Genomic DNA, 57156 nt, shown 5'->3' with positions numbered 1-57156 from the left:
CCGCCGGTCGCGGCGGGCGCCACCGAGGCGGAGGATGGCGGCGAGGAAGGCTGGATCGACGATGCGGTCCGCGCCAACGCGACGCGGATCGCGCAGGCGGTAAAGCGGTGGCTGGGTCCGCTCGAACACGGCGGGCTGATGCTGGAAAGCAAGGGCCGCCGCCTGCGCCCGGAGGATGTGATGATCCTCGTCAAGCGCCGCGGCGAGCTGGCACAATTGCTCGTGGCGCGGCTTTATGCCGAGGGCGTGCCCGTGGCGGGGGTCGATCGACTTCGGCTGTCCGCGCCGCTGGCGGTGCAGGATCTGCTTGCGGCGGTGCGCTTCGTGCTTCAGCCCGACGACGATCTGAGCCTTGCCAGCCTGCTGGTGTCGCCGCTGATCGGCTGGACGCAGGACGAGCTGATGATGCGCGCGGTCGAGCGACAGGGATCGCTGTGGCGACACCTGTCGCGGCACCATGCGGCGCACATCGCCGAACTGGCGGCGCTGCTCGCCAGCGCCGACTTCGACACGCCGTACCGGTTCCTGGAGATGTTGCTGTCGGGGCCGCTCGACGGACGGCGCAAGTTGCTGGCGCGGCTCGGCGAGGAAGCGCGCGACCCGATCGAGGAATTGCTCAACGCCGCACTTGATTTCGAGACCGGGTCGACGCCGTCCTTGCAGCGCTTTCTCGACTGGTTCGAACGCGACGATGTCGAGATCGTACGCGACGCCGCTGCGCCGCTGGATGCGGTGCGCGTGATGACCGCGCATGGGGCGAAGGGCTTGCAGGCGCCGCTGGTGATCCTCGCCGATGCCACCGCCGATCCCGACGCTTCCCCCCGCTCGACGTTGATGTGGACGCCGGAGGGGATGGAGAAGCCGATCCCGGTCTTTCGCCCGCGTACCGCCGAGCGGGCCGGCGCGATCGATGCCGCGATGGCGCAGGTCGAGGAACGCGAGCGGCAGGAGCATTGGCGGCTGTTCTATGTCGCCGCGACGCGTGCCGAGGAGCGGCTGGTGATCGCCGGCTCGCTGAGCGCCAAATGGCAGGGCGTGTCGCCGGAATCGAGCTGGTATGCGGCCGCCGCGCGCACGCTCGACGCGCTGGGGGTCGGCGGCGAGGGCGAGCGGGTGTTCGCCGGGCGGCGACCCGCCGCGCCGGTCGCGACGAAGGACGGGATGCGTGACGCCGACGAAGGTGCGGTGGCGCTTCCCGATTGGGCGCGTCGCCCTGCGCCCGAAGATGCCAAGCCGCCGCGTCCGCTGACGCCATCGTCGGTGGGCGACGATGCGGTGAGCGATGCGCCGCCCGCGCCGGCTGCGCGCGACGCGGCGGAGCGCGGCACGTTGATGCACGCCTTGTTCGAGCGCCTTCCGCCGCTGGCACCGGCTGTGCGCGAGGAAGCCGCGCGACGCTGGCTCGCGACGCGCGGTGTCGATGATCCCGGCGCGGTGATCGCGCCGGTGCTGGCGGTGCTGGAGAATCGCGACTACGCCGACTTGTTCGGTCCGGCCGCGCTTGCCGAGGCGCCGATTGCCGCGACCTTGCCCACCGGGCGCGTGATTTCCGGGACGATCGACCGGTTGCTGATCGGCGACGGCGTGGTGCGCGCGATCGACTTCAAGACCGGGCGGAGCGTGCCCGACGGCATCGATACGGTGCCGGACTATCATTTGCGCCAGATGGCCGCCTATCATGCCGCGCTGGAGGTGATCTTCCCCGAGGCCCGCATCGAGGTGGCGTTGCTCTACACCGCGGGGCCGCGATTGATCGACTTGCCCGCCGCGCTGCTCGATCCCGTCAAGCGGCGCTTCTCCGGCCCGGAGCAAAGCTTGGCCGCGGGTGGTTGAGCGGGGGCACCCGGGACCCTAATTTCAATCCATTCAAGGAGAATGACATGGCCACCAAGAAGATCACCGACGCCAGCTTCCAGACCGACGTGCTGTCCGCCGACAAGCCGGTGCTGGTCGATTTCTGGGCGGAGTGGTGCGGGCCGTGCAAGATGATCGGCCCGTCGCTGGAGGAGATCAGCGAGGAACTGGGCGAGCAGGTGACGATCGCCAAGCTCAACATCGACGAAAACCCCGATGCGCCGGGTCAGTATGGTGTGCGCGGCATTCCGACGATGATTCTGTTCAAGGGCGGCGTGCCGGCGGCGACCAAGGTCGGTGCCGAGCCGAAGGGGCGGCTGAAGGCATGGCTTGAGGGTGAGCTGGGCTGATGCTGCTGGCGGCGCTGCTGTTCATACAGGGCGCCGCCGCTGTTCCGTCGCCCGCCGTCGCGTCGGTGTGTCGGCGCGAGGAACGATCTGGCGGGGTGGTGACCGTGAGCCGCGGTCCGGATCGCGACTGCCGCCGCTTTCGCGCTGCCCGATCCTATGACGGCGTGTGGATCGACGAATTCGAAGGTTCGCGGTTCGTCGAGGGCGCGCGAAGCTATGACGAGGCGCGGCGGCGATTAGCGTCCGAGCCAAAGGTCTACTGGCTGGCGATCGACGAAAAGAGCGATATCGCAAAGGTCGTTCCGCGGCGATATGGCACGGCTTACCGAATTCGGTTGATCGCGCGGGAGATGTTGCCTGACGCGCAACGGTCGCCCTTCAGCCTGCCGGGCTTCGGACATATGAGCATGTGGCATCGGAGCCTGTTGGTCGATCAGGTTCAGGTGGCCGAGGTGATCCGCACCGCGCCTGAGTGAACGGCGCGTCATTGCGAGCGGTGCGAAGCAATGCAGCGCGTCTTGGCCCGGCACTGGATTGCTTCGCTACGCTTGCCATGACGAACGATATCGTAAGATCCGCGACAGGAACGTCACTATGTCAGCGGGATCATCACGTTCGCGGCATAGCCCGGCCGGGTCTTGAGCCGCTCGTACCAGTCCGCGACATGCGGCACCGGCCCGCGCGCCAGCCCGAGCGCGAAGTAGGTATGCGCGTACACGCCCATCGGCACGTCGCCGAGGCCGAAAGTGTCGCCCGACAGCCACTTCTGTGTCGCCAGCGTCGCTTCGAGCACGGTCATCATCCGGTTGCACGCTTCCGTCGCCTGCTCGATCGCCGCAGCGTCGCGCTGCTCGGGCGATCGGCGGACGAGGCCATGGAACGCCGGTCGCTGCGCCTCGGCATAGCCGAACTGCCAGTCCATCCAGCGATCCGCCAGCGCGCGCTGCACCGGATCGGCGGGCCATAGCGTGTCGCCGCCGTGCCGCGCCGCCAGGTAGCGCAGGATCGCGTTCGACTCCCACAGCACGACGTCGCCGTCCTCGATCGTCGGGATCAGCGCATTGGGGTTCTTCGCCAGATAGGCGCTGTCCATCCCGAACGCACCGCCGATATCGTGGCGCTGGTAGGTCAGCCCCAGCTCCTCGGCGAGCCAGACGACCTTCTTGACGTTGTGCGAATTGAGTCGGCCCCAGATCGTCAGCATCGCGCGGCCTAGCTCCGGTAATCGGCGTTGATCGAGATGTAGCCGTGGGTCAGGTCGCAGGTCCACACCGTGGCGCGGCCGTCGCCGAACCCAAGGTCGACCCCGATCTCGACCTCCTGTCCCTTCAGATGCGCGGCGACCGGCGCCTCGTCATAGCCGGTCACCGCGAGGCCCGCCTCCGCCACCTGCGTCGCGCCGAAGCGGATCGCCAGCCGGTCGCGCTCGGCGGGTTCGCCGGCCTTGCCGACCGCCATCACGACCCGGCCCCAATTGGCGTCCTCGCCCGCGATCGCGGTCTTGACCAGCGGCGAGTTGGCGATCGACATCGCGATGCGATGCGCCGAGCGGTCGCTTTCCGCGCCCTCGATGGTCACCTCGATCAGTTTGGTCGCACCCTCGCCGTCGCGGACCACCAGCAGCGCGAGTTGGCGGCAGACATCGGCCAGCGCCGCGCGGAACGCGTCCGCACCGTCGCTGTCGTCACCGGAAAGCGGCGTGTTGCCCGCCGCACCGGTCGCGAACGCCAGCACCGTGTCGCTGGTCGAGGTGTCGCCGTCGACGGTAATGCACGAGAAGGTGCGCGTGTTGGCCGCCGACAGCGCCGCCTGCAGAAACGGTGCCTCGACCGCGGCGTCGGTGAAGATGAAGCCGAGCATCGTCGCCATGTCGGGCGCGATCATCCCCGAGCCCTTGATGATCGCGGCGATCGTGATCGTGCGGCCGTCGACCACCGCGGTCGCGCTCGCGCCCTTGGCGTAGGTGTCGGTGGTGCCGATCGTCTCCGCCGCGGCGCGCCAGTCCGCTTCCGGCGCGGCGAAGGCGGCGGCGAGCCCGGCCTGCGCCTTGTCGATCGGCAGCGGCACGCCGATCACCCCGGTCGAGGCGACGAACACGTCCGATGGGCGGCAGCCGAGCGCCTGCGCGGTCTGCGCGGCGATCGCCTCGACCGCCTCGCGCCCGCGATGGCCGGTGAAGGCGTTGGAGTTGCCGGCGTTGACGACCAGCGCGCGCGCCTCGCCGAGCACCAGCGCCTTGCGGCACCATTCGACCTCGGGCGAGGGGCATTTGCTTTGCGTCAGCACGCCCGCGACGGTGGTGCCCGGCGCCAGCTCGGCGAAGGTCAGATCGGTGCGGTCCCATTCCTTGTAGCGCGCGCGGGCGACGCGCAGCGTGACACCGGCGATGGTCGCCATTTCGGGGAACGGCGTGGCGAGCGGGGAGATGGACGTCGACATGGCGTCGCCTTAGCTTTGCCGCCGGGGCACGCAAAGGGGGATGGTGACGCGATGCGGTTCAAGGAGTGGGTGGCGGCGCTGTTTGTGGCGGCAGTGGCGGTGCCGGTGGCGGGCAAGGACGCGCCGCGCATGGTGAAGGAAGCGGTGCCGGTGGATGTCGTCGAATAAATCGGTGCCGACAATTATCCGCCGGCGGCGATCCGCGCCGGCGAGCAGGGGCGGGTGGTCGCGATCGTCGCGGTGGACGCGACCGGGCACCCGACGGGATGCCGTATCGACATCTCGATCGGATCACCGACGCTGGAAAAGGGCACGTGTGACTTGATCCTGGCGAGGGGCCGGTTCACGCCGGCCCGCGACGCGAAGGACCGGGCGATCGCGAGTGAGGTGACTTTTCCGATCCGCTGGGTGCTGCCGGAAGACGGCGACAATCGACAACCGTCTGGGCCGGTTGATTTCGCCACGATCATGACGATCGCCGCGGACGACACCATCGCGGGGTGCGAGATCATCGCGGATGGCAAACCGCAAACGGGCGATCTGACCAGATGCGGCGGTTCCGGCTTCAACCCGGCCGGCTTGCGCGCAAGCCTGAAAGTGGCCGGGCGCTTTCGGATGCGATCGGATTTCGTGATCCGCAACGGCGACACCCCGCCGCCGATGCCTGCCGTACCGGTCGGGAGTCGCCTGTTGTCGATGCGGGAGGCGCGGCAGACGGTCGACGCGAGTGGCGTGCCAACGAACTGCACGGTGGCGATAAGCGGCGAGTGGGCGGAAGAAGCGAAGAAGTATCCGAGGCCGACGGCGTGCGACTCCGGTCAACACTTTATCCCGGCGCGAGACAAGGATGGCGTGAACAAGGCGGCGCGGGTCCTTGTGGCCGAGTGGACGACGTTGCTTCCGCCGTCAAATTGATGGTTTACCCGCGTGGGGGCGGTGGACGTGCCCGCGCGTGCATCCTATGTCCGGCGTCGTGAATCTGCTGCTCATCCTTTCCGCGTTGCTTTCCGCGCTGACCGGCGTCGGGGCAGCGGCGCGTCAGCCGCAGGTTGCCCAAGCGGTAGCGCAGCAGGTGAAGGCCGCAGCGATCGCCTCCGCCGCGCGCCGCCTTGCCACCCGTCCCGCGCAACCGCGTGCAACACTCGTGGACAGCAGCGGTGCGCCGCAATTGCGCGTTCTGGCGCTGGTCGCGGTCGAGCCGATCTTCGCGGGTCGCCGGCGCGAATAGCGCGGCGTCAGTTTCGTCACGCCACTTATTTCCGCGCGGCCGCCCGACACTGGTGCCGCCGCGCCGTTTCCAGATACAGGATCACGCCCATGTTCGGCGGTATTGCCAAATCGCTCTTCGGTTCGTCCAACGACCGTTACGTCAAGTCGCTCAACCCGATCCTCGCCAAGATCGCCTCGTTCGAGCCGACGCTGCAGGCCATGGACGACGCCACGCTGTCCCATCAGACGGTGCTGTTCCGCGAACGGCTGGCGAACGGCGAGACGCTCGACCAGTTGCTCCCCGAGGCGTTCGCGACCGTGCGCGAGGCGGCCAAGCGCGTGCTGGGGCAGCGTCACTATGACGTGCAGATGATCGGTGGCATCGTGCTTCATCGCGGCGAGATCGCCGAGATGCGCACCGGCGAGGGCAAGACGCTGGTCGCGACGCTCGCCACCTATCTCAACGCGCTTCCGGGTGAGGGCGTCCACGTCATCACCGTCAACGACTATCTCGCCAGCCGCGACGCCGACTGGATGGGCCGCGTCTACCGTTTCCTCGGGCTGACCACCGGGGTGATCGTGCCGAACCTGTCGGACGAAGAGCGCCGCAACGCCTACGCCGCCGACATAACCTATGGCACGAACAACGAATTCGGCTTCGACTATTTGCGCGACAACATGAAGTATGAGCGCAGCCAGATGGTGCAGCGCGCGTTCGCGATGGCGATCGTCGACGAGGTCGACTCGGTGCTGATCGACGAGGCGCGCACCCCGCTCATCATCTCCGGCCCGACCGACGACAAGTCCGAGCTGTACATCGGCGTCGACGCGATCGTGAAGCAGCTGACCGAGGAGGATTACGAGAAGGACGAGAAGCAGAAGTCGATCGTCCTGACCGAAGACGGGACGGAGCGCGCCGAGCGGATGCTCGAGGCCGCCGGGCTGTTGCAGGGCGCGAACCTGTACGACTTTGAGAACACGCAGGTCGTCCACCACCTGAACCAGGCGCTGCGTGCGAACGCGATGTTCAAGCGCGACACCGACTATATCGTCAAGGATGGCAAGGTCGTCATCATCGACGAGTTTACCGGGCGCATGATGGACGGGCGCCGTTGGTCGGACGGTCTGCATCAGGCGGTCGAGGCGAAGGAGGGCGTGCAGATCGAGCCCGAGAACCAGACGATGGCCTCGATCACCTTCCAGAACTATTTCCGCATGTACCCGAAGCTGGCGGGGATGACCGGCACCGCCGCGACCGAGGCCGCGGAATTCTATGACATCTACAAGATGAACGTCGTCACGATCCCGACCAACAAGCCGGTGCACCGCGTCGACGAAGAGGACGAATTCTACAAGGACACGCAGGACAAGTTCCGCGCGATCGCCAAGAAGATCCGCGAACATGCCGAGACGGGCCAGCCGGTGCTGGTCGGCACGGTGTCGATCGAAAAATCCGAGTTGCTGAGCGAGTTCCTGCGGCAGGAAGGCGTCGATCACTCGGTGCTCAATGCGCGCTATCACGAGCGCGAGGCGCATATCGTCGCGCAGGCCGGACGGCTCGGCGCGGTGACGATCGCCACCAACATGGCGGGCCGCGGCACCGACATCCAGCTCGGCGGCAACCTCGAGATGCGCGTCGAGGACGAACTCGCCGGGATGCCCGGGGGGCCGGAGCGCGAGGCGGCGATCGAGCAGATCCGCGCCGAGATCGCGGTCGAGAAGCAGAAGGTGCTGGAGGCCGGCGGCCTGTTCGTGCTCGCGACCGAGCGACACGAGAGCCGTCGGATCGACAACCAGCTACGCGGTCGTTCGGGCCGGCAGGGCGATCCGGGTCTCAGCCGCTTCTATCTGTCGCTCGACGACGATCTGCTGCGTATTTTCGGACCCGATACGCTCTTCGCCAAGATGATGCGCAACAACATCAACGATGGCGAGGCGATCGGCAGCAAGTGGCTGACCAAGGCGATCGAGACCGCGCAGAAGAAGGTCGAGGCGCGCAACTACGACATCCGCAAGCAGGTCGTCGAATATGACGACGTGATGAACGATCAGCGCAAGGTAATCTACGAGCAGCGCGCCGACATCATGGATGCCGATACGGTCGGCGACGTGGTGACCGATATGCGCGCCGAGACGGTCAATGCAATCGTCGGCGAGGCATGCCCGCCCAATTCCTATCCCGAACAATGGGATGTCGAGGGGATGAAGACGCGGCTCGCCGAGGTGCTCAACATTGCCCCGCCGATCGACGACTGGCTCAACGAGGATGCGCTCGATCCCGAGATCGTCACCGAGCGGGTTCTCGCCGAAGCCGACGCGATGGTCGAGGCCAAAGCCGCCGAGCTGGACACCGCGACCTGGACGCAGGTCGAGAAGTCGATCCTCCTCCAGAATCTCGACCATCACTGGAAGGAGCATCTCGCGATGCTCGACGCACTGCGTCAGGTCGTCCACCTGCGCGCCTATGCGCAGAAGACGCCGATCAACGAGTATAAGCAGGAGGCGTTTAACCTCTTCCAGCGGATGCTCGACGCGATCCGTGAGGACGTGACGCGGACGATCGCCTTCGCGCAGTTCCAGATGCAGGCGCCGCCGCCGCTGCCCGATTTGCCGGACTTCATCACCACGCACTTCGACCCGTTCACCGGCGAGGACAATTCCAATGACATCGACGCGGGTACGCGCGGGCTGGTGACGACGACGATCCCGCCGCTGCAGATCCCGCAGCCGACCGCCGCCGATCTTGGCGACGATCCGGCGAGCTGGGAGGGTCTGGTCAGCCGCAACGCGCCGTGCCCGTGCGGCTCCGGGCGCAAGTACAAGCATTGCCACGGCGCGGCGTGAGGTAAGGCGGGCGTCCATCAAACGTCATCCCGGACCCGTCGGCAAGCTCAGCGGAGCCTTGATCCGGGATCCCGCTTTCTCATCTCGCGCACGGTAGAAGCGGGGCCCCGGATCAATTCCGGGGCGACCGCTAGTGTGCTTCGCCCTCTTGCCCCGACCGCCCGAACGCGCCTAAAGGCACCGGCATCCGCATGGACCCGGTGCAAATCCGGGTGGCTATCCCGGCCGCCGATCCGCCGGGCAACCTGCACGTATCGTTCTGACTTACAGCGTCCCGTGCGGACGCCGATGCGTGTCGTGGTTTCAACAGGCTCATGACCAACATCACTTACCGTTTTCGATCCGCGTGGTGCGCGGATGCGGGCGAGGCGCGCCGCGAAATCCTCGCCGGCGTGGTCGTCGCGCTCGCGCTGATCCCCGAGGCGATCGGCTTTTCGATCATCGCCGGCGTCGACCCGCGCGTCGGGCTTTATGCCTCGATCGCGATTGCGCTCACGATCTCGCTGCTTGGTGGCCGCCCGGCGATGATCTCCGCCGCGACCGCCGCGGTCGCGGTCGTCGTTACGCCGCTGGTGCGCGACCATGGCGTCGACTATCTGTTTGCCGCGACGATCCTGATGGGGGGCATCCAGATCGTCGCGGGGCTGCTGCGGCTCGACCTGCTGATGCAGTTCGTCTCGCGCTCGGTCATCACCGGTTTCGTCAACGCGCTGGCGATCCTGATCTTCATGGCGCAGCTGCCGCAGCTGATCGGCGTGAGTTGGCACAGCTACGCACTGGTCGCGGGCGGGCTGGCGATCATCTACCTGCTGCCGCGCGTGACGAAGGCGGTTCCGTCGCCGCTGGTGGCGATCGTCGTGCTGACGGTGCTCGCGATCATGCTCGGCCTGCCGGTGCGCACCGTCGGTGACATGGGGCGGCTGCCGGAGGGTTTGCCGTCGCTGACCGTTCCGCAGGTGCCGCTGACGCTCGACACGCTCCGGATCATTCTGCCCTATTCGCTGACGATGGCGGCGGTGGGCCTGCTCGAGTCGATGCTGACCGCGCAGATCGTCGACGACATGACCGATACCGACAGCGACAAGCGTCGCGAGTGTATGGGGCAGGGCGGGGCGAATCTGGCCGCCGCGCTGGTCGGCGGAATGGGCGGATGCGCGATGATCGGGCAATCGGTCATCAACGTCACCTCGGGCGGGCGCAAGCGATTGTCGACGTTCGTCGCCGGCGCGTTCCTGCTGTTCCTGCTCGCGGTGCTGGGGCCGGTGGTCGGGCGCGTGCCGATGCCGGCGCTGGTCGCGGTGATGGTGATGGTGTCGATCGGGACGTTCAGCTGGAATTCGATCCCCAACCTGCGCCGGCATCCGCCGACCTCGTCGATCGTGATGCTGGTCACGGTGGCGGTGGTGGTCGCGACCCGCGATCTCGCACAGGGCGTGGCGGCGGGCGTGCTGCTGTCGGGGATCTTCTTCGCGGGCAAGGTCCGGCGAATGTTTGCGGTCGCACGCGAGCCCGGCGATCCGGTTCGCTACCGGGTGCGCGGTAACATCTTCTTCGCTTCGGTCGACCTGTTCACGCGCGCCTTTGCGGCGGAGCAGGGGCGGGCGGTCGTGATCGACGTGTCCGCGGCGCACTTCTGGGACATCTCGGCGGTCGCCGCGCTCGACAAGATCGTCGCGCGGCTGAGGCGCGATGGCGCATTGGTAGAGGTCGTCGGTTACAACGAGGCCAGCGCCGATCTGGTCGACCGCTTCGCGCTCCACGACAAGACCGGGGTCGAGCTCGGCATTACCCCGCACTGATCGCAGGGAAACGGGGCATCGGTCACCCGAACCGATGCCCCGGTCGTGCGAGCGTCAGGACGCCTTGGGCAGCCGGATCGTCGGGCCGATCGAATCGACCACCGCGCGGGCGTTGAAGGCGCGGACATTGCCGCGATCGGGCGTGCCCTTGAACATCACGATCTCGGCCGAGGCTTCGTAGCGATCGACGGTGCGAATGTCCTGACCACCCCCGAAGCCGCCCCACGGGCCACCCCAGAACGGGTCCCAGGCGCGATAGCCGAAGCCGCGGCCGTAGAAGCCCCAGCGCGGACCCCACAGGCCGCCGCCGAACGCGCCGAAGCCCGGGCCCCAGCCGCCGCCGAAGCCGGGCGTCGAATAGGTACGCGCCTGACGATCGGTATCGCGATCGGCCATCACGAAATAGTCGTAGCCGTTCTGCAGCGTCAGCTCGGCAGAACGGAACAGCAGGTAGCGCTCGACCACGTCACGATCGGTGACGGTGTTGCCGGCGAAGGTCACGCGATAGCGGTTCGGTTCGATCCGCAGGTCGCTATAGCCGGTGCGGTAAAAGCCGCTGCCGGTGGCGGGCCGATAGGCAGTCTCGGTCGCGCAGGCCGCGACCAGCGTCGTGCTGGCCGCCAGGGCCACCACCATCGCCGAGCGACCGAACTTCATCATCATGGCGTACTCTCCAACGCACCCGGGCGGTGCGACGAGCCGTCGCATAGCCGAGATGAGTGGAACGTGCGATGAACGAAATCGCTCCGGTGTCAGGAGAAGCCGTGAACCGGCCGATCCGTGGCAATTTCCGGTGCGAATAAAGGCCACGAAACGCCCGAACCCCTCGATCTCCGCATTGCCGGAAAGAGGTGGCTCCCTGAGTAGGATTCGAACCTACGGCCGCTCGATTAACAGTCGAGAGCTCTACCGCTGAGCTATCAGGGAACGTCGTTCAACGTCGTGGAGGGGGTCTATAAAGCGGGATTTTGACCGCGCAAGACCCTTATTTCATCTTTGCGACTTATGCGACGAACTGCTCCATGGTGATGCGATCGTCGAGCGCATGCTCCGGATCGAACAACAACGTCAGCTCGCGCGCGCGGTCCATCGCGATGTCGACCTGCGCGACGTTGCGGATCTCGCGCTGGTCCGCGACCGCCGAGACGGGGCGCTTGCCGGCCTCCAGCACGCGCAGCGACACGCGCGTCTTGTCGGGCAGGATCGCGCCGCGCCACCGCCGCGGGCGAAACGCGCTGATCGGGGTCAGCGCGAGCATCTGCGAACCGAGCGGGAGGATCGGACCGTGCGCCGACAGATTGTACGCCGTCGACCCCGCGGGCGTGGCGACGAGGATGCCGTCGCAGGACAATTCCTCCAGCACGACGCGATCGTTGACCCGCACTTCCAGCCTGGCGGTCTGCCGCGTCTCGCGCAGCAACGACACTTCGTTGATCGCGGGCAGGGTATGCACGCCGCCGTCGAAGCCGGTCGCGGTGGCGGTCAGCGGCGTGACCTTGAACGCGCGCGCGCGCTCGATCCGTCCGTCGAGATCGTGGCGCCGCCATTCGTTCATCAGGAACCCGACCGTCCCGAGGTTCATCCCGAACACCGGCACGATCGCCCGGCGCCGTTCGAGCAGCAGGTGCAGCGTCTGGAGCATGAAGCCGTCGCCGCCCAGCGCGACGACCAGATCCGCCTCTTCGAGCGGGCACCAGTCCCAAGCATCGGCCAGTTCGGCGCGCGCGGCCTGCGCCGGGGCGGTGGGCGAGGCGACCAGCGCCCGCCGGGGATAGAGGCTCATCCGCCGGTGACGCTCATATGCCGCGCGACCGCAGGCGCATCGCCGCGCCCGATCCGGAAATCGTGGCGCTTCGGCTTGGTGGTCAGCGCATCCTCAATTGCCGCATCGAGGGCGTCCACCCCGCCGTCGCGCAGTGCGGCGCGCAGGTCGCGGTGATCGTCGTGGCCGAGGCAGGTGTACAGCCGCCCCTCGGTGGTCAGGCGCACACGGTTGCAGCCGTCGCAGAAATTCTGCGTCAGCGGCGAGATCAGCCCCAGCCGCGTCGTACTGCCGTCGACGCGCCAGTAACGCGCCGGCCCGCCGGTTTGCGCCGCATCGCGCGCCAGCGAAAAGCGCGCATCGAGCCGCTCCTTCACGACCGTCAGCGGCAGGAAGCGATCGGTGCGATCCTCGTCGATCGCACCCATCGGCATGGTTTCGATGAGGGTCAGGTCGTGCCCCTCCCCGACACACCAGGCGAGCATCGTCGCGATCTCGTCCTCGTTGACACCCTTCAGCGCGACCATGTTGATCTTGACCGCAAGCCCGGCGTCCCGCGCGGCGGCGATCCCGTCGAGCACCTGCGCGACGTCGCCGTGTCGCGTGATGTGGCGGAAGCGATCGGGATCGCGGCTGTCCATGCTGACGTTGAGCCGGCGCAGCCCCGCTTCTCGCAACGCCGCCGCATGATCGCGCAGCCGCGTACCGTTGGTCGTCATCGTCAACTCGTCGAGCGCGCCGCCGACATGACGCCCGAGCCGCTGGACGAGCTGCAACACGTCGCGTCGCACCAAGGGCTCGCCGCCCGACAGGCGGACCTTTCGGACCCCGCGCGCGATGAAGCGCTCGGCAATGATCGCCAGCTCTTCGAGCGTCGCGATCTTCTCGCGCGGCAGGAACGTCATGTGCTCCGCCATGCAATAGCGACAGCGCAGGTCGCAACGATCGGTGACCGAAACCCGCAAGTATCGGATGGTACGGCCAAAGCCATCGATGAGCGGCGCGGCCGTGCTGCTGGTCTGGATCATTGCCGTCACAACGCGTGAAGCTATTGAGTCGTTCAACGTCCGGCAAGATCGGATTGCCGTCGCGCGAACCACCTCCTACGTTCCAGCGCATGGAGCGTCAGACACGAACCATGCAACGCGCCGCCGGGCGCCGTAGGGGCGAGCGAACCGCGAGCGCGGAACAGCTGCAATTGATGTCGTCCGCCGACGACGGCGTGACCGCGATCACCGCCGCGCCGACCAGTTTCGAGATCGTCAACGCCGCCTACGGCCGGATGACCGGCGACCAGCTGGTCGCGGCGATCGACGAGCGATTGAGCGACGCGCTCGCCGACTATCACAGCGCGGCGGTGCGCAGCGGTGCGACCTTCACGATCGTCGTGGCGGGTGACGCGCGGCTCGGCGACGCTGCGGTCGATTCGGTCGAACGCGCGCTCGAACAGCCGTTCACGATCGGAAACGAGACGATCCATCTCGGCGCGCGGATCGGCGTCGCACGGCGTACCGACCAAGAAGCGCTCGACCATCTGCTCCGCCGCGCCGCCGAGGCGCTCGCGCACGCGCGCGCCAGCGAGGGGGTGACGACACGCGTCGCCACGGAGGGGAGCGGCGTGCCGATCGCCGCGCTCGCGGCCGACCTGCATCGTGCGATGGAGCGGCAGGAGATCGACGTCCGCTTCCAGCCGCAGGTGCATCTGATCGATGGCCGGATCGTCGGCGTCGAGGCGCTGGCACGCTGGCATCATCCGCGGCTGGGTGAGCTGGGCGCGGAGACGTTGCTGGCCGCCGCGGATCGCGCCGGGCTGGGCGTGGCGCTGTCGGATCACGTCCAGGCATTGGCGCTCCGGCGCGCCGCGGAATGGCCCGATCTGCTGTCGGGATTGCGGATCGCGGTCAACGTCACCGCCACCGATCTCTCACGCGCGCCGTTCGTCAGCCGCTTCCTCGCCCGCGTCCACGAAGCCGGGATCGCGCCGGGGCGCGTCACCGCCGAAGTGACCGAGGGGGCGATGATCGACAACCTGCGGGCCGCGGGAGTCGCGCTGGCGGCACTGCGCGCGGCGGGCTGCCGCGTTGCGCTCGACGATTTCGGCACCGGTTATTCCAGCCTGTCCTATGTCGCGTCGCTGCCGCTCGATTATATCAAGATCGATCGCAGCCTGACGCAAGCCGCGGTCAGCGATGCGCGCAACCGCGTGGTGTTGCAGGGCGTGTTGTCGATCGCTGACGGTCTCGGGCTCGAGACGATCGCGGAGGGCGTCGAAACCGAGGCGCAGCGGCTGTTGCTCGCGGCGCGCGGCTGTACCTTCTATCAGGGGTTTTTGTGTGCGGGCCCGCTCGACGATGCCGCTCTGATCGCGCTGGTGCGCAGCGGCGCGGGCAAGGGGAAGTGACATGATGCCGATCGTTCCGATCCTGATCGCCGCCGCGGCGGCCGCGACACCGCAAGCGGCGATCGACGCGGCGATGGCGGATAGCGCGGCGGGCTGGAACGCGGGCAACCTCGCCCGCTTCACCGCCATTTATGCGCCCGACGCGGTCTATGTCGCAGGCGACAAGGTGGTGCGCGGAAAGGCAGCGATCGCCGAACGCTATGCGCGAAGCTTTGCCAATGGCGGCAACACGCGCGGGAAGCTCACGTTCCAGCCGATGGCGTGGCGCGCGCTCAGCGCGGTCCACGTCCTTCACGTCGCGCGCTGGACGCTGACCCCGGCTTCGGGCGCGCCGCAATCCGGCTTGACGACGCTGTTGTTCGAGCGGCGCAAGGACGGCTGGAAGATCATCTCCGACCACAGCAGCTGAAGGCCACCGTCGTGAAGCGGGACCCCGGATCAAGTCCGGGGTGACGAGAAGCGCATTACCCCGCCGCCTTCGCCAGCCCCTTAGACAGTTGCAGCGCACCGTGCAGCCGCGCCTTCGGATCGGCCCACACCCGCGTCAGCGCCAGCTTGCTGTCGGGGCGTAGCTTGGCGATGCCGCCGAGCTTCTCGACATAGGCGAGCAGCCCGGCGACGTTCGGTGGCTTGTCGTCGTGGAAGGCGACCAGCGCGCCCTTCGGCCCGACGTCGAGCTTCGACACGCACGCCTTCTTGGCGTTGAGCTTGATCTCCATGATCTTGACCAGATTATCGGTCGCCTCGGGCAGCGGACCGAAGCGGTCGATCATCTCGGCAGCGAAGGCGTTGAGCCCCTGCACCTCATCGACCTCGTTGAGGCGGCGATAGAGGCCCATGCGCAGGTCGAGGTCGGGGACATAATCCTCGGGGATCAGGATCGGGGCGTCGACGCTGATCTGCGGCGAGAAGTCGCGCTGGCGCTCGCGCAGCCCGCCGGCCTTGGCCTCGAGGATCGCTTCCTCCAGCATCGACTGGTACAGTTCGTAGCCGACCTCCTTGATGTGTCCCGATTGTTCGTCGCCGAGCAGATTGCCGGCACCACGAATGTCGAGATCGTGGCTGGCGAGCTGGAACCCGGCGCCCAAGGTATCGAGATCGCTCAGCACCTTGAGTCGCTTTTCCGCCGCCTCGGTCATCTGCCGCTCGGGCGGGGCGACCATATAGGCATAGGCGCGCGTCTTCGACCGGCCGACCCGGCCGCGGAGCTGGTAGAGCTGCGCGAGGCCGAAGCGATCGGCGCGGTTGACGATCATCGTGTTCGCGGAGGGAATGTCGATCCCGCTCTCGATGATCGTGGTCGAGACCAGCACCTCGAACTTCTTGTCGTAGAAGGCCGACATCCGTTCCTCGACCTCGGTCGGTGCCATCTGCCCGTGCGCGACGACGTAGCGGATCTCCGGCACCTCGCGGCGGAGGTAATCCTCGATGTCGGGCAGGTCGGCGATGCGCGGGGTGACCAGGAAGCTCTGCCCGCCACGATAATGTTCGCGCAGCAACGCCTCGCGCAGCACCACCGGGTCCCACGGCATCACATAGGTGCGCACCGCAAGCCGATCGACCGGCGGGGTCTGGATCACCGACAGTTCGCGCAGACCGCCCATCGCCATCTGGAGCGTGCGCGGGATCGGCGTCGCGGTCAGCGTCAGCATGTGCACGTCGGCGCGCAGCGTCTTGAGCCGCTCCTTGTGCGTCACGCCGAACCTTTGTTCCTCGTCGACGATCACCAGCCCGAGCCGCTTGAAGTCGACGTTCTTGGCCAGCAGCGCATGGGTGCCGATCACGATATCGATCGTGCCGTTCGCGACGCCGTCCTTGACCTTCTTCGCCTCGCTGGCGGTCACGAGCCGCGAAAGGCGGCCGATCTCGACCGGGAAGCCGTCGAAACGCGCGCAGAAATTCTGGTAATGCTGGCGCGCGAGCAGGGTGGTCGGGCAGACGACCGCGACCTGCATTCCGGCCATCGCCGCGACGAAGGCGGCGCGTAGTGCGACCTCGGTCTTGCCGAAGCCGACGTCGCCGACGATCAGCCGGTCCATCGGCTTGCCGGCCGCCAGATCGTCGAGCACGTCCGAGATCGCGCGATCCTGATCGTCGGTTTCCTCATAGGGGAAACGGTCGACGAACGCCGGATAGCCGCTCGCGTCGGGCTCGGCGACCTCGCCGGGGCGCAGCGCGCGTTCGGCGGCGACCGCGATCAAGGTGCCCGCGATCTCGCGGATGCGCTCCTTCATCTTCGCCTTGCGGCGCTGCCACGCCTCGCCACCGAGCCGGTCGAGGCTCGCACCTTCCTCCGACGAGCCGTAGCGCGAGAGGACTTCGAGGTTTTCTACGGGTATGTAGAGCTTGTCGCCGCCGGCATATTCCAGCGCGACGCAATCGTGCGGCGCCTTGGCGACCGGCACCTGCGTCAGTCCGACATAGCGGCCGATGCCGTGATCGGTGTGGACGACCAGATCGCCCGGCGACAATGTCGCGAGTTCGGCGAGGAAGGCATCGGCGGACTTGCGGCGCTTGGCCCGGCGGATCAGCCGGTCGCCGAGCATGTCCTGCTCGGTCAACACCGCGACGTCGGGGGCGGTGAAGCCGTGGTCGAGCCCGACGACGGTCAGCGCGACGCCGCGATCGGCGGCCCCCAGCGCGTCCTGCCACGTCTCGGCCAGCCGCGCGCCGACCAGCCCGTGGTCGTCGAGCAGGTTCTTGAGGCGGTCGCGTGCGCCGACCGAATAGCTGGCGAGGATCGGCTTGCGCCCGTCCTTCTTCAGCCGCGCGACATGCGTGACGACCGCCTCATAGACATTCGCCTGATTGGCGCGCTCCGGCGCGAAGTCGCGCGGGCCGTCGACCTGGAAGTCGAGCACGGTCGACGACTCGGGTTCGTGGAACGGCGTAACCAGATGCGCGGGCATCCCGGCGACCTCGGCGCGCCATTCGTCCTCGTCGAGGTAGAGCGTCTTGGCGGGGAGGGCGCGGTAGCTGCCGGGCTCGGCGGCTTCGGCGCGCTTCCGGTTCTCGTAATAATCGGCGATCGCGTCGAGCCGCGCCTCGACCGCGGCGGGGGTGCCGGCATCGCGCACCACCACGGCATCGTCGCCGAGATGGTCCCAGAGCGTCGCGAGCTTCTCCTCGAACAGCGGCAGCCAATGTTCCATGCCGGCCAGTCGTCGTCCTTCGCTGACCGCCTGATAGAGCGGATCGCCGGTCGCGGTGGCGCCGAACTTCTCGCGATAGCGGGTGCGGAAGCGCTTGACGCTGTCGTCGTCGAGCAGCGCCTCGGACGCGGGGAGCAGCACGAAGCCGTCGAGCCGCCCGGTGGTGCGCTGGTCGCCGGGATCGAAGGTGCGGACGCTCTCGATCTCGTCGCCGAAGAAGTCGAGCCGCAGCGCCTGTTCCTCGCCGCTCGGGAACAGGTCGACGATCCCGCCGCGCACCGCATATTCGCCGGCGTCGTGGACGGTGTCGGTGCGGACATAGCCGTTCGCCTGCAACAGTGCGCCGAGCGCGTCACGGTCGATCCGCGCGCCGGGCTTCAGCTCGGCGACAAGCTGGCGGATGCGGAACGGGGTCAACGTGCGCTGGGTGAGCGCGTTGATTGTGGTGAGCACGAGCTGCGGCCCGGTCGGCTTCTGCTGCAGGCGATGCATCGCGCCGATCCGCTCCGCCATCACGCGCAGCGTCGGGGAGGCGCGATCGTAGGGGAGGCAATCCCAGGCCGGGAGCTGCACCACCTCCAGCTCGGGCGCGAAGAACGGCGCGGTCGCGGCGATGCTGCGCATCTGCGCCTCGTCGGCGGCGACGAACACCGCGCGACGCGGCGCAGCGCGCGCGAGATCGGCGAGCAGCGACGGGAGGAAGCCGCCGGGCACGCCCGAGAGCGTGAGCGGGACGGTGGCTTTGAGGATGGTGGAGAGGTCGGGCATGTTTCTTCTTCTGGCCCTCTCCCCTTTGGGGAGAGGGTTGGGTGAGGGGGTGGGGCCTCGCAGAGCGCGTCGGTCTCGGTGAGACACCGGCTCCTCACCCCGGCCCTCTCCCCATGGGGAGAGGGAGCAGCGCGTCACATCCCCGTGTCGAGCACCGTCACGAAATCGACCTTGCGCATCGTCTGCATCATCTCGCCCTCCCATTCCGCCGGGCACGGAATCGAGCCGATCGCCCAGCCCATGATGTCCACGTCCTGTTCCTCCAGCAGCCGCTCGAACCAGTCGAGCTGCTCCGCGTTCCACGTCGCGCCATGCGCGTCGAAGAAGCCGCCGATCATCAGATCGGCCTCGCGCGTGCCACGATGCCACGCGCGAAAGCGCAGGCGTTTCAGGCGGATGTCGTGGTCCATAACGTTCCAATGCAAAACGACCGGCGGGCGCTGGCGGCGACCGTCGGGGCAGGGTATCGGCACCAGATAGTCATGCGACCCGATATCCTCAATCCGTTGTTCGCCGAGGTGGAGGCGCTGAAGGGCGTCGGCCCGGCGCTCGCCAAGCCGCTCGACCGGCTGGGGATCGCGCGCGTGCTCGACCTGTTGTTCCACGTCCCCTCCGGCTGGGTCGATCGCTGGCCGCGCGACGAGCTGATGCAGAGCGATGTCGGGCGGACGATCGCGATCACGTTGACCCCGACCGATTATCGCACCAGCAGCAGCCCGCGCGCGCCGACGCGGGTCGTCGCGACCGATCGGCATGGCAACACCGTCGCGCTGGTGTTCTTCGGCGGCGGCTCGGGGCGGGTGCGCAAGCTGTTGCCGCTGAACGAACCGCGCCGCGTATCGGGGCGGCTCGACCAATATGGGCAGGACCTGCAGATCATCCACCCGGAGGTCGGCGGCGAGGACGGCGACTTCCGCGAGCGCGAGGCGATCTATCCGCTGACCGAGGGCATGACCTCGCGGCGGCTCGGCGCGCTGGTCGAGCAGGCGCTGGCGCGCGCGCCCGACCTGCCCGAGTGGATCGAGCCGAGCCTCAAGGCGCAGCGCGGCTGGCCCGCATGGCGAGAGGCGATGACGCGGCTCCATGCCGATCCCGCCGATGCCGTGGCGCGTGCGCGGCTGGCGTATGACGAGGTGTTCGCCAACCAGCTCGCGCTGTCGATCGTCCGCGCCGATACGCGCAAGCGGCGTGGGCGCGCGTTGCAGGGCGACGGACGGCTCCGCGACCTGTTGCGGCTGCCGTACCAGCTGACCGGCGCGCAGGCACGCAGCGTCCGCGAGATCGAGGGCGATCTCGCGCAGAGCGCGCCGATGCTGCGGCTGTTGCAAGGCGACGTCGGCTCGGGAAAGACTCTGGTGGCGGCGATGGCGCTGCTGATCGCGGTCGAGGCGGGCGCGCAGGCGGCGATGCTCGCCCCGACCGAGATCCTCGCCCGCCAGCATTACGAGACGCTGCGCCGGACGCTCGCCGGGCTGCCGGTCGAGATCGCGGTGCTGACCGGGCGCGACAAGGGCCGCGCGCGCGAGGCGACGCTGATGGGGCTGGCGGACGGATCGATCCACATCCTCGTCGGCACGCACGCGATCTTTCAGGAGGCGGTCAGCTATCGCGATCTCGGCCTGGTGGTGGTCGACGAACAGCATCGCTTCGGGGTCGCCGAGCGGATGCTGTTGCAGGCCAAGGGCCGGACCCCGCCGCACTTGCTGGCGATGACCGCGACTCCGATCCCGCGCACGCTGACGCTCGCGTTGCATGGAGAGATGGATCAGAGCCGGCTCGACGAAATGCCGCCGGGACGTGAGCCGATCGAGACGCGGGTGCTGTCCGAGGAACGCGTCGACGAGGTGATCAATGCGCTCGGCCGTCATCTGTCGGAGGGCAAGCAGGCCTATTGGGTCTGCCCGCTGGTCGAGGAAAGCGAAACCAGCGATCTGCAGGCCGCCGAGGCGCGCGCCGCCGCGCTGGCGAGCCGCTTCGGGGAGCGCGTCGGGCTGGTGCACGGGCGCATGAAGGGCGCGGAGAAGGATGCGGTGATGGCGCGCTTCTCGGCCGGCGAGATCGGCGTGCTGGTCGCGACGACGGTGATCGAGGTCGGGGTCGACGTGCCCAATGCCACGCTGATCGTGATCGAACATGCCGACCGCTTCGGGCTGGCGCAGCTGCACCAGCTGCGTGGGCGGGTCGGGCGCGGCGGCGGTCGCTCGGTGTGCCTGTTGCTGCGCGGCGGATCGCTGAGCGAGACCGCGCGGGCGCGGCTGGCGCTGATGCGCGAGACCAACGACGGCTTCCGGATCGCAGAGGAGGATTTGCGGCTGCGTGGTGCGGGCGAGTTGCTCGGCACGCGGCAGTCGGGGGAGGCGATGTTCCGGCTCGCGACGCCGGAGTTGCTGTCGGAGCTGCTGCCCGCTGCCACCGACGATGCGCGGCTGCTGATCGACCGGGATGGCGGGTTGAACGGCGCGCGGGGGCAGGCGGCGCGGATCGCGCTCTATCTGTTTGAGCGCGACGCAGGCGTGGCGTTGCTGCGGTCCGGGTAAGTGGACGTCATTGCGAGCGGAGCGAAGCAATCCAGGGTCGGATCAGAACGCCCTGGATTGCTTCACTACGCTCGCAATGACGGAAATAGGGGAAGTTGATTGCCGGGTCTGATACCGATCATCATCGTCGTGCTCGCGGGGTTGGGACTCGCGATCCAGCCGCCGACCAATGCCGCACTGGCGCGGGTGTCCGGCTCGGTATGGCTGGCGGCGCTGGTGTCGTTCACCGTCGGGACGGCGACGTTGCTGGTCGTATGGGCGTTCGACCGCACCCCGCTGTCGGCGCTCAAGGGCGCGCCGTGGTGGGCGTGGCTGGGCGGGCTTTACGGCGCGGCGTTCGTCGCGGCGCTCGCCTTTGCCGCGCCGCGGCTGGGGATCGCGGCGGCGCTGAGCATTGCGATCGCGAGCCAGCTGGTCGCCGCACTGACGCTCGATCATTTCGGGTTGCTGCAGCTGCCGCAGCAGCCGGTGACGGTGACCAAGCTCGCCGGCATCGCGCTGGTGTTGATCGGGGTGATGGTGTTTCGGCGCGGGTGACGTCCCCAGCAATCGCGGTAGAAAGCGGGGCGCCGGATCAAGTTCGGGGCGACAAACTCTACCGCATCGCCGCCAGCACGAACTGGTACAAGGCCGGCGGCACTTCCTGCGCGAGCTTGCAGCCGATCCGCCCGCCCAATGCCCAGCGTACCTCGGCGGCGAAAGTGCCGGCCACCGGCAGGATGACGGTGACGGTATCGCCGACGGCAAACGCCTCGTCGCTGCGCGCCATGAAGCCGTTCGGAGAGACGTTAACGATCGTCACCAGCCGCGACTCGCCGCTCGCGATGACGAGTCGCGCGCGATGCAGCGTCTCGTCGCGCGGCTCGACGCGGTCCTCATACGCGATCGTCGCCGATCGTACGGCCATGTTGTCCTCCTACGCTAACTCCGCGCTTATCACTTGACCGGGGTTAACGCAGAGTGAGCGAAGACGTTAAGCCGGGTTCACCATGCCGTGATGCTTCTTGCCCGCGGAAATGCGCACCGGTGCGCCCGCCACCGTCACTATCGCGGCTTCGTCGGCGACCTTCTCGCCGTCGATCCTTGCGCCACCGCCCTTGATGAGCCGGCGTGCCTCACCCTTCGAGGCGGCGAAGCCCAGCGTCACCAGCACGTCGACCAGCGGGGTGGCACCCGGTGCGACCATCGAGGGGAGCCCCGCGCCGCTCGCGCCTTCCTCGAAGGTCTTGCGCGCGGTCTCGGCGGCGTCCTCGGCGGCTGCGCGACCCCGGCACATCGCGGTCGCCTCATTGGCGAGCACCTTCTTGGCCTCGTTGATCTCCGCGCCCCCCAGCGCCTCCAGCCGCGCGATCTCGTCGAGCGGCAGATCGGTGAACAGCCGCAGGAAGCGCCCGACGTCACGATCGTCGGTGTTGCGCCAGAATTGCCAGTAATCGAAGTGCGGCAGCTGGTCCTCATGGAGCCATACCGCGCCCGCGACGGTCTTGCCCATCTTCTCGCCCGAGGCGGTAGTGAGCAGCGGCGTGGTGACGCCGAACACCTCGGTGCCGTCCATGCGCCGCGCCAGCTCGACGCCGTTGACGATATTGCCCCATTGGTCGCTGCCGCCCATCTGGAGCCGCACGCCAGCGCGCCGCGCCAGCTCGCGGAAGTCGTAGCCTTGCAGGATCATGTAGTTGAATTCGAGGAACGACAGCGATTGCTCGCGGTCGAGCCGCAGCTTGACCGAGTCGAAGCTGAGCATCCGGTTGACGCTGAAATGCTGGCCGACCTCGCGCAGGAACGGGATATATTCCAGCTTGTCGAGCCATTCGGCATTGTCGAGCATCACCGCGTCGCTGGGACCGTCGCCGAAGGTCAGGAAGCGGTCGAAGATGCGCTTGATGCCCGCGACATTGGCGACGATGACCTCGTCGCTGTTGAGCTTGCGCGCCTCGTCCTTGAAGCTCGGGTCGCCGATCTTGCCGGTGCCGCCACCCATCAGCACGACCGGCTTGTGCCCGGCCTGTTGCAGACGGCGCAGCAGCATGATTTGCACCAGGCTGCCCACGTGCAGTGACGGCGCGGTCGGGTCGAAGCCGATATAGCCGGGCACGACCTGCTTCATGGCCAGCGCGTCGAGCGCGGCGGCGTCGGTCATCTGGTGGATGTAGCCACGCGCGGTGAGCGTGCGGAGCAGGTCGGACTGATAGTCGGTCATAGTGCTGGCGTCGTTACACACACGTCAGCGGCGCGGCAATTGCGTGACCGGATCGATCGGCGAGCGGCCGCGGCGCAGCTCGAAATGCAGCTCGGGCTGGTCGGCGAAGCCGGTCGCACCGCTCGTCGCGATCACCTGTCCGCGCGTCACCGCCTGTCCGCGCCGCACCAGCAACTTGCTGGCATGGCCGTAGATCGACGTCCAATTATCGCCATGCTTGATGATGACGAGCCCGCCCAGCGCGGCGATGCCGTCGCCGGCATAAGCGACGGTGCCCGCCGCCGCGGCCTTCACCTCGGTGCCGGAGGGCACCGCAATCTCGATCCCGTCGAACCGTTCGCCGCTGCGCCCGACGCCGAAGCGGCGGACGATCTGCCCCGTCAGCGGCCAGCTGAAACGTCCGGGCGCAGCGCTCGGCGGGGCGACGGGGACAGTCGCGGCCGGGACCTTGGCCGCGCCCTTGACGGGGCGCACCGGTGCGCGTCCGCTCGCCACGGCGGGTTCGCCGCCGGTCAGGATCGTGTCGACGTCGAGCGTAAAGGCTGCGGCGCGTGCAGCGGCGGAGGCGGGCTGGGAGGGGATGAGCACGCGCTGTCCGGTCACCAGCACGAACGGTTCGCGCAGGTCGTTGGCGGCGACCACCTCGCTCCACGGGACGCCATAGGCGCGCGCGATCGCGATGCCGGTCTGGCCGGGATCGACGCGATGATAGCGACCGCCGGGAATGACGAGGCGCTGCCCGGCGCGCAAGGCATAGGGCGGCGCGAGCCTGTTGCGACGCGCGATGGCGGCGATTGACGCGCCTGTCCGCTCGGCGATGGCGCTCAGGGTGTCGCCGGGTCGGACGACGACGTCCTGCGTACGGACCAGCCGCGCGTCGGGGGTGACGGGTGCCGCTTCCCATGCCGGGCGCGGCGCCGCGAGTTGCTCGACGGGCGTGCGTCGTTGCGGGCGAGAGGGGCGTATCGGAAGCGGCGCCTCGACGGTCGGCTCTGGTTCGGGCTCGGCAGGCAGGTCGGCAGCGGGGGCCGGTGCGGATGGTGACGGCGTGAAGCGCGGGTCGGCGGCGGGGATGCATCCCGCCAGCACCAGCAGCAGCGCCGCCGACCTCGCCGCTCGCCGCGTCAAGCCGCGCTACACCCCGGCGAAGGCGTCGCCGAGCGCCACGAGCGAATCGTGCAGCGTCAGGTCGAGCTGGAGCGGCGTCACCGTGATCCAGCCCTGCGTGATCGTCGCCAGATCGCTGCCGTCATCGACGACGGGCTTGACCCGGCCCATCGACAGCCAGTGATAGTCGAACCCGCGCGGATCGGTGCGCCGGTCGAACCGCACGCGTCCGTAATCGCGCAGCCCCTGTGGCACGACGCGCACGCCCTTGACCGCGCCTGCCTCGGGCTCGGGGAAGTTGATGTTGACCACCGAGCGCGGCGCCCAGTCATGGTCGAGCAGCGGCCGCAGCACGCGCGCGCCCCATTCCTCGGCGGCGGCGAACGACACGTCCTCGCCCGGTTCGCGCCGGCCGTAGCGCTGGCTGAGCGCGACCGAGCGGACGCCGGCCAGCGCGCCCTCCATCGCCGCCGAGACGGTGCCCGAGTACATGACGTCCTCGGCGATGTTTCCGCCGCGGTTGACCCCGGACAGGATCAGGTCGGGCGGCGCGTCGCGCAGCACCTCGGCCAGCGCGTACATCACCGCATCGGTGGGGGTGCCGCCGACCGCGAAGCGCTTCTCGCCGAACTGCTTGACCCGCAGGGGTCGCGTCAGCGTCAGCGAGCGCCCGGTGCCCGATTGTTCGGACGCTGGCGCGCAGACCCAGACGTCGTCGGAGAGCTGTGCGGCGATCTTCTCCAGCACCGCCAGCCCCGGCGCGTGATAGCCATCGTCGTTCGAAAGCAGGATTCGCATCAGCGCGGACCCAGCAATTCGAGCCCGCCCAGATACGGCCGCAGCACCTCGGGCACGGTCACCGTCCCGTCCTCGCGCTGGTAGTTCTCGAGCACCGCGACCAGCGTCCGCCCGACCGCCAGCCCCGACCCGTTGAGCGTATGGACGAAGCGCGTCGTCTTCTCGCCTTCCGGGCGATAGCGGGCGTTCATGCGCCGCGCCTGGAAGTCGGTGCAGGTCGAGCAGCTCGAAATCTCGCGATAGCGCTGCTGGCCGGGTAGCCACACCTCGAGATCATAGGTGCGCGCCGCGGTGAACCCCATGTCGCCGGTGCATAGTTTCATGCGGCGATAGGCAAGCCCCAAGGCGTCGAGCACGCCCTCGGCGCAGGCGGTCATCCGCTCATGCTCTTCCTCGCTCGCTTCGGGGGCGACGATCGACACCATCTCGACCTTGTCGAATTGGTGCTGGCGGATGTAGCCGCGCGTGTCGCGCCCTGCCGCTCCGGCCTCGGAGCGGAAGCACGACGTCAGCGCCGCGAAGCGCAGCGGCAGGACGTCGTGGCTGAGGATCTTCTCGCGGACGATATTGGTCAGCGACACCTCGGCGGTCGGGATCAGCCAGCGGCCGTCGGTGGTACGGAACAGATCCTCGGCAAACTTCGGCAATTGCCCGGTCCCGAACACCGCCTCGTCGCGCACCAGCAGCGGCGGGGCGACCTCCTCATAACCGTGCGCGCGCGTCAGCCGGTCGAGCATGAACTGCCCGAGCGCGCGTTGCAGCCGCGCCGCATCGCCGCGCACCAAGGTGAAGCGCGCGCCCGCGATCGCCGCGCCGGTCTCGAAGTCGAGGCCGAGCGCCGGCCCGATCGCATCGTGCTCGCGCGGGGTGAAGGCGAAGTCGGGCCGCTGCCCGCGTTCGTGGACGAGCTGGTTGTCGTCCTCGTCCGCGCCCTGCGGCACGTCGGCCGCGGGGACGTTGGGCAGCGCGGCCAGTGCGGCGTCGAGCGCGCTGCCGGTCTCCGCCTCTTCGGCTTCGAGCTGCGGAAGCCGTTCCTTGAGCGTCGCCACCTCCGCCATCAGCGCGGCGGCGGTGTCGTCGTCCTTCTTCGCTTTGGCCGCACCGATCGCCTTTGACGCCTCGTTGCGGCGTGCCTGCGCGGTCTGCGCCTCAGTCGCGGCTTCGCGACGGCGGCGGTCGAGCGACACCAACGTCTCCGCGCTGGCGGGCAGGCCACGCTTGGCCATGGCGGCATCGAAAGCGGCGGGATCGTCGCGGATCAGGCGGATGTCGTGCATGGCCGCGCTATGACCGCGCGCTTGGCCCGAGGCAACCCGCGCCGCGGGCGCGGCGTTCTTCCTGCGAGACGCAACGAGCAGAAGGAGAAACGTCCATGCAGGTCCCCCACAATTCGGTCGTTCTGGTCGCCGATGGTCGCAAGCTGCTGTTCCTGCGCAACGAGGGCGGTGCCGATTACCCCAACCTGCAGGTCGAGCTTGCCGAGGAACGCGCCAACCCCGCCACGCGCGATCAGGCGACCGACGCCGCCGGCGGCGCATCCTCGACGCAGAGCGGCGCCGGGGCACCCAATGCGGCGCAGGGCGGCTCGGGCCACGCGCAGGGCGGCGGCGCGCAATTCGCCCCCTCGCGCGGCAGCTTCGAGCAGACCGACTTCCACCAGCTGGAGGAGGATCGCTTCGCCGCGGACGCCGCCGATCTGCTGAAGCGGCGTGCGCTCTCGAACGACTTCGAATCGCTGATCGTGATCGCGCCGCCGCGCACGCTGGGCGAGTTGCGCAAGCATTATCACAAGGAGGTGAGTGCACGGCTGGCCGGCGAGCTGGACAAGGACCTGACCGGGCATCCCCTTCCCGACATCGAGAAGGCGCTGCTCTCCGCCTGATCGCGTGCGCGCCGGCGGCGCGTCCGCCCGCCGGCCGCTATGTTCAGCCTTGCTACAGTTCGTATCGGGTAAGACCAAGTCATTCGCTTGTGGTGGACCGGTCAGGTGCTTATAGGCGCGCCCAAAGGGGCGTGCAGAGATGCTGACGACATCCTTCACGTGGGGCGGGAGAAGGTCATGGCGACGGTGATGAGTCAGGTCGAAGACGCGTTTGACGAGCCGGAGGCGCTCTCCAGCCCGATGCCGGATGGTTATCGCCCCAGCGCGGACGAACCGTTCATGAACTCGCGCCAACAGGCGTATTTCCGCCACAAGCTGCTCGCATGGAAGGAAGCGATCCGTCGCGAGGCGCAGGGCACGCTGTCGCAGCTACAGGTCGACTCGCTGCGCGAAGCGGATCTCAACGATCGCGCGTCGAGCGAGGCGGATTGGTCGCTCGAACTGCGCACCCGCGACCGGCAGCGCAAGCTGATCGCCAAGATCGATGCCGCATTGCGTCGCATCGAGGAAGGCGAGTATGGCTATTGCGAGGTCAGCGGCGAACCGATCAGCCTCGGGCGGCTCGAGGCGCGACCGATCGCGACGATGACGGTCGAGGCGCAGGAACGGCACGAACGCGCGGAGAAGGTGTCACGCGACGATTGATGTGGATCTTCACGTTTCATCAATCAATTTGACATTATCGTCCGGCGCAACGAACGGGCGGGTATGATGGGGCAGTTGAGGCACAGCTTGGTTGACGAGCACAAGGTTGCGGGCAACCCCGACGAACGCGGCCGTGGCGATATCCTGCTGTCCGCGCGGATGCGCGTCCATGCCGAAGATGCCGGATTTCTGGTGCGCATCCGCAACGTTTCGGCGGGCGGGCTGATGGCCGAACTTCCGCACCCGTTGCCGCCCGACAGCATGGTGGAAATCAAGCTCGACGGGCTGGGGTGGGTCGCGGGTCGCGTCGTCTGGCAGACCGAAGGTCGGAGCGGGATCGCATTCGACCAGCCGATCGATGTCGCGATCGTCTATGAGGCCGGCAACGCCGGTCGCTGAGATCGCGCGGCCCCTCGTGAAGCCGATTTGACCGAGGGCTTGCGTCTTCTTCTCCACAGCGACCGGGAGAGTGGCGCGGAACCTCTGCAAAAGTATCCGTACCACGCACACCGTTCGTCACCCCGGACTTGTTCCGGGGTCCACCGCGCCGCAAAATCTGCGGCTTACACGCTCGCGAAACGCTGGATGCCCGAACAAATCCGGCATGACGGGTGAGTTTTGGAGGCGTTTCGAACACACCCCAAGGCTATTCACCAGCAAAATTCTAGCGCCCACCGGCCTCCAGCAACCGCCTCGGCGCGGTCAGTTCCCAGCTTCGTGCGACCCGATCCTCGACCAGCGTCCAGTCCGCATCGTCCCCGAGCGTGACCGCGATCTCGCCGTCCGCGCCGCGCACCCGCACCATTGCCGCCGCGCCTTCGACGACATGGACGAAGATTTTGCCGTCGACGAGGAAGTCCGCGCCGACATCCGTCGTGCGCTCCACCGCTTCGGGCAGCAGCAGCGCGATCGCGCGCACCCGCTCCACGCTACTCATGCGCGAACGAACATCTTGAGCATGGCCGGATACAAGCGATGTTCCTCCACCAACACCCGCGCCGCCAGGGTTTCCGGCGTTTCGTCGGGTCGTATCTCCACTTCGGCGCGGCCCAATACCTCGCCGCCATCGAGTTCCTCGGTCACGACATGCACCGAGCAACCGCCGGCGGGATCGCCCGCCGCGATCGCGCGCGCATGGGTGTCGAGCCCCTTGTACTTGGGAAGTAACGACGGATGAATGTTGATGATCCGTCCGCGCCACCGCGCGACGAACGCGTCGGACAGCAAGCGCATATACCCTGCCAGCGCGATCCATTCCGCGCCTGCGTCGCGCAGCGCCGCGTCGAGCGCGTCCTCATAGGCTGCCTTGCCGATCCCCTTCGGCGACAAGGCGAAGGTGTCGAGCTTATGGTCGCGCGCCCATGCCAATCCGGCGGCATCGGGGCGATCGGACGCGACGAGCACGATCCGGTACGCCTCGCCCTGTTCGGCGGCGAGCGCCTGCATGTTCGAGCCGCGGCCGGAGATCAATACGGCGACCGGGGCGGGGGAAGACGTAGGGGCAGGGGCAGGGCTGCTCATTGGTGGTGAGTCGCCGTCCAGTCGCTGCGCGCGCTCCACGTCTCGGCGCTGCCCGTGACGGTGCAGCCACGCGCTCCCGCCTCGATCCGTCCGATCCGGTGGACCGTCTCGCCCGCGTCGCGCAGCGTGGCCGCGACCTCATCGGCCCGATCGGCCGCGACCACCACCGCCATGCCGATCCCGCAGTTGAAGGTGCGCGCCATCTCCTCGGGCTCGATCGTGCCCTGCGCCTGCAGGAACGCCATCAGCCGTGGCTGCTCCCATGCATCGGCATCGACGTGCGCGTGGGTGTCGCGCGGCAGCACGCGCGGAATGTTTTCCAGCAAGCCTCCGCCGGTGATATGCGCCAACCCCTTGATCTTATGCGCGCGCAGCAGCGGCAACAGGCTGGCGACATAGATGCGCGTCGGGGCCATCAGAATGTCGATCAGCAACCGGTCGGCATCGAACAACGCCGGACGGTCGAGCTTCCACGCCTTGTCCGCCGCCAGCCGCCGGACCAGCGAGAAGCCGTTCGAATGGACGCCCGACGAAGCGAGGCCGAGGATCACGTCGCCCGCGCCGATCGTCGCGCCGGTCAGCACGTCGCCCCGCTCGACGGCGCCGACGCAGAAGCCGGCAAGATCATAATCGCCGGCCGCATACATGCCCGGCATTTCGGCGGTTTCGCCGCCGATCAATGCGCAACCCGCGATCCGACAGCCCTCGGCGATCGAGGCGACCACGCTTTCCGCCACGGCGTTGTCGAGCTGCCCGGTCGCGTAATAATCGAGGAAGAACAACGGCTCGGCGCCCTGAACGACCAGATCGTTGGCACACATCGCGACCAGGTCGATGCCGACCCCGGCGTGACGGTCCCATTCGATCGCCAGCTTCAGCTTGGTGCCGACGCCGTCGTTCGCCGCCACCAGCAGCGGATCGGTGAACCCCGCGGCCTTGAGGTCGAAGAAGCCGCCGAAACCGCCGAGATCGGCATCGGCACCGGGGCGGCGGGTGGCACGGGCCAGCGGCGCGATCGCACGGACCAGCGCGTTGCCGGCCGCGATCGACACGCCGGCGCTCTCATAGGTGTAGGCTTCGTTGCTCATGTCCGCCGACTAGCCACATCGCGCTTGGATTTCCACGCCTGCTTCGTCAAAAGGCGTTCCGATGCGTCATCGCCTTCCGATCGCCCTCATGTTGACCGCCCTTGCCGCCGCGCTGGGCGCGCGCGGCGTGCTCGCACAGATCGAGGGCGGGGACCGGGGCGTCGCCGCGGTGGACAGTTCGAACGACTTCGAGGTGGCAGGCGTCCGCGTCGACGTCTCCGGACCGAATGCGGAGGCAGCGCGGCTGGCCGGCTGGCGCGAGGCGCAGCGCAAGGCCTATGTCCTGCTGTCGCAGCGCATGGGGGCAGGCGGAGGGTCGCTTCCGGACGGTACGCTCGACTCGATCGTGTCGAGCATCGTGGTCGAGAACGAACAGATCGGCCCGACCCGCTATGTCGCGCGGCTGGGCGTGCTGTTCGATCGTGGACGCACCGCCGGCCTGCTGGGCGTGTCGGCGGCGGTCGCACGCTCGTCGCCGTTCCTCGTGGTGCCGGTGCAATGGTCGACCGGCGTCGGCACGGTCTTCGAACAGCGGACCTTGTGGCAGGAGGCATGGGCGCGGTTCCGGACCGGCAGCAGCGCGATCGACTATGTCCGCCCGACCGGCACGGGCCCCGACTCGCTGCTGCTCAACGTCGGGCAGACCCAGCGTCCCGACCGCGGCTGGTGGCGCACGCTGGTCGATCAATATGGCGCCAGCGACGTGCTGATGCCGAGCGTCCAGCTGTTCCGGCAATGGCCCGGCGGTCCGGTGATCGGCGTGTTCGAGGCGCGTTACGGTCCCGACCACCGCATGTTGCAGCGTTTATCGCTGCGGGTCGGCTCCACGGCGGGCATCCCCGCGCTGCTCGACGCGGGGGTGAAGCGGCTCGATGACGTGTACCAGCGCGCGTTGCGTGAGGGCTATCTCGGGCTCGATCCGGGGCTCAACCCGGTCATGCCGGTCGTCGAGACGCCACCGGAGGAAGTGTCGGACCTGCTGGCCGACGATCCGGCGCTGACCGCACCGACGCTTGCGTTGACGATCCAGTATGACACGCCCGATGTCGGCGCGGTGACGGGCGCGGAGGCGGCGTTGCGCGGCTTGCCGGGCGTCACCAGCGCCGCCACCACCAGTCTCGCATTGGGCGGCGTCTCGTCGATGAATGTCAGCTATGCCGGCACGCCGGAGGCATTGCGCGCCGCGCTGGAGGCGCGTGGCTGGCAGGTGATCGGCACCGGCACCACGTTGCGCATCCGCCGTGCCGCGCCGACGCCGGTTCCCGGCCCGCGGACGGGAGCCGCGACATGAACCAGTTCGCGCTGCCGCTGGGGTGGGCGGCGGAGGAGCAGGGCGAGTTTCTGGTCGTCGAGTCGAATGCCCGCGCCGTGCGGATGCTCGAACATTGGGCGACATGGCCGGTGCGCACCGCGGTGCTTGCGGGACCGCCGAAGTCGGGGCGCTCGCTGCTGGGGCGGATTTTCGCTGCGCGCTCGGGCGGGTCGGTGATCGACGACGCCGATACCGTCGACGAGGAAACGCTCTTCCACGCCTGGAACCGGGCGCAGGAGGAGCGGCGGCCGCTGTTGCTCGTCGCCGCCGCCTTGCCGCCGACATGGTCGATCGCGCTGCCGGATCTTCGCTCCCGGCTCGCCGCCAGCCCCGCCGCCACGATCGACGCGCCGGAGGAGGCGCTGATGGCGGCGCTCTTCGAACGCGGGTTCGCGCACCGTCATCTGGATGCGCGCGCCGATCTGGTTGCGTGGCTCACCGCGCGCACCGAACGGAGTCACACCGCCGTCATCGAGACGATCGATAGGCTGGACCAGGCCGCGCTGGCGGGGCGCCGCCGGCTGACGATTCCGTTGGCGCGCGAAACGCTCGACATCGACAAGACCGCAAGGAACCGGAGCGACCTTCCATCATGACACGGCCCGTGAGTATCGCGCGTAAGGATGCCGAAGCCGCGCTCGATCTGGACGACCCGTTCGTCGAGCGGGACGGAAACCGCTATTTCAACCGTGAGCAATCGTGGCTCGCCTTCAACCGTCGCGTTCTGGAAGAAGCCTGCAATCCCGCGCACCCGCTGCTGGAAAGGGTCCGCTTTCTCGCCATTTCCGGCGGAAACCTCGACGAATTCTTCATGGTTCGCGTGGCGGGGCTCAAGGGGCAGCAGCTGCAGGACGTGGAGGCGCGCTCTGCCGATGGCCTGACCCCCGGACAGCAGCTTGCGGCGATCGTCGAACAGGCCGACGCGCTGATGGCAAGCCAGCATGCGGTGTGGCGCGACATCCGTCACGAACTGGACGAGGCCGGCATTTCGGTGTTGGGCAGCCGCTCGCTGGAGCGGCTCGACGATGAGCAACGCGCCTGGCTCGACACCTATTTTCAGGAACAATTGTTTCCGGTCATCACCCCGCAGGCGCTCGATCCCGCGCATCCGTTCCCGTTCATGCCCAACAAGGGCATGGCGGTGATGTTCGATCTGGTGCGCCGGTCGGACTCCGAGCCGATCCGCGAACTGGTGATGTTGCCCGCGGCGATGCCGCGTTTCGTCCGTCTGCCCGGCAGCGAACGCGCTTCATACGTCGCGATCGAATCAATCCTCAAACGCTTCTCGCATCTGCTTTTTCCCGGATATGACGTGCTGGGTGCGGCGGAATTCCGCGTGCTGCGCGACAGCGATATCGAGATCGAGGAAGAAGCCGAGGATCTGGTCCGCTATTTCGCCAATGCGATCAAGCGGCGGCGGCGCGGTCGCGTGATCCGGCTCGAGCTGGAAACGGGGATGCCCGATGGGCTGGCGCAGGTGCTGCGCGAGGAGCTGGGCGGGGCCGACACGATCATCACGGAAACCGGATCGTTCCTGGGCATGAGCGACCTGTCGCTCCTTGCCGACGAAGACCGGCCCGATCTGAAGTTCGTCCCGTTCACACCGCGTTTTCCCGAGCGAATTCGGGAGTTTGGCGGCGATTGCTTCGCAGCGATCCGAAGCAAGGACATCGTCGTCCATCACCCGTATGAGACGTTCGACGTCGTGCTGGCCTTTCTGAAGCAGGCGGCGAACGACCCCGACGTGGTCGCGATCAAGCAGACCTTGTATCGCGCCGGCAAGCAGTCCGCGGTCATCAGCGCGCTGATCGCCGCCGCCGAGGCGGGCAAGTCGGTGACCGCCGTCGTGGAACTGAAGGCGCGGTTCGACGAGGAGCAGAACCTGCAATGGGCCAGCGCGCTGGAGCGGGCCGGCGTTCAGGTCGTCTATGGCTTCATCGAGTGGAAAACCCACGCCAAGGTAGCGATGGTGGTGCGTCGCGAGAACGGCAAGTTCCGGACCTACTGCCACTTCGGCACCGGCAATTATCACCCGATCACCGCGAAGATATACACCGATCTCAGCTTCTTCACCGCCGATCCTCGCATCGGCCGCGATGCGGCGCGGATGTTCAACTACATCACCGGCTATGTCGAGCCGTCCGGCATGGAAATGGTCGTGCTCAGCCCGCGCGCGCTGCGCGAACGGTTGCTGGCGCGGGTCGATGCCGAGATCGAGCATGTGCGCGCGGGCCGCGCCGGATCGATCTGGGCGAAGATGAACTCGCTGGTCGATCCGATCATCATCGAGAAACTCTACGAGGCGAGCTGTGCCGGGGTCGAAATCGACCTGATCGTGCGCGGTATATGCTGCCTGCGCCCGAAGGTGCCCGGCATGTCGGAGAACATCCGGGTCAAGTCGGTGGTCGGGCGCTTTCTCGAACACAGCCGTATCGCGGCGTTCGGCAATGGCGCGCCGCTGCCGAACGACGGGGCGGTGGTCTATATTTCTTCGGCCGACTGGATGCCGCGCAACTTCGACCGCCGGGTCGAATATCTGCTGCCGCTGGAAAACGAAACCGTCCACGATCAGGTCCTCGATCAGGTGATGGTCGCCAATCTGATCGACAATGAGCAGAGCTGGGAGCTGGAGGCGGACGGGAGCTATGTCCGCGACACACCGGGCGAGAAGCCGTTCAACCTGCACCGTTACTTCATGGTCAACCCGTCGCTGTCCGGGCGTGGCGCGGCGCTGGACGGCGATGAGGTGCCGGTGCTGTCGCTGAGGCGCAAGCGTTGAGGTGGCCGAAGCGCGGAGCGGAAGAGGCGGATACCCCGACCGACGCCGAACCGCGTACCGCGATCATCGACATCGGCTCGAACTCGATCCGGCTGGTGGTGTACCAAGGTCCGCCACGGCTGCCGGCGATTCTGTTCAATGAAAAGGTGCTGGCCGGGCTGGGCCGCAGCCTGGCCGAAAGCGGGTCGATCGATCAGCAGGCGATGGCGCTCGCACAGACCGCGCTGCGTCGCTTCGCCGCGTTGGCCCACGCCATGGACGTCACCACGCTGCGCACCGTTGCGACGGCGGCGGTGCGCGACGCCAGCAATGGCGCCGAGCTGATCGCCGTCGCCGAGGCGGCCGGGCTTACGGTCGAAATCCTGCCCGGCGAGAAGGAAGCCGAGGCAGCGGGTTACGGGGTGCTCTCGGGCATTCCCGACGCCGATGGCATCGTCGGGGATCTCGGCGGCGGCAGCCTCGAGCTGGTGCGGGTGCGCCGTGGCGAGTTGCTGGGGCGCGCATCCTTTCCGCTCGGCGTGCTGCGGATCGCCGCGCTGCGCGACAAGGGGCGGCTCGACCGGCGAGTCGATGCCTTGCTGAAGGAGAGCGGCTGGCTCGGCGCGGGCAAGGGGTTGCCCTTCTATCTGGTCGGCGGATCGTGGCGCGCATTGGCGCGGCTCGATATGGAGGCGACCCGCTACCCGCTGCCGGTGATCCATCAATATGCGATGTCGCAGGAGACGGTCACCCGCCTGCGCCGCACGCTCGCGCATGTCGGCAAGGCGCGGCTGAAGGACGTGCCCGGCCTGTCGTCGGGTCGCATCCCGACGCTCGCCGACGCCGCGGCGCTGCTCGCGACGATGCTGAAGCATCTGCGCAGCAGCGGGACGATCGTCTCGGCGTACGGGCTGCGCGAGGGACTGCTCTACGAACGGCTCTCGCCCGCGCAACGCGCCGCCGATCCGCTGATCGTCGCCGCGCGGGATGAAGGGCGGCGCAGCGGTCGGTTTCCCGAACATGGCGACCTGCTCGATCGCTGGATCGCGCCGCTGTTCGGTGACGATCGACGCGCGGACGCACGATTGCGGATCGCCGCCTGTCACCTCGCCGATGTCGGCTGGCGCGCCAACCCCGACTTCCGCGCCGAGCGTGGTGTCGAGATCGCGCTGCACGGCAATTGGGTCGGGATCGACGCGCGCGGACGCGCAATGCTGGCGCAGGCGTTGTGGACGGCGCTGGGCGGCGACACCGACAGTCCTGCGCCGCTGGTCGCTTTGGCGGGCGAGGCGGCGTTGCGGCGGGCGGTGCAATGGGGGCTCGCAATCCGGCTCGGTCAACGGCTGAGCGGCGGGCTGGCGGCACCGCTGACACGCGCCGCGATCAGCGTCGAGCAGGGAGTCTTGCGCCTCCAGCCTGGCGACGCGGCGCTATATGGGGAAACCGTCCAGAAGCGGCATCGTGCGCTCGCGGCGATGATGGGGATGCAGCCGGCGCTGGCTTAAAGCGCACCGATCGAGGCGTTTGCCGCGCGCGAAAGATGACCGATCGCTCATCTTCCGGACAGGCGGTCGCGAAGCCGCCACGGGCAGAAGCGCGCGATGCGCGATCCGCTTCCTTCTGACCGCATCCTGCGCGCGCCCGGCGAATCATCGCGCACGGCGCTCGACGAGCGGGTGTGCCGACTGATCTGCCCGATGGCCGCGGCGATGGTCGGCGTGTGCCTTACCGGAATCGGGCTGCTGCATGTCGGGATCGCATGGGGCAAGCGCGCGAGCTTCGCCGACGATCTGCTCGCGATCGATTCGCTGATCTTCCTGATCGCGATGCTGGCGTCCTATCTCGCGGTGCGCACGCCCGACCCGCGGCGGCACGCGTGGCTCCACCGGCTGGAGCAGATCGCGGACGCGAGCTTCATCCTCGCGATGCTGCTGCTCACCGCCGCCTGCTTCGTCATCACCTATGCGGTGAGCGCCTGACGATGCCGACGCTGTCCCGCAACTGGTTCGCGATCGTCGCCGGTGTGGTTGCCGCCATGGCGCTGCTCGTCGTCGGTGGGATCGGTTATCTCGGCTATTACGGCGGCGCGGTTCTCCGCAATTGCCCGCCGACGATATCCACTCCCGCAAGGGAGCGGGGAACGCGGGTTCTGTTCCTTTCGGGCGATATGGGGACCAATGTCGGGATGGGCCCGCGCCTGATCGCCGCGCTGAACGCGGCCGGCTTACCCGTTCTGGCGTTCAATTCGCTGACTGCCTTCGGCACCCGACGTACCCGGGACGAAGCCACGGCGATCGTCGCGGGGGCGGTGCAGCGGGCGGAGCGAGCGCCCGGAACGTCGCGCGTCGTGCTGGTCGGCCAGTCGTTCGGCGCGGACATGCTGCAATATGCCAGCGCGCATCTGTCACGCGCGTTGCGACCGCGGGTTACGCAGGTGGTGCTGCTCGTCCCCGGTAACACGTTGCTCTTCAAGGCCAGTCCTGGCGGCATCCTCGACGGAGCACCCGACGCGCCCGCCGTGCCAAGCGCCCGCCGGATCGACTGGACGACGCTGACCTGCATTCAGGGTGCGGCGGAAGCGGCCAGCCTGTGCCCGCTGCTGCACGGCGCCAACGTGCGGCGCATCGTGCTGCCGGGCGGGCATTTCATGAACTACGACGTGCCGCTCATCGCGCGGACGCTGCGCACGGTGATCGCCGACGGTCGCTGATCCGTCATCTTCATTACGGATAATTCAGTCGTCGTCGACGTGCCGGCAATCAACGGCGGCCTAGGTTCGGCAGATCACAGGGGATCACATATGTTCGCTTCACGCCTCGCCGCGGCTGTCGCCGCCTTGCTGACGGTCGCTGCCGTCCCCGCCGCGGCGCAACCGCAGAATGCCGCGTCGGGCGCGACGATCTACGGGACGTGGATGAATCCGTACAAGAGCGTCGCGGTGCGTACCGGCCCGTGCGGCGAGCGGCTGTGCGGCTGGATCGTCTGGGCGAATGAGGAAGCGCAGAACGACGCGCGCGATGGCGGTACGCCCAAGCTGATCGGCACCGCCTTGCTGGAAAACTATCGCGCCGAGAAGCCGGGAAGCTGGTCAGGCACGGTGTTCGTCCCGGACATGAACCGCCGCTTCTATTCGATCATCCAGCAGGTCGGGCCGGATCAGATGAAGGTGAAGGGCTGCATCCTCGGTGGCCTGCTCTGCAAATCGCAATTGTGGCATCGCATCGCGGACGTTCCCCATGCTTGAGGTCCGGGGGTGGCTGGCGCGGCATCGCACCGCGCTGTCGCTCGTGATGGTGCTGATATTGATCGGGCTGGGCTTCGCCGCGATGCAGCAGCTTACCCGCGAACTGCATTTCTCGCACATCCGCGCTGCGCTCCATGCACTGACCCCGTGGCAGATCGCGGCGTCGCTGCTCTTCACCGCGCTCAGTTATCTGACGCTGACCGGCTATGACGTTCTGGCGCTGCGGATCATCGGACGCCCGCTGCCGTGGCGGGTGGCGGCGCTCGCGTCATTCACCAGCTACACGCTCAGCCACAATCTCGGATTGTCGCTGCTGACCGGCGGATCGGCGCGCTACCGGATCTACACCGCCGCCGGGCTCGACGGCCCCGACGTCGCGCGCGTTATCGGCATCGCCAGCGCGACCTTCTGGAGCGGCGTGGTGACGGTCGCCTCGATCGCGTTGCTGGCGCGGCACGGCCCGATCGACCTTGCCGGCATCACCATCCCCGCCGGCGTGTCGCATGGCATCGCCGCGACGATCCTGGTGCTGATCGCCGCGGTCGTGATGCTGTGCGGCAATGCGAACGGGCCGTTGCGGATCTGGCGGCTGAGCGTGCCGTTGCCGAGCTTCGGTCAGGCGCTGGCGCAGATCGGACTCGCGGTGCTCGACACCGGAACGGCCGCGGCGGCGCTGTTCGTGCTCGTCCACGGTGCCGCGCCGTCGCTGCTGCCTGCGTTCATCCTCGCCTATGCGCTCGGCATCGTCGCGGCGGTGCTGGCGCACGTGCCGGGCGGGATCGGCGTGTTCGAGGCGGTGGTGCTCGCGGTGCTGCCCGGCGATCGCTCGATCGCCTTTGCGGCGCTGATCGCCTATCGCGTGATCTACTACTTGTTGCCGCTTGCCGTCGCGGTCGCGATCCTCGCGTGGCGTGAAGGGCTGCGGCGGCGGCACCTGCTCGATCACCCGCTGTCGTCGCGGCTGCTGCGCGACGGTCGTGCGGTCGCCAACGGCATTGCGCCGCTCGCCTTATCGTCCGCGACGTTCATGGGCGGTGCGATGCTGCTGCTGTCCGGGTCGCTGCCGTCGCTCCACGCGCGAATGGGTGCGCTGGCATCGATCGTGCCGCTGCCGTTCATCGAGGCGAGCCACATCGCGGGCAGCCTCGTCGGCACCGGGCTGCTGCTGCTCGCGCCCGGACTGTATCGCCGTCTTGATGGCGCTTTCGTCGCGACCCGCGCGCTGCTGCTGGCCGGGGCTGCCTTCTCGCTGGCCAAGGGGATCGATTACGAGGAAGCGATCGCGTGCCTCACGCTCGCGGCGATGCTGCAATGGACGCGCGGCGCCTTCTACCGACGGACTGCGCTGACGCAGATCCGCTGGTCGGCGGGGTGGTTGTCGGCGGTGCTGGTCGTGCTCGCGGCGGCGGTGTGGATCGGGCTGTTCGCCTATCGCCGCGTGCCCTACGAGGACGACCTCTGGTGGCGGTTCGCACTTAAAGGCGACGCGCCGCGCTTCCTGCGCGGGACGCTCGCGGCGACGGTGGCGCTGTTCGCGGCGTTGGTGTGGCGGTGGATGTCGCCGCCCGAAGCGCCCGAGCCGCGCGCCTTCGCGCCGGAAGCGCTCACCCGTGTGATAGCGCTGGCCGATCGCACCGACGCGATGCTCGCGATGATCGACGACAAGCGCTTGCTCTTCTCCGAATCCGGTGCGGCGATGCTGATGTATCAGGTCCGCGGCGCAAGCTGGATCGTGATGGGCGACCCGGTCGGGTCACGCGACGACTGGCCGGAATTGCTGTGGCGGATCCGCGACAAGGCCGATCAGGCGCAGGGACGGCTGATGCTGTACCAGGTCACCGGGCCGGTGCTGGAACTAGCGATCGGCATGGGGTTGCACGTCATCAAATATGGCGAGGAGGCGATCATCGACCTCCCCGATTTCACGCTGGACACGCCGCGGCTACGCTCGGTGCGCAAGGCGGAGCGGGCGGCGGCGCGGCGCGGGCTGTCGTTCCGGATCGTCCCCGCGGCGGCGGTGCCCGTGGTGCTGGAAGAACTGGCGGCGATCTCGGACGAATGGATGGCGGCAAAGGGCCATGCCGAGAAGAGCTTCAGTCTCGGCCATTTCAGCCGCGACTATCTGCAGCGCTTCGACGTGGCGCTGGTGATGGACGGGGATCGTATCGCGGCCTTCGCCAATCTGTGGCTGACCGAAAACCATGCCGAGGCGTCGGTCGATTTGATGCGACACCGCGACGATGCGCCGCATGGCACGATGGACTTCTTGTTCGTCAACATCCTGCAATGGGCGAAGGATCGTGGCTTCCAGCGCTTCTCGCTGGGCATCGCGCCGCTGTCGGGGATTTCGGGACGGCGGCTGGCACCGGCCTGGGCGCGCGCGGCGTCGCTGGTCTTCCACCATGGCGAGCGCTTCTACGGCTTCCGCGGCCTGCGGAGCTACAAGGAAAAATTCGCGCCGCGCTGGGAGCCGCGGTATATTGCCGGGCCGAGGGGGATCGCGATGATCCGCACGTTGCGCGACCTGTCGCGGCTGATCGGGCACGCACCCGCCGGGTCGTGATCGACCACGGCGAGCGCGTCACCTGCTGGGTCAGCCCTTCGGCGCGGTCAGATGCGCGCTGAGGAACTTGTTCATCTCGAACATGCTGGCCGACTTCTTGCCGAAGATCTTCTCCAGCTTGTCGTCGGCGTTGATCTGCCGGCGGTCCTTGGCGTCCTGCAGGTCGTGCTTCTTGATGTATTCCCACACCTTGCTGACGACCTCACTGCGCGGCAGGTCGTTCTTGCCGACGATCTCGGCCAGATCCGCCGAGGGGGTAACCGGGGCGGTGATGCCACCGCGTGCGCCGCCAGCGGGCTTGCCGGTCGCCTTGACCTTCTTCTCCGCGGCCTTGGTTTCGTCCTTGCCGCGCTTTTCCGCCGACTTTGCCATGATTAGCTCCCTTCCTGATCTGCTCTTGGATGGCGCAACACCCGGGTGCGACGCAAGTTCATCCTGACGACGTCTTATCAGCGGTTTTGTGCGCGTACACAAGGAAGCACGAGACGGAAGGTCGCAGGCGCCGGTTCGGCCAGCGTGAGGCTACCGCCGTGGGCATGTGCGATCTGCCGCGCGAGGCTGAGGCCGATGCCGGTGCCGTCGGGCTTTCCAGTGTGGAAAGGCCGGAAAATCCGGGTCGCCTGTTCCGGATCGATGCCCGGCCCATCGTCGCTGATCGTGATCGTGAGTTGCTCGCCGCCCCCCACCATGACCTCGATCGCCGCGGCGCTCGCTTCGGCAGCATTCTGGAGCAACGCCCAGATCGCCTGGCTCACCTGATCGCGATCCAGCGTCCAGACCATGTCGGACGAAACCGCGACCGATAGCGCCACCTCCGGCCAGCGCCCCGCGAACAACCGTGCGAGATCGCCCAGCATGTCGGCGATCGGCACCTGACGCAGCGTCGGATCGGGGAGCCGCGCCAGCGACCGATAGGCTTCGGTAAAGCGCAGCAATCCGTCAGCGCGGCGCGCCAGCGTCGACAATATTTCATGAAGCAGTGCCGGATCGGCATCGGCCCGCGCCACCGCCGCCGCGCCGCTTTCGGCCAGCGAGGCGATCGGGGCGAGCCCGTTCAGGAGTTCGTGCCCCAGTACCTGGATCAGTTCGGCGGCGGCGCGCGCCTCGGCGGCGCGTTCCTCCTGCTCGATATCGATCAGCGCCGCGACCATCCCCTTGCCGAGCATGACGCGATCGATCCGCCATCCGCGCGCCTCGTGGCGGAGATGCGTCGCGTCCGGATCGAGCAGCATCGCGGGCGGATCGATCACCCGGTCATCGGTGGCGAACAGGCGTCGGGCGGCGCGGTTGAGCACGCGCACGCCGCCCTGTTCGATCGCGACCAGCGGGGTAGGCGCCGCATCGAGCAATAGCCGCGGTGGCGGCGCGATCGTCGGTGCGTCGCTTGCCCGCGACTCGTGCAGGCCCCGCCGCCTGCCGGTTCCGGAAAGCGACCAGGCGGCGACGAGCAGCGCGCCGGTCAGCGTGCCCCAGATGCCGTGCCGCCACGCCAGCGGCACGGCCAGCCCGGCGCCGAACAGCGCGAAGCCGGCGGCGATCCGCCGCGCGTCAAAGCCCATAGCGCGCCATCCGGCGATACAAGGCCCCACGGCTCAGCCCCAGTGCGGCGGCCGCGTGAGAGACGTTGTGGCGGTGACGCCGCAGCGCCGCTTCGATCATCGTGCGCTCGGCATCGTCGAGATCGAACGTGTCCGCCGCGATCGCCGCGGCGGTCTCGGGCAGCGCCAGCGCCGCCGCATCGATCGTCTCACCCTCGGAGAGCAGAACCGCGCGCTCGACCGCCAGTGCCAGCCCACGCACCTCGTCGGGCCAGTACGTCGCGGCGATCGCCGCCTCGGCCGCGTTGCTCAGCGCCATTCCCGGGCGACCGAAGCGCTCCGCGGCCAGGCGCGCGAAATGCCGCGCCAGCAGAACCGCATCGCCGTCGCGTGCGGAGAGCGGCGGCACCGCGATGTCCACGGTCGCGATCCGCCGCCGCAGCGCCGGCGACAGCAGCGCGGCGCTATCGACGATCGCAATGCACCGGGTGGCGGCCGGCAAACGGTCGAGCAGGCGCGCCTGTGCGACCGGGTCGAGCAGGTCGACATGGCGGAGGATGACCGTCGCCGGGCGGGTGTCCAGTCGCGCCCAAGCCTCGCCGTCCCGGACATCGATCCGCAGCGGCGCGTCGGCGTCCCCGGACGCTGCATGGAGCGCGAGTGCGGTCAGCATTCTCCCGCTGCCCGATGCGCCGGTCACCGCCACCCCGGCGCCACTCGGGCCGAAGCGGCGGACCTGCGCGCGTAGTCGCTCGATCGCCGCGCTTTCGCCGAGCAATCGTACCGGCGCCATCGGGGAAACGGCGGAAGCGGCGCGTGATGCGACGCGCCCTCGCGCGACGGCGGCTTCGACCTTGGCGATCAGCTCGGCATTGCGCCATGGCTTCATCACGAAGTCGCGCGCGCCCGCCTGCATCGCCGCCACCGCGATGCGGATACCGCTATGCGCGGTGATGACCACGACGCACGCGCCCGGATCGTCGGCGAGCAGGCGCGACAGGCAGGCCAACCCCTCGTCGCCATCGGAGCGGCCCGGCGTGAAGTTCATGTCGAGCAGGATCGCGTCGACGCGCCGCTCCGCTAGGCGCGAACAGGCATCGGCGGGCGTGACGGCGGTATCGAGCCGATGCCCGGCGATCGAAAAGGCGATCTCCAGCGCCCGCGCGACCGCCGGATTGTCGTCGACCAGCAGGATTGACAGCGATCGCGGCTGTCCGGTTCCGGACACACTGTCCACCGCCGGACGGTCACCATCGGCCACTTCGCTCGTAAGATCAGGATTTCCGGGCATTTCGTCTTTCGCGATGTGATCGGTGACACTGTCGCCATGATGACCGATCAGTCCGAACACGCAACTGCCCCGCCCGGCGCGGCGATGGACCGCCGCCTCGCGCGTCGCGCAATCCCATGGTGGCGAAGGCGCCCGACGTTGATCGTGGTCGGCGTCGCGCTCGCCGCACTGTTGCTGTGGCGGATGCTGCCCGAGAGCGGATCGACCGATATCGCGCTCCGCGATGTAGAGACCGGCGACGTGACGCGCGCGCCGTTCGCGGACTATCTGCCGGTGCGCGCCACCGTCGCCCCGCGCGTCACGACCTTGGTCGGGGTGCTCGCCGGCGGGCAGGTCGAGCGGTTGCTGGTGCAGGACGGTGCGCTGGTGCGCGAGGGGCAAGCGCTCGCCACGCTCTCCAATCCGGAATTGCGGCTCGACGTGCTGACGCGCGAGGCTTCGATTGCCGGACAGCTCGGGCAGGTCGCGGGCGAACATCTCGGGATCGAGCGCAATCGCCTCGACCGCGCCGGGCAGATCGCGCAGGCCAATTACGATCTCATCAAGGCCCGCCGCGACCTGTCGATCCGCGAGCAGCTCCACGAAAGGGGCTTCCTCGCCGACGCCGGGGTGAAGAGCTATGCGGAGGAAGCCGCCTATCAGGCGAAGCGGCTCGCACAGCTGCAATCGGGCGGCGCGGCGGAGGCACGGATCACGGCGACTCAGGGCCAGCGGCTCGAGGACACGCGCGGGCGGCTCGAGCGCAACATGGCGGCGGTGCGCGGCGGGCTCGATGCGCTGACCGTCCGCGCCTCGGCAAGCGGACGGCTGACCAATTTCACGATCCAGCCGGGTCAGGCGCTCAAGCCCGGCGATCCGGCGGGGCAGATCGACAGCGAGGGCTCGTGGAAGCTCACCGCCGATGTCGACGAATTCTACCTCGGTCGCGTCGCGGTCGGCCAGACGGCGCGCACCACGGACGGCGCGGCGTTGACCGTGTCGAAGGTGTTGCCCGCGGTGAAGGACGGGCGCTTCCGCGTCGAGCTGACCTTCGACCGCAACGCCCCCGCCGGGCTGAACCGCGGGCAGACGATCGACATCCGCATCACGCTCGGCAGCACCGCCCCCGCGCTGGTCGCGCCGGTCGGCGGCTGGCTGGAGGCGGGCGCGGGCTCGTCGGTGTTCGTCGTCGATGCCGATGGCCGCCACGCGCGCCGCCGCGCCATCCGGACCGGTCGCCGCAATCCCGAGCAGGTCGAGGTCCTGTCCGGCCTGCGTCCCGGCGAGCGCCTGCTCGTCAGCAATCTGTCGTCCGTGAAGGGCGACGTCATCAACCTTCGTTGAAAGGACCCGTCGTGATCCGTCTCGAAAACATCCAGCGCCGCTATGTCTCCGACGAGGTCGAGACGACCGCGCTGGCCGATATCAATCTGGAGGTCGCGTCCGGCGAGTTCGTCGCGATCATGGGGCCGTCGGGGTGCGGCAAGTCGACCTTGCTCAACACGCTGGGCACCGTCGATCGACCGACCGGCGGCCGCTACCTGTTCGGTGACCGCGACCTGGCGGCGATGGACGAGCGCGCGCTGGCCGCGTTCCGTGGCGCGACGCTGGGGTTCGTCTTTCAGAGCTTCAACCTGATCGACGAGCTGACGATCGAGGAGAATGTCGCGCTCGGCCTCGCCTATCGCAAAGATGCCGGCGATCGGCGCGCGAAGGTGGCGGCAGCGATGGATCAGGTCGGCATCGCGCACCGCGCCCGCCACTTCCCGCATCAATTGTCGGGCGGGCAGCAGCAGCGCGCGGCGATCGCACGCGCGATCGTCGGCGATCCCAAGCTGATCCTCGCCGACGAGCCGACCGGCAATCTCGACACCGCCAACGGCGAACAGGTGATGGCGATCCTCGGCGCGCTCAACGATGCCGGGGCGACGATCGTGATGGTCACGCACTCGCCGAGCCACGCCGACTTGGCGAAGCGGCGCATCGACATGCTCGACGGGCGGATCGTCGCCTCCGCGATGCGCGCGATCTGAAGGGGAGGGGGAAGATGAACCGTTTCGCCTTGTTGTCGCTCTACCGCTCGCTGACCCGCCACAAGCTCTACGCCGCGCTCAACATCGGCGGGCTGGCGGTGGGGATCGCGGTGTTCCTCGTCCTGTCGCTCTATGTGCGTTTCGAGACGAGCTTCGAGAAGTGGCTGCCGCGCCACGACAGGATCTATGTCGTCCAGACCGTCTGGAACCTGCCCGGCAGTCCGTTCAACGGACGCTACCCGGAGAGCATGGGCGGATTGCTCGAACAATTGCGGGAGGATTTTCCGCATACCGTCGGCACGCGGATCTGGGGCGGCAAGGGCGCGGGCAGCGTCCTGCGTCGCGGGGTGGCGATCGAGGAGGACGTGGCCGAGGTCGACCCGACGTTCTTCGAGGTGTTCGACCTGCCGATGGTGAGCGGAGACGGCCGCCGAACGCTGGCGGATCCGTCCGGCGCGATCATCAGCGAAAGCCTGGCACGCAAATATTTCGGCACCAGCGATCCGATCGGGCAGACCATCACCGCGTCCTACGAGAGACCCAAGACCTATCGCATCGGCGGTGTCTTCCGCGATCTGCCGGCGAACAGCGACATGAAGATATCGCTGCTCCTGCCACTGCTTCCCGACGCCAAGCGCGACAGTTGGTATCATTGGGGCAGCACGCATCTGACCACCTATCTCCGCTTCGACACGCCGGCGGCGGCGCGCGCCTACGATCAGAAGCTGTCGGCGTTCGTCGATCGTCGTGCTTTGAAGGATTCGGGGCCGCGCTCGTCGCGAACCGAGACGATCGCCTTGCAGCCGTTGACCGAACAGCATCTGGCCTCGCCGACGGGCGGCATCTCGACCAGGAAGTTGACCGTCATCACCCTCGGGCTGGTCGGCGCGCTGACGCTGCTGATCGCGATCGTCAATTACGTGAACCTCGCCACCGCGCGTGCCGGCTTGCGCGCCCGCGAAGTCGCGATGCGCAAGGTGCTGGGCGCCGATCGTACGGCATTGGTGACGCAGTTCCTCGGTGAGGCGATCCTGACCGTGGGGATTGCGGCGCTCGGCGGGTTGATCCTTGCGGAGATCGGTCTGCCGCTGATCAATGCGGCGGGCGGGCTGTCGCTTGCCATACCCTATGCGCTGGTGGTGCCGGCACTGGTGCTGCTGGCGCTGGTGGTCGGCATGCTGGCGGGGTTCTATCCCGCGCTGTTGCTTTCGCGCTTTCCCGCCGCCGCGGTGCTTGCGGCGGCGCGCTCACCGGGCGGCGGTCGTGCGGGAACGCGCGTGCGTGAGGCGCTGGTCGTGCTGCAATTCGGGCTGGCGATCGCCTTCATGATCGGCACGCTCGTGCTGCTGGCGCAAACCCGCCACGTCCGGGAAGCCGACCTCGGTTACGAACGCGAAGGCTTGATGATCTTGCGCTCGATCGCCGACGGCAACGTCCCCGCGGCGCAACGCCGCGCTCTGGTGCAGGCGATCGGCGCGCTGCCCGGCGTACAGCGGGTCGCGCTCGGCGGCGATGGCCCGGGGGGCAGCGGGACGACGAACGGTGACAATGTGCCGCTGCCCGGTGTGCCGGGGGAGGGCGTCAACATGCGCTGGGTCGATACGGGACCGGGCTTCTTCGATGTCTATGGTGCCAAATTGATCGCTGGTCGAATGTTCGATCCGGCGCACCGCGACGATGACAGCCAGATCGGTCATCAGGGTCGCGGGCAAAACATCATCATCAACCGGATGGGTGTGAAGCAAATGCGGTTCGCCTCGCCCGAGGCGGCGATCGGCAAGACCGTCGGTGGTGATAAACCGCGTACAATCATCGGGGTCGTCGAAAATTTGCGCTTCGCCACGCCGCGTGATCCGATCGCCCCGACCTACTTCTACTATTCGAGCGATCCGGCGAAAAACTATCCGGCGATGGCCAGCATTCGCTACACAGGCGATCCCCGCGCCATGCTCGCGTCGATCCGTTCGCTATGGGAGCGGATGGTGCCGCAGGTGCCGTTCAACGGCGACACCGCCGACAACCGCCTTGCCACCTATTACAAGGCGGACGAGCAGACCGCCAACCTGTTCGCGATCGGTGCCGGCCTCGCCGTCCTGATCGGTTGCGTCGGTCTGTGGGGGCTCGCCTCCTTCAACACCGCGCGCCGGATTAAGGAGATCGGCATCCGCAAGACGCTCGGCGCATCGTCGCCAGCGATCGTCCGATTGTTGATCGGCCAGTTCCTGCGGCCGGTGCTGATCGCCAACCTCGTCGCCTGGCCGCTTGCCTATGTCGCGATGCGGACCTGGCTGGCCGGCTTCGACGACCGGATCGCGTTGACGCCGTGGTATTTCCTCGGCGCCAGCGTGCTCGCCACCGCCATCGCGGTGCTGACCGTGCTCGGACAATCGCTGCGTGCCAGCCGCGCGGCACCGGCCTGGGCGCTGCGTCATGAATAAGTGGCTGGTCGGGTTGGCGTCGCTGGCGGTGGCGGCGCCCGCCGCCGGGGAGACGCTGCACGACGCAGTTGCCGCGGCCTGGTCGTCGAACCCGCAGCTCGCCGCAGCGCGGGCGCGACAGGAGGCGCTCGCCGAAACCCCGGAACAGGCGCGCGCGGTCGGTCGCCCGACGCTGGGGCTGACCGGCAGCGGCGGCTACGACCGGCAAGGCTATGGCAATGCGGCGTCCGGGGCGGCGGTGGTCAGCCTGCCGATCTGGACCGGCGGACGCGTCGCCGCCGCGGTGCGCGCTGCGTCCGCCGATGTCGCCGCGGGCGCGGAGGGGCTCCGCGAGGTCGAGGCGGCGGTGCTGCAATCGGTCGTCTCGGCCTATGCCGCTCTGCTCTACAACCAGCAGGCGGTCGAGGTGGCGCGTGTCGGCATCCAGCGCCTCGACGGGCAGGTCGCGGAGGCACGCTCGCGTTTCGGGCTGGGACAGGCGACGCGTACCGACGTCGCGCAGCTCGAGGCGCAGCGTGCCAGCGTCGCCGCGAACCTCGCCGATGCGGAGGGAGCCTTGCAGGTCGCGGCGGCGGCCTATCGCGCCGTGGTCGGGCAGGATGCCGGCGCGCTCTCGGCCGAGATCGCGCCGCCCGCCGGCTTGCCGAAGAGCCGCACCGACGCACGCGATGCGGCGACGACCGACAATCCGCTGCTTCGGCAACAGCGACGCGCCGCGGCGGCTTCGGCGGCGCGGATCGATCAGGCACGCGCGGAGCGGGCACCCGCCGTCGATCTCGGCGGCAGCTATGGACGCGGCGGGCGATTGGTGGGCGGGGACGTGCGAAGCTTTCCCGCCGCCGCTACGCTCGGGGTCGGGCTGCGCATTCCGTTGCTGACCGGCGGGCTGGTGCCGTCGCGCGTCCGACAGGCCGAGGCGGCGAATCGTGCCGACCGCTTCGGGATCGACGCCGCGACGCGCGAGGCGGAACGGGCCAGCGACGCCGCTTGGGCGACGCTGAGCGCGGCACAGCAAAGGCTGGGTGCGAATGTCGAAGGGCTTGCGGCGGCCGATCTCGCGTTGCAGGGCGTGCGTGCCGAATATGGCTTCGGCCTGCGATCCACGATCGATATTCTGGTGGCGGATCAGAGCTATCGCGGTGCGCAGCTGGCCGTGGCGGCGGCGCGCGCTGACGTGCTGGTCGCGCAGGCGGCCTTACTGCGCGCGACGGGTCGGCTGACCGAGGGCGCCTACTGAACCGCGAGTTCGGCCCAGATCGGCAGGTGGTCGGAGGCGACGCGCGCCGCGGCGGACTGATGCACGCCGCACGCCTCGATCCGCCATTGCGGGGAGACCATGATCCGATCGAGCCGCGCGATCGGACGTCGCGCGTGGAAGCTGGGGCCGGTTTCCGCGAAACGGAAGCACGTGCCGAAATCACGCAGGCACCCCGCGGCGCGGCTCCATTCGTTGAGGTCGCCCATCATGACGGTCGGCGTCGATCCGCTGTCCGCACCGATATGCGCGAGGATCGCCGCCGCCTGCTTTCGCCGCCACAGGCCTGACAGATCGAGATGCATGCCGACGATACGGACGGTCGCGCCGCCGATTGCAACGTCCGCCATGACCGCGCCGCGCGGCTCCAGCGCCGGCAGATGCAATTGCGCGCAATCGACGATGCGGGCGGACTTGCGCACCAGGATGGCGTTGCCGTGCCAGCCCATGCTGGTCGCGCGCATGCCCAAGCCGACGGACTGCCAGTCGCTATGCTCCTCCAGCAGGTGCGGGGTCAGCACCGCAGCGCGCTGCCCGAACCGGCGATCCGCTTCCTGAAGCGCGACGAGATCGGCGTCCACCTCGCGCAGGACCTGCAGCACCCGTTCCGGGCTGCGGCGACGATCGGTGCCGATCGCCTTGCGGATATTGTAGCTGGCGACTTTCACTTTCATTGCCGGGGGCAACGACCGGGCGCCGCGTGGGTTGCAGCGCGCGCCCGATCGCCCGCGATGGCAGTGGACGTTTGCTCGTCGGCGACGCAAGGGGCGCCGCGATTATTGACCGTGACCGGAATCAAGGTGGATGGGTGCTTTTACGTGGCGGATCGGCGATCGCGTCTTCATCAATCGCGATTGTTACTTCGACCTCACCGCGCCGATCCCGATCGGTGACGATGTGATGATCGGACACCATAGCCGCTTCGTCAACCTCGACCACGAGATCGGCGAGCGGACCAGCCGCGCCGGGGCAGTCAGGGGGGATCGTCGTGGAGGACGGTGTGTGGATCGGGTGCGGCTGCATCATCCGGAGCGGCGTGACGAACGGGCGCGGCAGCGTCGTCGGCGCCGGTTCGCTGGTCCGAAAGGAAGTCCCGCCTGACAGCAAGGTCGCCGGCGTTCCCGCGGCGGTGATCGGCACTCTCGCCTGAGCCGTTCGGGACACGGGCTGGCTGCGACGACGGTGGTGCCGGTTACAGGGATCGAACCCGTGACCTTCGGTTTACAAAACCGCTGCTCTACCAGCTGAGCTAAACCGGCCCGCCGTCATGCGGCACTCCATGCGTCAGCGGACGCCGAAGGTCCAGCCCTCCGTCGCGGCGACCTCGCCTGTCATCAATCCCGGCCGCCACAATCCGGCATCGTCGACCGCACGGCGGAGCCAGGCGGCGGTCATCAGCGCGTCGGTCGCGTGATCGGTGTAGGTGGCGAGCGCCGCGTGCGGGGCGCTGCCCAGCGCCGCCAGCGCATGATCGAGCGCGGCGGCGTCGCGCACTTTGCTGAGGCCGCGCCGCATCCCGGTCGCGCGTGCCGCAATCGCGGTGTAAATCTCGATGACCAGCGCGCCCCGCTGCGGCACGTCATCGAACGGCCACACCGGCACGCGACCGTCCAGCCGGTGCAGCAGTCGCATCCCGGCGAAGCTCGCCTTGGCAACCTGCGCCGCACCGATCGCGTCATAGACCGTCGACGGCTTGGTCGTCCCGTCGCCGCGCTGTTCGCAGACGCGCCAATGCAGGAAGTCGCGCTTCACGCCGTCCGCCGCGCCGAGGTAGCAGTGCCGTCCCCGCCGCGCCTCCAGAAAGGTCGCCGCGCCCAGGTCGACATCGTCGGCATGGGCATCGACATACGCCCATAATGCCTTCGCATCGGCCGTAGCGGTCTCACCGGGCAGATGCGCGCCCCGCGCGACGAACGGCGCGGAGAAGCTGAAGTCGAAGCCGACCAGCATCGCTTCGTCGCGCCGCGCCAGCAGCCATTCGAGCACCGCCGTCCGCGACCACGCGACCGCTGCGTCCGGTGGCGGAACCAGCACCGGCGCATCGCTCCCGACCTCGCAGCACGCGACCGCGATCCCCCGATGCCGCGCGCCACGCGCGCCCGACCAGTCGATCGCGGCAAAGCGCGTGAAACGGCCGGAAGCAGGGGAGCGCCGCCGATCGCCGGGCGTCACGGCGCAGCGATGACGTCGGCGGTGAAGCGCGCCACATCAAAGCGCGCGCTGCCCGCATCTTCCCCGCGCCGCACCACGACCAGCCGATGCGACGGGACCACCATCACATATTGCCCGCGATTGCCCTGCGCCGAATAGCTGCCCACCGGCAGTCCCTGCGCCGGGCCGAACAGCCAGATCGACGCGCCATAGCCCTCGCTGCGATCGGGCTGCGGACCGGCGGGTGTGGTCATGTAGCGCATCCAGCCGGCCGGGAGGATGCGGCGCCCCTGCCACACGCCGTCCTGTAACCAGAATTGCCCGAGCCGGGCGAGATCGCGCGCGGTCGTCCACATGTCGCTGGAGGCGATGAAATTGTCCTGCCAGTCACTCTGCGCGACGGTGTGGCGCATCCCCAGCGTCGCGAACAGCCGGTTCGGCAACGCGCGGTAGCGCGCCTCGCCGAGCGTCGCGCGCAGCGAGCGCGCGGCGAGCAGGATATCGTTGTTGGCGTAGCGGAACCGCTCGCCGGGGCGCGACGACAAGGGCCATGCGGTCGCCTGCTCGGTCACGGTGGTGCCGCCGAAATAGATCGCGTCGGTGCGGTTGCCGGCGGTATCGCTGTGCAGCCCCGACGACATGCGCAACAGATGGTCGAGCGTGATCCGTGCCCGGGGATCGACGCCGAAGCGGCTGCGCCATTCCGGAATATCGGCGGCCCGCCGCGGATCGATGCCGCTCATTCCCACCAGCGTTCCGGTGATGCTCTTGGCGACCGACCAGGTGCGGTTCGCGACGAACGGGCCGAAGCCGTCACGATAGCGCTCCGCCACGACGCGCCCGTCGCGCAGCACCACCACGCCCAGCGTGTCGCTGCCGCGGCCATAGCTACCCTCGAAGGCGCGCTCGACGACTCTCGCCAGCGCCTCCGACGGGCGCGGGGCGATCCCGGCGTCCCCCATCGGCCAGGCGCGCGGATCGGCGCCCGCGACCGGCGGCGGTGTCGTGCGTGGCCCCGACGCGGCGACGGCCCCGATCGGGGCGAGCGTGCAGCCCTTGTCGGGCGACCAGCTGGCGCGGCGCGGGGCCAATTGGCGGTCGAACGCGACGCTGACGGTCCCGGCGCGCCGATCGACCTGCGCGGCGAGCGTCGGGACGATCTCGTCATATTCGGGGTAGATGCCCTTCAGCTCGGTGGCGTCGATCTGCCGCTCGCTTCGCCCGGCGTTGAAGATGCCGCCGCACAGGAACGCCGCCTTGTAACCGGCGGCGACCGCGCGGACCCAATTGCCGCGATCGTCGGCGCGCACCGACTGCGGCGATTGCGCAAGCGACGCAGAAGACAACAGGATCAGGGCGGAGGCGGTGAGGACGAAGCGCATGGCACGTCATTCCATCCCGCGCCGTCTGCCGCAACGAGTATCGACCAACGATGCCGCCCCGCCAGCCGGCGAAGGCGGCATCTGTCTCAGCTCGCCGGGGCCGCGACGCGCCCGGTGCGCTCCAGCTTGCCCCAGCCCACCACCAGACCGCGCACCGCCGAGGAGATCGCGCGCAACACGACACCGTACATGATCTGGCGGTACACCAGCCGCTGCGCGATCAGCAGCAACGCCGGATAGCGCTCCTTGCGCCCGTCGAGCCGGTAGGCGACCCAGCCGCACAACACTTCGACCGCGGTGAAGGCCAGCCAGTACAACCCCATCTTGCTGACGTCGCCGCTGGTCTGCGCCCAGCCATGCTGATGGACGCGCAGCGCCGTGCCGACGATCGACAGCACCAGCGTGAAATCGATCAACGGAGAAATGGCGGCGAACAGGATCTGGAACAGCCACGCCTGCGGCAGCCCGACCAGCGCCAGCCCCGAGGGCTTGCGGGTGCGCAGGATCGCGCGATGCTTCCACAGGCATTGCAGCGTGCCGAATGCCCAGCGATAGCGTTGCTTGGCGAGCGCGCGGAACGTCTCGGGCGCTTCTGTCCACGCTACCGCGCGTGGATCGTAGGTGACGCGCCAGCCGGCGCGCTGGATCGCGATCGTCAGATCCTGATCCTCGGCCAGCGTGTCTTCGGGATAACCGCCGACCGCATCGAGCGCCGCGCGCCGCCATGCGCCCACCGCGCCGGGCACCACCGTCATCGCGTCGAACCCGGCGAGCGCGCGGCGTTCGAGGTTCTGCGCGGTGATATATTCGATAGCCTGCCAGCGGGTGACGAGGTTCACCCGGTTGCCGACGCGCGCGTCGCCCGCCACCGCGCCGATCCGCGGGTTCGCGAACCAGCGCACCAGGCGCGTGATCGTCTCCGCCTCGAACTGCGTATCGGCGTCGAGCGCGATGACCACCTCGCCGGTCGCCTGCAGCAGGGCGCGATTGAGCGCCGCCGCCTTGCCGCCGTTCTGGAGCGTCAGCAGCGTGACGCGGGGATCGTTCGCGAACGCGGCGGCGACCGCGGCGCTGGTGCCGTCCCGCGAACCATCGTCGGCGACGATCACCTGCAGATCGGGATAGTCGCTCGAAAGGACGCGCGCGACCGAGCTGGCGATCACCCGCTCCTCGTTATAGGCGGGAATGATGACCGACACGGTCGGGTGATAGACCGGCGGATCGGCACGACGCCGGCGGCTCTGCACCCAGGCAAGTGCCGCCATCAACACCGCGCGGGCCATGCCCAGCGCGATCGCCAGATACGACAGCCAGCCGATCAGCGCGACGATCCCGGCGAGCACGACGAACATGGCGACGTCGGCGCGCACCGCCAGCAGGTCGCGCCCCTCGACCTTCGGCATCGCCTGCGTCTGGTTGAGCCCCGCCAGCTGCGAGACGGTGACGAAGCGATACCCTTCGCCCTTGAGCGTCGCGATGATCCGCGGCAGCGCCGCGACCGTCTCCGATCGATCGCCGCCGCCATCATGGAGCAGGACGATGTTGCCCGAGCTGGCCGGGGTAGCATTATGCACCTGATCAAGGACGCCCTCGACGATGGCGTCGGTGCCCGGTCGCGCCCAGTCGTCCGGGTCGACGTGCAATCCGGTGACCGTATAGCCGAGGTTCTGCGCGATCAGCGCCGGCCCGAGTTCGTCGGTGGTGGTCGGTTCCGCGTCCCCAAAATACGGCGCGCGGAACAGCGTCATCCGCCGCCCGGTATAGGCTTCGACCAGCCGCTGCGTCGTGTTGATCTCCAGCTGCGCCTGACCGTCGGAAACCGCCGCCAGATTGGGATGGCTATAGGTGTGATTGCCGATCTCGCCGCCGTCGGCGATGATGCGGTTGAGCAGCCCCGGCTCCTGAAGCGCGTTCTGGCCGATCACGAAGAAGGTGCCGGGAACGCCCGCCTGCTCCAGCTCCTTCAGGATCTTCGGCGTCCAGGTCGGGTCCGGCCCGTCGTCGAAGGTGAGCGCGAGCAGCTTGGGATCCTGCGCGCCGGTCCGCCGGACGACGAAGGGCGTCGGCAGCGCGGCGTAACGTTCGTCGGTGATGATCCCGCTGCGATCGTGCGTCACCTGTCGCACGCCGGGTGTCGGCGTGGCGGTGATGCGCAGGATCTCGCCGCTGCCCTCGACATCCGCGTTGAGCAGCGCCCGCGGGGAGGACAGGTCGGGCTTGCCGCCGCTGCGCCACGCGCTCAGGTCGGCCCAGAAGCCGGGATCCTCGCTCCCCAGCCGCCACAAGGCGACATCGTCGATCCCGAGATGCTTGAGCGCGACGAGTTCGTTCCAGCTGGTCGCCGCATCGAGCATCCAGACGGTGTGACGCTGGTCGCCATCGTCATAGGCGAAGCCGGCATTACCGGCGTTCCGATCGAAGGTCACCGGCGCCTGACTGTCGTGCGCGGCGAGCCACGCATCCTCGATCGACAAAGCGTCGGTGTCATCGCCGTGCCAGTCGTAGCCATAGCTGCCGAGTGCGACGACCAGCTTGTCGCGGCCGACGGTGCGGATCGCCTTGGCGACCTGATCGACGAACCACGCCTGGCCCGCGATCGGGCCGGGGCTGCCGCCTTCCCAATGCTGGTCATAGGCCATGAAGATCAGCCGGTCGGACACGCGCGCCAGTGCGGCGAGCGGCCACGCATCGTCCTCCGCAGGCACGGTGACCGCAAGTTGCGCGCCCTTCGGCATCGCCGCGCGGACCAGGCGCAGGAAGCGCTGGTAATCGCCCATCGACGTGGCGGGCAGTGTCTCGAAATCCATCACGAGCCCGGCGCGATGCGACAGCGTCACGTAGCGGCCGAGCCTGCGCGCGAAATCGCCCGCCGCGCGCGGATCGTGGAGCAACGCCGCCGCTCCGGCGCCGTCCCAGTCGCGGTCACCGAAATTCTGCACCATCGGCAGCACCTTGGGCGCGTGCTTCGTCGCCGCGATCATGCGATCGAAGGCGGGATCGCGCTCCACTTGCACCTTGTGCGAGGGACCGAACACGCTGATCGTCGCCGGCACCACCCAGTCGAGGCTGGCGCTGTGACGGCGCAGCGACGCGATGCTCGCATCGTCGCCGGGAACATAGAAGCCGATCGACAGCGGCGAGTGCGGGTCGGCGGCGGCGGGGCGGTGCGGCAACCAACCGGCGATCCCGTGACCCAGCGACTTCTCGACCCGCAACGCGGCGGCGCGCGGTTGTGGCAGCGGCAAGGCGAGATCGCGCCCGCGCGGCACGCGGATCAGCGTTAGCGCGAAGATCGCGGAGCTGAGGACGATCACGACCAGCAACGCCGCCAGCACGCGCTTCGACATCCGGCTGCGGCGACCGGTGGGATCGAAGAAGATGGGCTGGGCCATGGCTTAGCGACCAACCCGGGTCGCTGCAGCGGCGGTCATCACGATCACGAATCAACTCCCGACGGACCATGCGCCCGAACGGTGAGGCTATAGATCGCGGTCAATGGAGATTGCGTGATGACCAGATTACGTTTCGGTCATCCGCGATCATGACCGATCGGTCATGATCGGCTCATCTTGCGTCGAGTCACAAGCGCTTAGGGCTTGGCTCGGAGGTTTCTGCCATGTCGACCATGCCCCCCCGGCATCAGCCTGTCCGCGATGGTTACCCGATCGGCGTCGATCCGGACGTGCGCGCGATCGGGTTGCTGGCGCTGGCCGTGATCCTGGCCGCGCTGATCGGGGGGCTGTTCTGGTCGCGATCACTCGGTGTGCACGGTGCCGGCCTGCGCGGCAGCGAACGGATCGGCGTGACGCTGACGCCGCTCGGCGGTGCGGCGGTGGTGGTGGACAGTGTCCGGGCGCGTGGCGCGGCGCAGCGCGGCGGGCTGTTGGTCGGCGACGTGATCGAGGCGGTCGATGGCACGCCGATCCCCGATGTCGACGCCGCGGATCACGCTTTCCTCGGGCAAAGCCTCGACATTCGTGTTCGCCGCGGCAAGAGAGAGCTTGACCTGCATCTGGGCGCAGGCGGGGGAGACGCGCGTGGCCAACAAGGTCCTGCTGATCGAGGATGACGACGCGACCGCCGAGTTCGTCGCGCGCGGGCTGACGGAGGAGGGGTTCGTCGTCGATCGCGCCGCGAACGGCCGCGACGGGCTCTTCCATGCCACCGACGGCAGCTACGATTGCATCGTCCTCGATCGGATGCTGCCCGGGATCGACGGCATGGGCGTGCTGGCGGCGGTGCGCGCGGCGGGGATCGAGACTCCGGTGATCGTGCTCTCGGCGCTCGGCGCGGCCGACGATCGTATCCACGGATTGACGCACGGCGCCGACGATTACCTGACCAAACCGTTCGCCTTCGTGGAACTGCTGGCTCGGATACGGCTGTTGATCCGGCGCGGCGGTGCGACCAAGGCGGTCGAAACGGTCCTGCGCTGCGGCGATCTCGAGATGGATCTGCTCGCGCGCCGCACCCGACGCGCCGGAAAGGCGATCGATTTGCAACCGCGCGAGTTCCGGCTGCTCGAATTCATGCTCCGCCACGTCGATCAGGTGGTGACGCGCACGATGTTGCTGGAGGGCGTGTGGGACTATCATTTCGATCCCGGCACGAACGTCATCGACGTGCATCTCAGCAGGTTACGCAAGAAGGTCGATGAAGGCTTCGATCGTCCGCTGCTGCATACGGTGCGCGGGGCGGGATATCGGCTGGGGCTCGAACCCTAGGTGTTTCGCTCGGCCACTTTCCGGTTCGCGGCGCTGGTGTTTCTGCTGCAACTGGTCAGTGCGGCCGCGTTGATCGTCACGATCGGCATCGCGGTTCGCCGGCAATTACAGACGGATGCGCAACGCACGGTC

52 protein-coding genes, 2 tRNA genes and 1 other annotated feature (2 of these 55 cut by a window edge) are annotated in these 57156 nt (G+C 68.4%); of the genes, 29 read left to right on the top strand and 25 right to left on the bottom strand.

What is annotated here, in order from left to right; translation table 11 throughout:
- The 3 genes in view from addA to PGN12_12695 are tightly spaced (at most 47 nt apart) and all read left to right on the top strand, a layout consistent with a single transcriptional unit that may run on beyond the window.
- A protein-coding gene (gene addA, locus PGN12_12705; protein ID MEH3104750.1) for a double-strand break repair helicase AddA crosses the window boundary here: on the top strand, positions 1-1833 show its 3' portion. It extends 1617 nt beyond the left edge of the window; 1833 of the gene's 3450 nt are visible here — the last part of the coding sequence; its start codon lies beyond the left edge, outside the window; its stop codon occupies positions 1831-1833.
- A 47-nt stretch (positions 1834-1880) separates the two neighbouring features.
- Positions 1881-2204, top strand: a complete 324-nt coding sequence (gene trxA, locus PGN12_12700) for a thioredoxin TrxA (protein ID MEH3104749.1) — start codon at positions 1881-1883, stop codon at positions 2202-2204.
- A complete protein-coding gene (locus PGN12_12695; GenBank protein ID MEH3104748.1) occupies positions 2204-2680 on the top strand; it encodes a hypothetical protein in 477 nt (158 codons plus the stop codon). The genes trxA and PGN12_12695 overlap by 1 nt, the downstream gene beginning before the upstream one ends.
- Before the next feature lie 116 nt (positions 2681-2796).
- On the opposite strand, the gene PGN12_12690 is transcribed toward PGN12_12695, so the two are convergent.
- Positions 2797-3408 carry a glutathione S-transferase family protein gene (locus PGN12_12690; protein ID MEH3104747.1) on the bottom strand — a complete coding sequence of 204 codons (612 nt, stop codon included), beginning with the start codon at positions 3406-3408 and terminating at the stop codon, positions 2797-2799.
- A gap of 8 nt (positions 3409-3416) precedes the next feature.
- Positions 3417-4643 carry a bifunctional glutamate N-acetyltransferase/amino-acid acetyltransferase ArgJ gene (gene argJ, locus PGN12_12685; GenBank protein ID MEH3104746.1) on the bottom strand — a complete coding sequence of 409 codons (1227 nt, stop codon included), beginning with the start codon at positions 4641-4643 and terminating at the stop codon, positions 3417-3419.
- 168 nt (positions 4644-4811) lie between these two features.
- Between argJ and PGN12_12680 the strand changes: the two genes are divergently transcribed.
- From PGN12_12680 to PGN12_12665, 4 genes are all read left to right on the top strand, one after another.
- Positions 4812-5558, top strand: coding sequence for an energy transducer TonB (locus PGN12_12680; protein ID MEH3104745.1), 747 nt, complete (start codon positions 4812-4814; stop codon positions 5556-5558).
- A gap of 46 nt (positions 5559-5604) precedes the next feature.
- Positions 5605-5871: a hypothetical protein gene (locus PGN12_12675; protein ID MEH3104744.1), complete on the top strand. Its 267-nt coding sequence runs from the start codon at positions 5605-5607 to the stop codon at positions 5869-5871.
- Between the two features lie 89 nt (positions 5872-5960).
- Positions 5961-8696, top strand: a complete 2736-nt coding sequence (secA, locus tag PGN12_12670; GenBank protein MEH3104743.1) for a preprotein translocase subunit SecA — start codon at positions 5961-5963, stop codon at positions 8694-8696.
- A gap of 190 nt (positions 8697-8886) precedes the next feature.
- Positions 8887-8942 (top strand) — a sequence feature (sul1 is cis-regulatory element that is thought to sense ions involved in sulfur or methionine metabolism; They are found in Alphaproteobacteria).
- Positions 8943-9010: 68 nt separating this feature from the next.
- Complete coding sequence (locus PGN12_12665) at positions 9011-10495, top strand: SulP family inorganic anion transporter (GenBank protein ID MEH3104742.1); 1485 nt, start codon at positions 9011-9013, stop codon at positions 10493-10495.
- A 54-nt stretch (positions 10496-10549) separates the two neighbouring features.
- On the opposite strand, the gene PGN12_12660 is transcribed toward PGN12_12665, so the two are convergent.
- The 4 genes from PGN12_12660 to moaA form a co-directional block, all read right to left on the bottom strand.
- Positions 10550-11155, bottom strand: coding sequence for a hypothetical protein (locus tag PGN12_12660; GenBank protein MEH3104741.1), 606 nt, complete (start codon positions 11153-11155; stop codon positions 10550-10552).
- Positions 11156-11347: 192 nt separating this feature from the next.
- Positions 11348-11422, bottom strand: a tRNA-Asn gene (locus PGN12_12655).
- 76 nt (positions 11423-11498) lie between these two features.
- The gene (locus tag PGN12_12650) at positions 11499-12278 is read right to left on the bottom strand and encodes an NAD kinase (protein MEH3104740.1); all 780 of its coding nucleotides are present in this window, start codon (positions 12276-12278) and stop codon (positions 11499-11501) included.
- On the bottom strand, positions 12275-13285 hold the full coding sequence (gene moaA / locus PGN12_12645; protein ID MEH3104739.1) for a GTP 3',8-cyclase MoaA: 1011 nt from the start codon (positions 13283-13285) through the stop codon (positions 12275-12277). The genes PGN12_12650 and moaA overlap by 4 nt, the downstream gene beginning before the upstream one ends.
- A 173-nt stretch (positions 13286-13458) precedes the next feature.
- Here moaA and PGN12_12640 point away from each other — a divergent pair, with 173 nt between their 5' ends.
- Together PGN12_12640 and PGN12_12635 are read left to right on the top strand one after the other, a co-directional pair.
- Entirely contained in the window at positions 13459-14658 is a 1200-nt protein-coding gene (locus tag PGN12_12640; GenBank protein MEH3104738.1) for a GGDEF domain-containing phosphodiesterase, read from the top strand.
- A 1-nt stretch (position 14659) separates the two neighbouring features.
- Entirely contained in the window at positions 14660-15067 is a 408-nt protein-coding gene (locus tag PGN12_12635; GenBank protein MEH3104737.1) for an SgcJ/EcaC family oxidoreductase, read from the top strand.
- A 55-nt stretch (positions 15068-15122) separates the two neighbouring features.
- Here PGN12_12635 and mfd read toward each other — a convergent pair whose 3' ends face one another.
- Together mfd and PGN12_12625 are read right to left on the bottom strand one after the other, a co-directional pair.
- Positions 15123-18578, bottom strand: a complete 3456-nt coding sequence (mfd, locus tag PGN12_12630; GenBank protein MEH3104736.1) for a transcription-repair coupling factor — start codon at positions 18576-18578, stop codon at positions 15123-15125.
- 134 nt (positions 18579-18712) lie between these two features.
- Positions 18713-18988, bottom strand: a complete 276-nt coding sequence (locus tag PGN12_12625) for a succinate dehydrogenase assembly factor 2 (protein MEH3104735.1) — start codon at positions 18986-18988, stop codon at positions 18713-18715.
- Between the two features lie 72 nt (positions 18989-19060).
- Between PGN12_12625 and recG the strand changes: the two genes are divergently transcribed.
- Both recG and PGN12_12615 read left to right on the top strand, forming a co-directional pair.
- Entirely contained in the window at positions 19061-21115 is a 2055-nt protein-coding gene (recG, locus tag PGN12_12620) for an ATP-dependent DNA helicase RecG (GenBank protein MEH3104734.1), read from the top strand.
- A 99-nt stretch (positions 21116-21214) separates the two neighbouring features.
- A complete protein-coding gene (locus PGN12_12615) occupies positions 21215-21652 on the top strand; it encodes a DMT family transporter (protein MEH3104733.1) in 438 nt (145 codons plus the stop codon).
- A gap of 58 nt (positions 21653-21710) precedes the next feature.
- Here the strand turns inward: PGN12_12615 and PGN12_12610 are convergent, their stop codons facing one another.
- From PGN12_12610 to serS, 5 genes are all read right to left on the bottom strand, one after another.
- Entirely contained in the window at positions 21711-22022 is a 312-nt protein-coding gene (locus PGN12_12610) for a PilZ domain-containing protein (protein MEH3104732.1), read from the bottom strand.
- A gap of 66 nt (positions 22023-22088) precedes the next feature.
- A complete protein-coding gene (tyrS, locus tag PGN12_12605) occupies positions 22089-23315 on the bottom strand; it encodes a tyrosine--tRNA ligase (protein MEH3104731.1) in 1227 nt (408 codons plus the stop codon).
- 24 nt (positions 23316-23339) lie between these two features.
- Positions 23340-24443, bottom strand: coding sequence for a M23 family metallopeptidase (locus tag PGN12_12600; GenBank protein MEH3104730.1), 1104 nt, complete (start codon positions 24441-24443; stop codon positions 23340-23342).
- Between the two features lie 6 nt (positions 24444-24449).
- Positions 24450-25220 carry a 5'/3'-nucleotidase SurE gene (gene surE, locus PGN12_12595; protein ID MEH3104729.1) on the bottom strand — a complete coding sequence of 257 codons (771 nt, stop codon included), beginning with the start codon at positions 25218-25220 and terminating at the stop codon, positions 24450-24452.
- Positions 25220-26497, bottom strand: a complete 1278-nt coding sequence (gene serS, locus PGN12_12590; GenBank protein ID MEH3104728.1) for a serine--tRNA ligase — start codon at positions 26495-26497, stop codon at positions 25220-25222. The genes surE and serS overlap by 1 nt, the downstream gene beginning before the upstream one ends.
- A 95-nt stretch (positions 26498-26592) precedes the next feature.
- Here serS and PGN12_12585 point away from each other — a divergent pair, with 95 nt between their 5' ends.
- From PGN12_12585 to PGN12_12575, 3 genes are all read left to right on the top strand, one after another.
- Entirely contained in the window at positions 26593-27102 is a 510-nt protein-coding gene (locus tag PGN12_12585) for a host attachment family protein (GenBank protein MEH3104727.1), read from the top strand.
- Between the two features lie 177 nt (positions 27103-27279).
- A complete protein-coding gene (gene dksA, locus PGN12_12580; GenBank protein MEH3104726.1) occupies positions 27280-27747 on the top strand; it encodes an RNA polymerase-binding protein DksA in 468 nt (155 codons plus the stop codon).
- A gap of 87 nt (positions 27748-27834) precedes the next feature.
- Positions 27835-28146, top strand: coding sequence for a PilZ domain-containing protein (locus PGN12_12575; protein MEH3104725.1), 312 nt, complete (start codon positions 27835-27837; stop codon positions 28144-28146).
- A gap of 265 nt (positions 28147-28411) precedes the next feature.
- Here PGN12_12575 and PGN12_12570 read toward each other — a convergent pair whose 3' ends face one another.
- The 3 genes from PGN12_12570 to purM form a co-directional block, all read right to left on the bottom strand.
- Positions 28412-28684 carry an MmcQ/YjbR family DNA-binding protein gene (locus PGN12_12570; protein MEH3104724.1) on the bottom strand — a complete coding sequence of 91 codons (273 nt, stop codon included), beginning with the start codon at positions 28682-28684 and terminating at the stop codon, positions 28412-28414.
- Positions 28681-29193, bottom strand: a complete 513-nt coding sequence (gene purN / locus PGN12_12565) for a phosphoribosylglycinamide formyltransferase (GenBank protein ID MEH3104723.1) — start codon at positions 29191-29193, stop codon at positions 28681-28683. The genes PGN12_12570 and purN overlap by 4 nt, the downstream gene beginning before the upstream one ends.
- Before the next feature lie 71 nt (positions 29194-29264).
- Positions 29265-30356: a phosphoribosylformylglycinamidine cyclo-ligase gene (gene purM, locus PGN12_12560; GenBank protein MEH3104722.1), complete on the bottom strand. Its 1092-nt coding sequence runs from the start codon at positions 30354-30356 to the stop codon at positions 29265-29267.
- A 61-nt stretch (positions 30357-30417) separates the two neighbouring features.
- On the opposite strand from purM, the gene PGN12_12555 reads away from it, so the two are divergent.
- The 8 genes from PGN12_12555 (at position 30418) to mprF (ending at position 40233) form a co-directional block, all read left to right on the top strand.
- Complete coding sequence (locus PGN12_12555; protein MEH3104721.1) at positions 30418-31647, top strand: heavy-metal-associated domain-containing protein; 1230 nt, start codon at positions 30418-30420, stop codon at positions 31645-31647.
- Positions 31644-32264, top strand: coding sequence for a chromosomal replication initiator DnaA (locus tag PGN12_12550; protein MEH3104720.1), 621 nt, complete (start codon positions 31644-31646; stop codon positions 32262-32264). The genes PGN12_12555 and PGN12_12550 overlap by 4 nt, the downstream gene beginning before the upstream one ends.
- Positions 32261-34447 (top strand): RNA degradosome polyphosphate kinase, encoded by a 2187-nt coding sequence (locus PGN12_12545; GenBank protein ID MEH3104719.1) that lies wholly within the window; start codon positions 32261-32263, stop codon positions 34445-34447. The genes PGN12_12550 and PGN12_12545 overlap by 4 nt, the downstream gene beginning before the upstream one ends.
- Positions 34444-35931 carry a Ppx/GppA family phosphatase gene (locus PGN12_12540; GenBank protein ID MEH3104718.1) on the top strand — a complete coding sequence of 496 codons (1488 nt, stop codon included), beginning with the start codon at positions 34444-34446 and terminating at the stop codon, positions 35929-35931. Before PGN12_12545 ends, PGN12_12540 begins: the two co-directional genes overlap by 4 nt.
- 96 nt (positions 35932-36027) lie before the next feature.
- Complete coding sequence (locus PGN12_12535) at positions 36028-36405, top strand: hypothetical protein (GenBank protein ID MEH3104717.1); 378 nt, start codon at positions 36028-36030, stop codon at positions 36403-36405.
- A gap of 2 nt (positions 36406-36407) precedes the next feature.
- Positions 36408-37136 carry a type IV secretion system protein VirJ gene (locus PGN12_12530; protein MEH3104716.1) on the top strand — a complete coding sequence of 243 codons (729 nt, stop codon included), beginning with the start codon at positions 36408-36410 and terminating at the stop codon, positions 37134-37136.
- A 90-nt stretch (positions 37137-37226) separates the two neighbouring features.
- Positions 37227-37670, top strand: coding sequence for a DUF2147 domain-containing protein (locus tag PGN12_12525; GenBank protein MEH3104715.1), 444 nt, complete (start codon positions 37227-37229; stop codon positions 37668-37670).
- Positions 37663-40233 (top strand): bifunctional lysylphosphatidylglycerol flippase/synthetase MprF, encoded by a 2571-nt coding sequence (gene mprF, locus PGN12_12520; GenBank protein MEH3104714.1) that lies wholly within the window; start codon positions 37663-37665, stop codon positions 40231-40233. The genes PGN12_12525 and mprF overlap by 8 nt, the downstream gene beginning before the upstream one ends.
- A 30-nt stretch (positions 40234-40263) precedes the next feature.
- Here the strand turns inward: mprF and PGN12_12515 are convergent, their stop codons facing one another.
- The 3 genes from PGN12_12515 to PGN12_12505 form a co-directional block, all read right to left on the bottom strand.
- Positions 40264-40506, bottom strand: a complete 243-nt coding sequence (locus tag PGN12_12515; GenBank protein ID MEH3104713.1) for an SWIB/MDM2 domain-containing protein — start codon at positions 40504-40506, stop codon at positions 40264-40266.
- A gap of 176 nt (positions 40507-40682) precedes the next feature.
- Positions 40683-41792, bottom strand: coding sequence for a HAMP domain-containing sensor histidine kinase (locus PGN12_12510; protein ID MEH3104712.1), 1110 nt, complete (start codon positions 41790-41792; stop codon positions 40683-40685).
- Positions 41782-43008, bottom strand: a complete 1227-nt coding sequence (locus PGN12_12505) for a response regulator (GenBank protein MEH3104711.1) — start codon at positions 43006-43008, stop codon at positions 41782-41784. Before PGN12_12505 ends, PGN12_12510 begins: the two co-directional genes overlap by 11 nt.
- A 198-nt stretch (positions 43009-43206) precedes the next feature.
- On the opposite strand from PGN12_12505, the gene PGN12_12500 reads away from it, so the two are divergent.
- Genes PGN12_12500 through PGN12_12485 form a run of 4 tightly spaced genes read left to right on the top strand, consistent with a single transcriptional unit; the run spans position 43207 to position 48749 of the window.
- A complete protein-coding gene (locus tag PGN12_12500; protein MEH3104710.1) occupies positions 43207-44385 on the top strand; it encodes a biotin/lipoyl-binding protein in 1179 nt (392 codons plus the stop codon).
- Positions 44386-44396: 11 nt separating this feature from the next.
- Positions 44397-45074 (top strand): ABC transporter ATP-binding protein, encoded by a 678-nt coding sequence (locus tag PGN12_12495; protein MEH3104709.1) that lies wholly within the window; start codon positions 44397-44399, stop codon positions 45072-45074.
- A 14-nt stretch (positions 45075-45088) separates the two neighbouring features.
- Entirely contained in the window at positions 45089-47512 is a 2424-nt protein-coding gene (locus PGN12_12490) for an ABC transporter permease (GenBank protein MEH3104708.1), read from the top strand.
- Entirely contained in the window at positions 47505-48749 is a 1245-nt protein-coding gene (locus tag PGN12_12485) for a TolC family protein (protein ID MEH3104707.1), read from the top strand. Before PGN12_12490 ends, PGN12_12485 begins: the two co-directional genes overlap by 8 nt.
- Here the strand turns inward: PGN12_12485 and PGN12_12480 are convergent.
- The 6 genes from PGN12_12480 to PGN12_12455 all read right to left on the bottom strand — a co-directional run bounded on the left by PGN12_12480 (position 48743) and on the right by PGN12_12455 (position 55692).
- A complete protein-coding gene (locus tag PGN12_12480) occupies positions 48743-49441 on the bottom strand; it encodes an endonuclease/exonuclease/phosphatase family protein (protein ID MEH3104706.1) in 699 nt (232 codons plus the stop codon). The two genes, PGN12_12485 and PGN12_12480, sit on opposite strands and share 7 nt — an antisense overlap.
- A 121-nt stretch (positions 49442-49562) precedes the next feature.
- Positions 49563-49907, bottom strand: coding sequence for a hypothetical protein (locus PGN12_12475; protein MEH3104705.1), 345 nt, complete (start codon positions 49905-49907; stop codon positions 49563-49565).
- A gap of 43 nt (positions 49908-49950) precedes the next feature.
- A tRNA-Thr gene (locus PGN12_12470) sits at positions 49951-50026 on the bottom strand.
- A gap of 25 nt (positions 50027-50051) precedes the next feature.
- On the bottom strand, positions 50052-50939 hold the full coding sequence (locus PGN12_12465; GenBank protein MEH3104704.1) for a hypothetical protein: 888 nt from the start codon (positions 50937-50939) through the stop codon (positions 50052-50054).
- The gene (locus tag PGN12_12460) at positions 50936-52300 is read right to left on the bottom strand and encodes a serine hydrolase (protein ID MEH3104703.1); all 1365 of its coding nucleotides are present in this window, start codon (positions 52298-52300) and stop codon (positions 50936-50938) included. Before PGN12_12460 ends, PGN12_12465 begins: the two co-directional genes overlap by 4 nt.
- A gap of 86 nt (positions 52301-52386) precedes the next feature.
- On the bottom strand, positions 52387-55692 hold the full coding sequence (locus PGN12_12455) for a glycosyltransferase (protein ID MEH3104702.1): 3306 nt from the start codon (positions 55690-55692) through the stop codon (positions 52387-52389).
- 224 nt (positions 55693-55916) lie between these two features.
- Here PGN12_12455 and PGN12_12450 point away from each other — a divergent pair, with 224 nt between their 5' ends.
- The 3 genes in view from PGN12_12450 to PGN12_12440 are tightly spaced (each overlapping or abutting the next) and all read left to right on the top strand, a layout consistent with a single transcriptional unit that may run on beyond the window.
- On the top strand, positions 55917-56369 hold the full coding sequence (locus tag PGN12_12450; protein MEH3104701.1) for a PDZ domain-containing protein: 453 nt from the start codon (positions 55917-55919) through the stop codon (positions 56367-56369).
- Positions 56338-57024 (top strand): response regulator transcription factor, encoded by a 687-nt coding sequence (locus tag PGN12_12445; protein ID MEH3104700.1) that lies wholly within the window; start codon positions 56338-56340, stop codon positions 57022-57024. The genes PGN12_12450 and PGN12_12445 overlap by 32 nt, the downstream gene beginning before the upstream one ends.
- Positions 57025-57156, top strand: the 5' end (the start) of a protein-coding gene (locus PGN12_12440) for a HAMP domain-containing sensor histidine kinase (protein ID MEH3104699.1). 1212 nt of this gene lie beyond the right edge of the window; the window shows 132 of its 1344 coding nt (coding positions 1-132); the start codon lies at positions 57025-57027; the stop codon falls past the right edge of the window. It begins immediately after the preceding gene.

The organism is Sphingomonas phyllosphaerae, from assembly GCA_036946405.1.
GTDB classification, from domain to species: Bacteria; Pseudomonadota; Alphaproteobacteria; order Sphingomonadales; family Sphingomonadaceae; genus Sphingomonas; species Sphingomonas phyllosphaerae_D.
Note: the sequence above shows the minus strand (reverse complement) of the source record. Positions and strands in the feature narration are given on the sequence as shown.

Excerpts from the sequence above, each read along its gene's own strand:
- PGN12_12490 (MEH3104708.1), top strand. The coding sequence starts at position 45,089 with ATGAACCGTTTCGCCTTGTTGTCGCTCTACCGCTCGCTGACCCGCCAC.
- PGN12_12535 (MEH3104717.1), top strand. The coding sequence starts at position 36,028 with ATGCGCGATCCGCTTCCTTCTGACCGCATCCTGCGCGCGCCCGGCGAA.
- PGN12_12545 (MEH3104719.1), top strand. The coding sequence starts at position 32,261 with ATGACACGGCCCGTGAGTATCGCGCGTAAGGATGCCGAAGCCGCGCTC.
- PGN12_12625 (MEH3104735.1), bottom strand. The coding sequence starts at position 18,988 with ATGGACCACGACATCCGCCTGAAACGCCTGCGCTTTCGCGCGTGGCAT.
- mprF (MEH3104714.1), top strand. The coding sequence starts at position 37,663 with ATGCTTGAGGTCCGGGGGTGGCTGGCGCGGCATCGCACCGCGCTGTCG.
- PGN12_12585 (MEH3104727.1), top strand. The coding sequence starts at position 26,593 with ATGCAGGTCCCCCACAATTCGGTCGTTCTGGTCGCCGATGGTCGCAAG.
- surE (MEH3104729.1), bottom strand. The coding sequence starts at position 25,220 with ATGCGAATCCTGCTTTCGAACGACGATGGCTATCACGCGCCGGGGCTG.
- PGN12_12510 (MEH3104712.1), bottom strand. The coding sequence starts at position 41,792 with ATGGGCTTTGACGCGCGGCGGATCGCCGCCGGCTTCGCGCTGTTCGGC.
- PGN12_12530 (MEH3104716.1), top strand. The coding sequence starts at position 36,408 with ATGCCGACGCTGTCCCGCAACTGGTTCGCGATCGTCGCCGGTGTGGTT.
- trxA (MEH3104749.1), top strand. The coding sequence starts at position 1,881 with ATGGCCACCAAGAAGATCACCGACGCCAGCTTCCAGACCGACGTGCTG.
- tyrS (MEH3104731.1), bottom strand. The coding sequence starts at position 23,315 with ATGACCGACTATCAGTCCGACCTGCTCCGCACGCTCACCGCGCGTGGC.
- PGN12_12675 (MEH3104744.1), top strand. The coding sequence starts at position 5,605 with ATGTCCGGCGTCGTGAATCTGCTGCTCATCCTTTCCGCGTTGCTTTCC.
- PGN12_12650 (MEH3104740.1), bottom strand. The coding sequence starts at position 12,278 with ATGAGCCTCTATCCCCGGCGGGCGCTGGTCGCCTCGCCCACCGCCCCG.
- PGN12_12455 (MEH3104702.1), bottom strand. The coding sequence starts at position 55,692 with ATGGCCCAGCCCATCTTCTTCGATCCCACCGGTCGCCGCAGCCGGATG.
- PGN12_12480 (MEH3104706.1), bottom strand. The coding sequence starts at position 49,441 with ATGAAAGTGAAAGTCGCCAGCTACAATATCCGCAAGGCGATCGGCACC.
- moaA (MEH3104739.1), bottom strand. The coding sequence starts at position 13,285 with ATGATCCAGACCAGCAGCACGGCCGCGCCGCTCATCGATGGCTTTGGC.
- purM (MEH3104722.1), bottom strand. The coding sequence starts at position 30,356 with ATGAGCAACGAAGCCTACACCTATGAGAGCGCCGGCGTGTCGATCGCG.
- mfd (MEH3104736.1), bottom strand. The coding sequence starts at position 18,578 with ATGCCCGACCTCTCCACCATCCTCAAAGCCACCGTCCCGCTCACGCTC.
- recG (MEH3104734.1), top strand. The coding sequence starts at position 19,061 with ATGCGACCCGATATCCTCAATCCGTTGTTCGCCGAGGTGGAGGCGCTG.
- dksA (MEH3104726.1), top strand. The coding sequence starts at position 27,280 with ATGGCGACGGTGATGAGTCAGGTCGAAGACGCGTTTGACGAGCCGGAG.
- PGN12_12525 (MEH3104715.1), top strand. The coding sequence starts at position 37,227 with ATGTTCGCTTCACGCCTCGCCGCGGCTGTCGCCGCCTTGCTGACGGTC.
- PGN12_12570 (MEH3104724.1), bottom strand. The coding sequence starts at position 28,684 with ATGAGTAGCGTGGAGCGGGTGCGCGCGATCGCGCTGCTGCTGCCCGAA.
- PGN12_12485 (MEH3104707.1), top strand. The coding sequence starts at position 47,505 with ATGAATAAGTGGCTGGTCGGGTTGGCGTCGCTGGCGGTGGCGGCGCCC.
- PGN12_12610 (MEH3104732.1), bottom strand. The coding sequence starts at position 22,022 with ATGGCCGTACGATCGGCGACGATCGCGTATGAGGACCGCGTCGAGCCG.
- PGN12_12460 (MEH3104703.1), bottom strand. The coding sequence starts at position 52,300 with ATGCGCTTCGTCCTCACCGCCTCCGCCCTGATCCTGTTGTCTTCTGCG.
- purN (MEH3104723.1), bottom strand. The coding sequence starts at position 29,193 with ATGCAGGCGCTCGCCGCCGAACAGGGCGAGGCGTACCGGATCGTGCTC.
- PGN12_12450 (MEH3104701.1), top strand. The coding sequence starts at position 55,917 with ATGTCGACCATGCCCCCCCGGCATCAGCCTGTCCGCGATGGTTACCCG.
- PGN12_12550 (MEH3104720.1), top strand. The coding sequence starts at position 31,644 with ATGAACCAGTTCGCGCTGCCGCTGGGGTGGGCGGCGGAGGAGCAGGGC.
- serS (MEH3104728.1), bottom strand. The coding sequence starts at position 26,497 with ATGCACGACATCCGCCTGATCCGCGACGATCCCGCCGCTTTCGATGCC.
- PGN12_12640 (MEH3104738.1), top strand. The coding sequence starts at position 13,459 with ATGTCGTCCGCCGACGACGGCGTGACCGCGATCACCGCCGCGCCGACC.
- PGN12_12555 (MEH3104721.1), top strand. The coding sequence starts at position 30,418 with ATGCGTCATCGCCTTCCGATCGCCCTCATGTTGACCGCCCTTGCCGCC.
- PGN12_12665 (MEH3104742.1), top strand. The coding sequence starts at position 9,011 with ATGACCAACATCACTTACCGTTTTCGATCCGCGTGGTGCGCGGATGCG.
- PGN12_12690 (MEH3104747.1), bottom strand. The coding sequence starts at position 3,408 with ATGCTGACGATCTGGGGCCGACTCAATTCGCACAACGTCAAGAAGGTC.
- PGN12_12695 (MEH3104748.1), top strand. The coding sequence starts at position 2,204 with ATGCTGCTGGCGGCGCTGCTGTTCATACAGGGCGCCGCCGCTGTTCCG.
- PGN12_12635 (MEH3104737.1), top strand. The coding sequence starts at position 14,660 with ATGATGCCGATCGTTCCGATCCTGATCGCCGCCGCGGCGGCCGCGACA.
- PGN12_12660 (MEH3104741.1), bottom strand. The coding sequence starts at position 11,155 with ATGATGAAGTTCGGTCGCTCGGCGATGGTGGTGGCCCTGGCGGCCAGC.
- argJ (MEH3104746.1), bottom strand. The coding sequence starts at position 4,643 with ATGTCGACGTCCATCTCCCCGCTCGCCACGCCGTTCCCCGAAATGGCG.
- secA (MEH3104743.1), top strand. The coding sequence starts at position 5,961 with ATGTTCGGCGGTATTGCCAAATCGCTCTTCGGTTCGTCCAACGACCGT.